Source organism: Niveispirillum sp. (assembly GCF_017996735.1).
In the GTDB taxonomy this organism is placed as follows: Bacteria; Pseudomonadota; Alphaproteobacteria; order Azospirillales; family Azospirillaceae; genus Niveispirillum.
Genome location: NZ_JAGOGJ010000036.1, coordinates 1 through 56,352 on the forward strand (window position 1 = coordinate 1; position 56,352 = coordinate 56,352).

Below are 56,352 nucleotides of genomic sequence, written 5' to 3' on the forward strand. Positions count from 1 at the left end.
AGATGTCTATAAGAGACATGCACGCGGCAGATGGGCTGGCCCGTGGCCGGGTTGACGACGCTGTCGATGCCATAGGTCCAGCGCTGTGCGATGCGGTTGTTATAGGCCGCCTGGTCATAGGTGTTGCGACCCAGTTGGCCGGTGACACTCCAGGCCCAGGTGCCGCCCAGGCTGCCCTCCGCACCAAAGCTGGCGCGGCGCGCCTTGGTCGTCGTCTCGAAGATGGAACTGCCATCCTCCACATTGTAGCGGCCGAAATTGAACCTGCTCAGGCCCAGGGCCGCCATGGCCGTCTTGACCGAACGGTCAAGGAAGGCATTGTCGCTGTTGATGACCAGCGTGCCGGTATCGGGGTTGGGCACCAGATCCGATTTGGCATGCACTTCCGAATAGAGCATGTCGGCGAACAGGCTGACATTCTCGGTCAGTTCGAAATCCACGCGGCCATAGGCGCTCTTGCGCTCGATCTTCGGCAGCAAATTGCCGCCATCCACCGCCTGATCGCCGTTGCCGCCGCCCTGCATATAGGTGGTGCCGACATTGGTACCGTACTGGAACGGCATCGGCACGCCGTTGGGCCCGAACTGCACGCCGGTGCCCGGCGCAAAACCCAACTGCGCCGCCAGATTGCGGGCCACGGTAAGGCTGCCATTGGTGAAACCCACCACACCGCCCGGCGTCATCTGCGAAAAGACGCCGTCATTGACGATCAGCAGGCGCGGCTGGCCGTTGGTGGCCGTATAGGTGGGGTTGGTGAGCTGCACCGTGTGGTCGTCGCCCCAAGGGCGGCTGGCCTGGCTGGTCTGCCCGGAATTATGCATATAATCGCCGGCAACCGACGCATGCAGCTTGCCATCCAGGAACCCGTGGCCAAGGGCAAAATTGACGGTGGGGCGGCGGAAATCGCCATAATCCGACACGCCGTAGGAGATATCGGCCTTGGCGCCCTCGAACTGCTTATCCAGCACGAAGTTGACCACGCCGGCCACGGCGTCGGAACCATAGGCGGCCGACGCGCCGCCGGTCACGATCTCCACGCTCTTGATCAGGGCGACGGGGATGATGTTGGTGTCGATGGTGCCGCCCGGATCGGTCACGCCCACCCGGCTGCCATTCATCAGTACCAGTGTGCGCTGGGTGCCCAGGCCGCGCAGATCGGCGTTCGACGCCCCGATGGGCTCGCTCGACTTGCCGATATTCTGATTGACCTTCAACTGCGGGACTTCCTGCAGAAGGTCGGAAACCGTCGTGATCGCCTTGTCCTGCAACTCGGCCGCACCGACAGAGGTCAGGGGCGTGGGCGCCGTGAAACCGGAAATACGCGTGCCGGTGACGACGATCTCTTCCAGTTCCAGTTCCTGCGCGACACCCGTCTGCGGGGCCAGCGCTGCGACGCCAAGGGCGATCAGGCTGACCGAACCATATTTCGACACATGCTTAAGGGAACCGCGACGCAGCTCTTGAATCATCTGTTCCTCCCTGGCCGGACAGTTTCCGTCCGGCTTATGTATTGTTTGTTAATTTCATATTGAATTCTATCATGACGAAGATCCAATGCTACTCTCGGCATGACCGATACCGTTCCGGCATCAAACCCTGACCCGCCAAAACGGTTCGGCGGGGATCATTCGTCAGAAGAAGCAGAGCCGCAGCGCCGCGTCGGAGATGCGGCGGCGCGTGGCGGCATCGGGTACCAGTTCATGGAACAGGGAAACGGTATCGGCGTAGGATACGCCCCCTTCCTTGCCCACGAAGGGGGCGTCGCTGCCCCAGAGCAGGCGGTCGCCGCCCGCTTCCGACAGCAGCCGTGCCGCCGCCGCCTGACGCAGCGCGGGGTCCAGCCGGAACCCGGCGGAGATTTTCACCCAGGTACGTCCCGTCGCCACGGCGCGCAGGATGGATTTGAACCCTTCCCCCTCCATGCCGTCGGGGGCGCGCAGCAGGCCGAAATGATCGACGACGACATTGATGCCGTGTGCCATCAGCACCGGCAGGACCAAAGCCTGCTGATCGGCACTGGCGTTCAGTTCGACATGCATGCCGCAATCGGCCAGACGGTTCAGGAACTTGGCATAGCGGAAGCTGGCCAGGTCCGGCGGCGCGGCATCCAGCTTCCATTGCATGCGCACGCCGACCACGCCCTGATCGGCCAGTTCCCGGATCGATGCCGCATCCGTCTCCGGCTCCAGCATGACGGTGGCGCGCAGGCGCCTGTACCGGGCCAGCGAGGCCAGCGTATAGTCGTTGTAATCACCATACAGGCTGGCGGCGGTGACGATGCCGAAGGCGATGCCGTGCCGGTCGAGATCGGCCACGAAGTCCTCGGCCGTATACTCATATTCCGGCCGGGTCCAGGCATCCTCCCGGAACGGCATGCGCCGCGTCATGATATGGGCGTGCGCATCGACGATGGGTGGGTCGATCTGCATTTCCTACAGCGCTCCCCGCTGGAACAGGCTGCGGGCGGTGGCGCGCAGGTAGAAACGGCGTTCATCCGGGGTCAGCAGGAAGGCCGAGGCACGCGCCTGCGCCGCCATGCCGTCGTAACTGTCGGGCGTGTTGCCCACGTCAGAGCCCCACATGATATGGTCGGCCCCCATAATGTCCGCCGCCCGCCGGACAAAGGCCGCGTGATCGACCCCGGCCTTGTCGAACATCTGGAAATTGATGGTGGTCAGCTTGAAATAGACATTGCGGAACCGGCGCATGGAAACCAGTTCTGGCACCAGCCCCAGCGATCCCGGCTCCCCCCCGCCCGGCCAGCCGAAATGGTCCAGGGCGATGCGCAGCCGCGGGAAGCGGCAGGCCAGACCGGCGATGCGCTCCAGGGCCGCCGCCGACGGCACGCCCGGCGCATACATGATCACCATGGTCAGGCCGTGCCGGTCGGCCGCCTGCCAGCTTTTCAGCGCCGCCTCGCTGTCCAGCCAGGGATAATGGCCATCGGCATCGGGATATCCGAACAGGCGCAAGCCCACGATCCCGTGGTCGGCCACCATCCGGTCGATCGTCGCGGGGCTTTCCGGGTCCTGCGCATCCAGCATGACGACGGCGGAGAAATGGCCCGGATGGGCATCCGCCATGTCCAGCAGATAGCGGTTATCCTTCTTGTAGATCGTGTTGTACTGCACGGCGGCACCGCCCACGATGCCCGCCGCCTCCCACCGTCGCAGCAGCCGTTCCCCCGTCATCGGGTCGGCGGCGATGCGCCGGCGAAGGTTCTCTTCCCCCTCCCTGGCGTTGCGCGTATCCGTGGGATAGCGCGTCTCGTCGGTGGTGAAGACATGCGCGTGGGAATCGTACAGCGGTTCCCTGCTGGTTGCCTGGCCCATGCTGTCCCCCTTACACCGACGCAGCCTGTGGCGCACTGGGCTTGATCGCCCGGCCCAGCACCAGCAGGGCCACGGCGGGGATCACGCTCAGCGTCGCGAAGAACACGAAGGTGGCGCCACGGCCGATATCCGCATCCAGCAGCAAGCCGCCGATGAAGGGGCCGATGACGGCGCCGGCCCGGCCGATGCCAACCACGAACCCGACACCGAAACTGCGCAGATGCAGCGGATAATGGGCGATGGTGGTCAGGAACACACCGGTATAGGAGCCGACCGTGAAGAAGGTCAGCGAACAGGCCAGCGCGATCATCACCGGCGCACTGGCCTGCACATTGCCGAACAGCACCAGAACGCAGCCCATGACCAGGAAGAAGATGGCGGTCAACCGCCCTTCGCCCACCCGCTTGGCCAGCATCCCGACCACGATATGGCCGACCGACCCGCAGATACCCTGCGCCACACCGGCAAAGCTCGCCTGTGTCGGCGTCAGTCCGGCATCCACCAGGACCGTCGGCTTCCAGTTCAGCAGGAAATAGCCGACCACGGCATAGACGAAGGACGCCGTCCACATCAGCAGGGACAGGCGCCGGACATCACTGGACAGCAGCGCCATCGCCCGGTTTTCCTTGCGCTCTGTGCGCGGCGGCGGGGGCGGCAGTTCCGACAGGGTCGGCTGGCCCAGGCCGGTCAGGATCTTGTTGAGGCGTGGCAGGGCATTGCGGGGCCGCGCCGACAGAAGATAGGCTGGGGATTCCCACATGAACAGGGTCAGCACGGCCAGCAGCACGATATTGATGGCGGCACCGACCACAAATACCGACCGCCAGCCGTATGGCTCCAGCAACAGGCCGGTGACGGCGCCGCTGATGGTCATGCCGATGCTGAAGCCGGTATGCAGCAGCGACAGCATCAGATTGCGGCGATCATCATTGGCGAATTCGGAGACCAGCACATTCAGGCTGACCACCAGCATGCCCAGCCCGACGCCCATCAGGAATTTCAGGAAGGTCAGCATCTCCATGGAATGGGCCATGGCCGACAGGGCATGGGAAATGGTGATGCCGGCCAATGCCACGAAGGTCACACCGCGCCGCCCGATGCGTTCGGCGATGGGTGCGGCCGCGAAGGCGCCGAAGGCCAGCCCCAGGGAGCCCATGGAGAACAGGATACCCAGCGCGGTGCGCGGCGCACCCCATTCGGCGGTGAACAGCGGCGCCGTATAGGCCGCCGACATCATGTCGTAGCCTTCGGTGATGTTGATCAGGCAGCACAACGCGATGATCACATATTGCCGCGTGCGCATCGGCATCTTGGCGATGACGTCCAAGGGACTGGCCGGCATGCTCGTTTCTCCCTGAATTCCGACTTTTCGTCGTTATGGTAGGCTGTTCACTCGGCAGCGGCGGACCGTGCCTGCCGTGGCTCGTCCAGCCCGACCAGACGGGCGGCGTTGGTGCTGATCATCTTGCGGATGTCATCGTCGGAATAACCCAGTTCGATGCACATGCCGATGACATGGCGGAAACCCTCCACCGGACTGGGATTGCCCACCTGACCCAGGTCGGACCCGATGATGGTGCTGTCCACGCCGCCGGCCTTGATCACCACATCCAGGCTTTCCAGCGTGTAATGCTTGCCCTGCACCCCCGCCCACATGCAGCAGGAGTGCTCCAGATAGGCACCCATGGCGGCCAGTTCCTTCATGTCGGCCGCGTTGCAGTCGATCAGGAAGGTGGGATGGTTGACCATCAGCCGCTTCACGCCGCGCTTCTTGGCCTCGGCGAACAGCGGCCAGATCTCGCTGATATGCAGATGGCCAGCCGACAGGATGGCGTCGTAATCGGCGATCTGGTCCAGGATCACCTTGACCTCGTCCAGAAGCGCCCCCTTCGCATCAACGACGCTCAGCGCCGTGGGCGGCAGCATCTTTTCCTTGGTGGGCAGGAACTGACGCCGATGCGAATGGCGGATATGGTTGGCGGCGGAGAAGGTCGGCATCCAGACCAGCCGCGCGCCCAGCTTGAACCCATGCTCCACAGCATAGGGGTTCAACCCGCCCGACGTATTGTTCAGTGGCACACCCGTCAGAAGCTCGATCTTCGGCTTCATCGTCTCCTTCAGAAGCTCGGCCACCGGCGTGACGGAATAATAGTGATCCTTGAACAGGATGGCGCGCAGGCCGGCGGCCTCCGCCTCATGGATGGCCTGCACATGGTTCAGGCTGCGGGGCATGACCGAGGGGCCGCTATGGCAATGCAGGTCAATCGCGCCGATCAGCAGATCATCAATCCTGCGATCCGTCATCATTTCCTCCCGTTTCGAAAAGGCGCCGCCTTGGCAAGCGGTTCTTCGGTGTTGGTCAGAGTTCAGGGGCCGGATAATCGGCCGCATTCAGCACCCAGCCTTCCCGCGCGGAGAAGTCCCGGCGGGGCGGGCAGAACACATCCAGCAGGCGGTTCAAGCCGTCCGCCACCCCTTGCGATGTATGGATGGCCGGCGGCGGGATCACCGCAACCGAGGGGCTGGCGCAAAACTCGTGCTGGTCATCCAGCCAATGCGCGCTGTTGCCCGTCCAGGGCCAGCGCAGATGGTGGATGAAGTCGCCGGCGGTGGCGACGGAATATTGTTCGAAATCATCATGATGATGGGGTGACAGGTCGGCCGGGTCGCGGGGACCGGGCCGGCCGCTGGTCAGGTTCACCATGATGGTCGAACAGCGGTACAGCCGCCCGAACCGCCCCTGCTGTGCCGGCACATCGCCGGAATAGACCCGGATGCGGAACCCGCCGACCGGGTCGGGCCAGGCCTGAAATTCCGGCACGTTGGGGTCGGGCGTGGCATAATCGCCGGCATTGGCGCAACGCTCCGCCAGATCGGTGGACCGCACCGTGATCAGCCGGTAAACGTCCCCCTGCCCCAGCGCCTTCACAACGCTGTCGCCCGGTGGCACAAAGGCCACGCAGGGGCCGTGGGCGATCTCCGTCTGATCGCCGGCCGTGATCTCCACCGACAGGCCGGCATCGGACAGCACGACGGCATATTCATCGACCTGGGCCGCCCGCGACAATACAGCACCAGCAGACACACGGCTGTAGGCGACGATCAGATTTTGCCCGCGTGCCAGCCAGGTGCGGGCCAAAGGCCCTTCCTCCACCGGGGTTTCCGCGTAGAATCGCCCATAGGATGCGGGTTTGAAGGGGGTCGTGGCAGGCCTTACCGCCACCGGCGCCAATGCAGCCCGCAAGTCGTTCTTTCCGTACACGCCGCCTCCCGGACACTAATTCTTTCTATTCCGGCATTTGCCGATTGGGCCAGTAGGAAGGTAATGCAGGCTTGCGTCTAATTCTTTTTGGTCCGCCGATTGATGCCGTCACGGCATTGGTTCTCCAGCCAACCGCTCCGATACCGCATCGTTATCGGACAAGGCCGTAATCAGCATTTGATTCCGACCCCGCCTTTGCATTGGATGGACGGGAGGCAGACGTCCCCGGCAGAGAGCGGCGTCGCCCATCGGGAGGTGCCTTGTGATCAACAGCCTAATCAAGCGGCGCCTGGAGAATGACGAGCCGGTCTTCGGCACCTTCGTCAAATTCGCCTCGCCAAACCTTGTCGAGATGATCGGACTCTCCGGTTTCGACTTCATCATCATCGACAGTGAACATGCCAATCTCACGCATGGCGAGATCGAGGAACTGATCCGCGCCGCCCAGTTGGTGGGCATGGCCGCCATCGTCCGCACCGCCGATGCCGGGGAAGCCAATATCCTGCACGCGCTGGACAGCGGTGCCAGCGGCATCCAGGTGCCGTCCCTGTCTTCGGCCGAGGAGGCGCGCGCCGTGGTCCGCCGCGCCAAATACCATCCCATCGGTGAACGCGGCTGGGCCCCCGGCTGCCGCGCCGGCGATTACGCCTTCACCCCGCCCAAGACCTATATCGAGCGGGCGAACCGCGACACGACCGTCGCCGTCCATGTCGAAAATGCCCGCATGGCCGCCGATATCGAGGCGTTGTGTCAGGTGGATCATCTGGACGTGGCCTTCATCGGCACCGGCGATCTCAGCCAGTCGCTGGGTTATCCCGGCGAGGCGGAGCATCCAGAGGTGCAGAAGGTCGTTGACCGTGTGATCGACGCCTGTAAACGCGCCGGCAAACATTTCGGCATGGTGGCCAGCAATCCCGACGCCCTGAAACAGGCGGTCGAGCGGGGGTCCCGCTACATCGCCTGGCAATCCGACATGGTCATGTACAAGAACGCGCTGAAAAGTGCGGCGGACCGGTTCGCCCCCTTCCGCGCCAACAGACAAGAGGTCTGAAGTGCCGACATCCGATATGCAAACGGGGGCATCCGCTTCCCGTATCGATCTCGCACGCCTGCTGCGTCCCCGCTCCATCGCCATCGCCGGTGCGTCGCCGGAGCCGGCATCGGTGGGCGGCGTCATCTTGAAGAATATTGCAGGCTCCGGCTTCAATGGCCCCCTGCATCTGGTCAGCCCGACACGGGCGGAGATCAATGGCATCCCCTGCCTGCCGTCGATCCAGGCCCTGCCGCAGGGTGTGGATGTGGCCGTGCTGAACGTGCCGCGCAAGGCGGTGAAGGAGGCTATCGAGGCCTGTATCGAACGCGGCGTGGGCGGCGCCGTCGTCTTTGCCGCCGGCTTCCGGGAAGCCGGTGAGGAAGGAGCGCAGGAGCAGGAGGAGATCGCCCGGATCTGTCGCGACGGCGGTCTGGCCCTGCTGGGCCCCAACTGCATGGGCTTTGCCAATTACATCAGCGGTGCCGCGCTCAGCTTTGAATCGCTGGAATTCCAGCCGGCGGCGGACGGCCCGCATATGGGGGTCATCGCGCAGAGCGGCGCCATGGCGTCCAACATCCGTTCCGCCCTGCTGGCGCGCGGCATCCGCATCTCGCATGTGGTCTCCACCGGCAACGAGGCCGTGGTGCGCGTCGACCATGTCATCCGCCATCTGGTGGAGGAAGGGGCGAACCTGATCGCCGTCTATGTCGAGCAGATCCGCGATCCCGCCGCCTTCCTGGACGCCGCCCGCATGGCGCGGCAGGCGGGCCGGCCCATCATCATGGTCCATCCGGGGTCCAGCGCATCGGGCCGCGCCGCCGCCCAGTCCCATACCGGCGCCATGCTGGGCGATTACGCCACCATGAAAGCGGCGGTGGAGGATGAAGGCGTGGTCCTGGTGGAAACCATGGACGAGCTGTTCGACACCGCGGCCATCCTCTACCGTTTCCCCGCCCCCAGCCAGGGCGCCATGGGCATCGTCACCAATTCCGGCGCCGTGCGCGGCATCAGCCTGGATTTCTGCGAGAAGGTGGGGCTGCCGGTCGCGGCGTTGGGTGAGGAGACGCTGGACGCTCTGCGGGAGATGCTGCCCCCGCAATGCGAGGCGTCGAACCCGCTGGATGTCGGTATCGCCGGCTTTTCCGACGCATCGGTCTTTGCCAAGACCACCAACGCCATGATGACCGACCCCGCTGTCGGCGCCGTCCTGCTGGCGCTGGCCGGCGGCGGCCCCTGGCAGCAGCGGGCCAAGTCGGACGTGATCGCGCCGCTGGCCCGCACGGCGCCGAAGCCGGTGGCCCTGGCCATCATCGGCGATGAGGCGCCGCTGGACCCCGGCTGCGTGAAGCCGTTGCGCGACACCGACACGCCCCTGTTCCGGTCCCCCGACCGGGCACTGCGTGCCTTCAGGGCTGTGCGGGACTACGCCGACGCCCTGGCCCGTGTCGGCACCCGCACGCCCCAGCCGCCGCCCGCCCCGAAGCTGCCCCGCCGGGGCCCGCTGCCGGAATATGAGGGCAAGGCGCTGCTGTCGGAATATGGCATCCGGGTGCCCAAGGGTGTGCTGGTCTTCCGCGACGTGGATTCCGCCGTACAACTGGCGGCCTGTTTCGGCTATCCCGTGGCCATGAAGCTTCAGGCCGCCAGCCTGACCCACAAGAGCGACGTCGGCGGCGTCATCCTGGGCATCAAGGATGAGGCGGCCCTGCGCGCCGGCTGGCAGCGCCTGATGGACAGCGCACAGCTTCATATCCCCGAGGGCGGCCTGGACGGCATCCTGATCGAAAAGATGGCCCCCCCCGGCCTGGAACTGGTCCTGGGCGGGCGCAACGATCCGGAATGGGGATCATTTGTGGTCTTCGGCCTGGGTGGTGTATGGGTGGAGGCGCTGGACGCCGTGGAGATGCTGCCGGCCCACGCCAGCCGCGCCCAGGTCCTGGACCGACTGCACCAGATGCGCGGGGCCAAGCTGCTGGGCCCCTTCCGGGGTCAACCGGCCCGCGATGTGGAGGCGGTGGCCGACGCCATCCTGGCCCTGGGCGCCATCCTGCGCACCCATCCGGAAATCAGGGAAGTCGACGTCAACCCATTGACGGTTTTCGCCAGGGGCGAAGGGGTCATGGCGCTTGACGCATTGTTCATCACCGAATGAAAAGGACATCGGACGTGACGACAACCGAAGCCATTGAACGGCCCATCCCCGGCGGCAACGACGTGCTGGTCGAATTCGACGACGGCATCGCCTGGGTACAGTTGAACCGCCCCGCCAAGCGCAACGCCATGAGCGTCGGCCTGGCCAAGGAAATGAACGAGGTGCTGGACGCGCTGGAAACCGACCCGCGCTGTGGCGTGCTGGTCCTGACCGGCGTGGGCGACGCCTTTTCCGCCGGCATGGACCTGAAGGATTTCTTCCGGGCCACCGACGGGCTGGGCGATATCGAACGACACCGCGCCTATCGCTCGACCCGCGCCTGGCAATGGCGCAACCTGATGCATTATGCCAAGCCGACCATTGCCATGGTCAATGGCTGGTGTTTCGGCGGTGCCTTCACCCCCCTGATCGCCTGCGATCTGGCCATCGCCGATGAAAAGGCCGTTTTCGGCCTGTCGGAGATCAATTGGGGCGTCATCCCCGGCGGGGCCGTGTCCAAGGCCATCGCCACCGTCATGGGCGACCGTCAGGCACTCTATTACGTGATGACCGGTGAACAGTTCGACGGCGCCAGGGCCGCCGCCATGGGTCTGGTGAACGAGGCGGTGCCCAAGGACCGGCTGCGCGCCCGCACCACGGAGATTGCCCGCACGCTGCTGGGCAAGAACCCGACCGTGCTGCGTCAGGCCAAGCTGGCCTATAAGTACGCCCGCGAAATGAACTGGGAACAGGCGTCGGAATATCTGACGGCCAAGGTCGACCAGACCAATTTCGTGGACCCGGAAAAAGGCAAGGAACAGGGCCTGAAACAGTTCCTGGACGAAAAGACTTTCCGCCCCGGCATGGGCGCCTACAATCGTCCCGAATAACCTGAGTGGTCATCCCTGATGACCACTCAGGTCGGCGGCGACCGCCGCCGCGCGCCACATGGCGCGTAAGCCAAGCCCACGGATGGGGGCACCGGCGATTGAGGCGAATGAAAAATGAGGGAGAGGTCTTATGAAGCGCCCAAGCGCCAGGAAGGGCAACGAGTTGAAAGCCGTGGTCCCCACCCTGGTGGAACTGACCGACCGCGTGCTGTACGAGGATGTGTGGGAGCGCCCGGGCCTGTCCAAGCGCGACCGCAGTCTCGTCACCATCGCCGCCCTGATTTCCATGTACCGGCCCGAACAATTGCCGGCGCATCTGGGTCTGGCGCTGGATAACGGCCTGACCAAGGAAGAGATCGGTGAGGCCATCGCCCATCTCGCCTTCTACGCCTCCTGGCCGTCGGCCATCTCCGCCAGCCGCAAGTTCCTGGAGGTGGTGGAGGAGCGGGAGGCGAAGGAGAAAGAGGGGTGAGGGTTCGCCTTCTCCCCGCTTTCACCCCCTCCGCCGTCATTCCCGCGAAAGCGGAGATCCAGCGAAACTCTTGGGTACCACCATTGTCACGTTCTCTACCGTCACCCCGACGAAGGCCGGGGCCCAGGTCGTAGAGCAAGGCGCTTGTCACTTGGGCCCCGGCTTGCGCCGGGGTGACGGTGGATATTGTTCCACGGGACAGCGCTAACCGTTCCCACATCCCAAACACGGGTGCGCCCCATGACGAACTTCCTGCTGTCCATCGGCGGCGAGGCCGTGCCCGCCGCGGCGCATTTTCCGGTGATCGACCCCGCCACGGGCGAACCCTTCGCCCTGGCGCCCGATGCCAGCGAAGCGCAACTGGACCTCGCCGTCACGGCCGCCCGCAACGCCTTCGCCATCTGGCGGCATCTGGATGCCCCCGCCCGCACCGCCGCCATGGTCACCTTCGCCGACGCCATCCGCGCGCAAGCCGAGCCGCTGGCCGAACTGCTGACCCGTGAACAGGGCAAGCCGCTGTCCGTGGCCCGGCGCGAGGTGGCCTTTGCCGCCGACCGGATCGCCGGCATGGCCGCGCTGGATATCGGCGGCGGTTATCTGCGGGAGGGGCCATTGGGTCCGGTGCGGCTGGATTATGTGCCCATGGGCGTGGTGGGCGTGATCGCGCCCTGGAACGCGCCTTTGATCCTGGCCATGCAGATGGTGGCCCAGGCGCTGGCCGCTGGTAATGCGGTGGTGGTCAAGCCCTCCCCCTTCACGCCCTTGTCGACGCTGCGCCTGGGCGAACTGGCGGCCCGCACCCTGCCGCCCGGTCTGGTCAATACCTTGTCGGGCGGCAATGATCTGGGCCAGTGGATGACCAATCATCCCGGCATCGACAAGATCGCCTTCGTCGGCTCCACCGCCACCGGCAAGAAGGTGATGGCGGCAGCGTCGGCCAGCCTGAAGCGGGTATCGCTGGAACTGGGCGGCAATGATGCCGCCATCGTGCTGGACGATATCGATGTGACGGAGATCGCGCCGCGCCTGTTCGCCAGCGCCTTCATCAATAGCGGCCAGATCTGCATGGCGGTGAAACGTGTCCTGGTCCAGGCCCCCATCGCCGGTGCCCTGGCCGATGCCCTGGCGGCGGAGGCGCAGAAGGCCCGTGTAGGCGGCGGGTTCGAGCCGGATGTCGAATACGGCCCCGTACAGAACCGGCCGCAGTTCGACAAGGTGCTGGCCATCATCGAGGATGCCCGTGCCCAGGGTGGCACCATTCTGACCGGTGGCCACGCCCTGAACCGCCCCGGCTATTTCATCGCCCCCACCATCGTCACCGGCCTGCGCGAAGGATCGCGGCTGGTGGATGAGGAACAGTTCGGCCCCGTCCTGCCCATCCTGTCCTTCGACAGCGATGAAGAGGCCGTGACCCGCGCCAACGCCACCCGCTTCGGTCTGGGTGCCTCGGTATGGAGCGGCAACCGCGCGCGGGCGGAAGCCCTGGCCAAGCGGCTGGAGGCCGGCACCGTCTGGATCAACGGCCATGGTGGCGCCGCCCCCGACCTGCCCTTCGGCGGCTTCAAGGAATCCGGCATCGGCCGTGGCATGGGCCTGGCCGGCCTGCGCTCCTATGCCGAAATCAGGGTCATGCATGGGGTGGGGGGTTAACGCCCCTTCACCGGCATCGCCGCGATCCGTTCAAACGCGGCCACCTGCTGGTCAGTGTCCAGCACATGCTCCAGCCCCAGTTCGCGGGCCCGTTGCAGCCGGTCGCGACCGCGTTCCAGCAGGTCCGCGTCGAACACGTCGCCCCGGCGGCGCAAAATCTTCCGGGTCTGGTGGGACAGCTTTTCCAGCGCCAGGGCCGTGCGGGCACAATGGAACCGGCGGCAGACCGATGGCCGCCTGTCATGGATCGAACAGCCCTGCGCCGTCAGATAGGTGCAATGGCCGGTAATGGGATCGCGCTTCAGCGCGGCCATGGCCCGGCCAGGATAAAGGGCCGACGCGATCGGTTCCCAGCGATAGAAGGACAGATCGTCCCCCGCCTCGGGATGCAGGATCACCTGATCATTCTTGCAGCATTGAATGCAGCCATCGCAGGGGATGGCGTTCTGATCCACCGGCATGCGGCCTCCAGATCGTTTGTTAATGCTGGATTTAGTTCGATTATGTCACATTTCGGGTGACAGATCGAGAGACCATCACCCAAAACAGCGAGGATCATCGATGCAGGATCTCTCCCAAAACGTGGCCATCGTCACCGGCGCCAGTTCCGGCATCGGGGAGGCCGTCGCCCGCCGTCTGGCCGCTTCCGGCATGAAGGTGGCGCTTGTCGCGCGCAGCCGGGACAAGCTGGCGTCCATCGCGGCGGAAATCAACGGGGCCGGCGGCACGGCCCGCGCCCATGCCGCCGACGTGACGCGCGAGGATCAGGTGGACAGCCTGTTTGACGCGGTACGGGATAGTTTCGGCCCGCCCGACCTGTTGGTCAGTAATGCCGGTATCGCCGACAAAACCCCCCTGGAGGATTTGAGCCTGACGCGCTGGCGCGAGGTGCTGGACGTCAACCTGACCGCCGCCTTCCTGTGCTGCCGCGCCGCCATGCGGATGATGAAGCCACGACGCCGGGGGCGTATCCTGCTGGTCGGCAGCATCTCCGCCCTGGTGCCGCGCGAACATACGGCGGCCTATACGACCACCAAATTCGCCCTGGATGGCCTGACCCGCTCCATCGCCCTGGACGGTCGCGAGCATGGCATCACGGCGGGCATCATCCATCCCGGCTCCACCATCACCAACTTCGTGCCGGGCCTGGACCGGATGAGTGCCGAACAGTCGATGCGCCCCGAACAGGTGGCGGAGCTTATCCAGTGCATCGCCGCGATGCCGCCGGAGGTGAATGTGCTGGAAAGCGTCATCCTGCCCATCGGTCAGCCCTTCCTGGGCCGGGGGTAGACAATAAAAGGCCCGCCAGCTCCCTGGAGCTGGCGGGCTTTTTCATTTCCGCATCCAATCATACACGTGTCAGTAAATCCTGACTTGTCAGGATTTACTGACTTCGGCGGCATGGGCCACCGCCGCGCCCGTCGGCGCGGATGCCAGGGGTCAAAACTTTTGACCCCTGGCATCAGAACTTGAATCGCGCGCCCACCGCATAGGTGCGGCCGATCCGGTCATAGAAGACCGAAGAGGCGTAGCTGGGTGCGGTCACGGCGTTGGGGGTCAGGGGCGGGGCCTTGTTGAACAGATTGTCGATGGCACCGTAAATCTCCACCGCATCGGTCACGGTCACCTTGCCATTGATATCGACATAGGTGCGCGACGGCACGCTGTTGTCAGGAATGTCCACGCCTTCCACATAACCGACATTCAGCTTTCCACCATCGACATAGCGCAGCACGGCGCCCAGGGCGTAAACCCCGGCCGTATAGTCGGTGGACAAGGTACCCCGCCATTTCGGGATGCCACCGGCCGGGCCCAGCGTGCCCGTGCTGCCCACCGTGCCGGCATAGTTGGTGGTGATGCCGTTACTGGTGACCGTCAGTTCATCGATATAGGTGGCCAAGCCCCGGACGGAGATCTTGGCCTCGTCCAGGTCGAAACTGTACATCGCCTCGAAATCCAGACCCTTGGCCGTCGACCGTGCGGCATTGACCAGTGTGGCCTGCACCCGGGTAATCACATTGTTGGCGTCAAAGGTGATGGCAGAGCAGAGATTGTCCTGCTTCACGACCAGGCAGCCATCCACGATCTGCTGACCGGACAGCGACGTGATCGCATCCTTGATCTTGAAGGAAAAATGATCGACGGAGGCACGGAAGCCCGGCAGCCATTCCGGTTGATAGACAACGCCGCCGGTGAAGCTTTTGCTGCGCTCCGGCCGCAGGTTGGGATTGCCGCCCGTCAGTTGCAGCGTGGTCAGCGCGACATTGGTCAGCGGATTGGTGATGGTGTTGAAAAGCTGGTTCTGGCCGGAGAACAGTTCGTTGATGTTCGCCGCCCGGATGTCGCGCGACAGGGTGGCGCGCAGGCGGATATCGTCGACGGGCTGATAATTGGCACCGGCCTTCCAGGTTTCCACCCGACCGCTGGTGGAATAATCGGTGACACGGCCCGCAAGGTTGAGGTCCAGCGACTGCGCCAGGGGCTGGTCGGCCAGCAGCGGCACCACCAGTTCGGTATAGGCTTCCTTGACATTCAGCGAACCGCGCAGCGCCTGCGGATTGACGGTCTTCCAGCCGGACCGTTTGGAGACATCGTCATTGGTGGCGCGGACCTTTTCCCGCCGATATTCCGCACCGGCCGCAATGGACACGTCCCCGGCCCAGGTCGCGAACGGCGAGCCCTCGATATTCACGGCATAGACATCCTGTTCCTGCCGGCTGTCCAGGAAGGCGGTGCCGCCGATATAATCCAGCGCGGCTTGCGAGACGGAACCGGCGCCGAACAGGTTGATGGGCACGCAGGCGCGGATATCGCCATAGGGGTCCTGCGCCGCCGTCGGGTTGGGATTGTTCAACAGCGCGCGGCAGACGGGCTGACCCGTGGCCGGGTTGATAACACTATCCACACCCAGGCTGAAACGGGCATTGTTGCGGTTGTTCCCGTCCTCGCGGTAATAGCGCACCCGGCTGAACTGCCCCGACGCGTCCCAGCGCCAGCCATCACCGAAGCGGCCGTTCACCCCCAGCCCGTAACGCTGTACCTCGTTCTCCACGGTGTTGAAGAACGCCCCCTCCTCCGCGCCGACACGGCCGATGCGGAAATTGTTCTGGTTGTTGGCGACCAGAATACTGCGGATCTGCGATGGCAGGAAGGCATTGTCGCGCTGGATCAGGATACCGGTGGGGCCGTTATCGGTCGATGTCGTGCCGTCAGAGAAGATGTCGGCGCGGGAATAAAGCGCGTCGGCGAAGAAGCTGATATCCTCCGTCGCATCGAAGCTGAGCTTGGCAAAGCCCGTGCCGCGCTCGATCTCCGGAGAGATGTTGGAGGTGTCGGACAGGCTGGCCCCGTCACCACCCGACATGAAGGTGCTGCCGACATAGGTGCCACGGGTGAAGGGCAGGACGGTACCGCCGGGCCCGAACTGAAGATTGCGCAGCGCCGGGATGCTGTTGGACACGGTGACGCCGCCCAGCGTCATCTGGGAAAAACGCGCGTCCGGCGCGATCACCAACCGTGTCTGGCCCGCCGTCGCCGGATAGGCGGGGTTGGTCAGAACGGCATAATTGCCCCGCGCCCAGGGACGCGAAGACTGGTTCAACTGGCCGTCATCCTTGAAATAATCGCCGGCGGCGACAAGGTGGAAGCGGCCGAACGCCTTGCCCACGGCAACCGACGCTGCCGGCTTGTGGTGGTCATCATATTTGGACTGGCTGTACTGGACCGACCCTTTGGCCCCTTCGAACCGGTCGTCCAGGAAGATATTGACCACGCCCGACACCGCGTCCGAACCATAGGCGGCGGACGCACCACCCGTCACGATCTCCAGTCGCTTGATCAGCGCCGCCGGGATTACGTTGACATCGATGCCGCCCGTGGGGTCCGTGGCCGCGAAGCGTCGCCCGTCGACCAGCACCAGCGTGCGGTTCGGACCCAGGCCGCGCAGGTCAAAATTGCTGGCGCCGATGGGCTGGCTGGACTGCCCGGTATTCTGCGCCGGCTTCAGGGCCGGCGTGTCGAACATGATGTCGGCAAGGTTGCGGACGGCCCGCGATTCCAGATCCGCCTGACCGATGGAGGTCACCGGCGTCGGCGCGGTGAAGCCGCTGACGCGCGTGCCGGTGACGATGATTTCCAGCAGTTCCGGTTCTTCAGCCGGGGTTTCCTGTGCGAAAACGCCGGGCGCGGCCAGCATGCCCATCGACAGCGCGCCCAGGGCCACCGTCAATCCCAACCGCCGGCGCCCATCAGCGGACGCAATCAGGGTATCTTCATTGAACCGCATTTCTGCCCTCCCGTTCTGGTCGCGAACCGTTTGCCGGACCGTGCTTTTGCAGCACCTTCCCATAAAGGGTGTGGGGGGCGTCCAATCGTTTAATTGGACCGGATTGATACTCTTGCGGCATGATAGCAAATGACATTATACATTGACGAACACTGATCGTTGGAAACAGGGGAATACATGCGGTTGATCCGAGGCCTGATCCTGGCCGCCATCCTGACCGCATCCGGCGCCGCGCAGGCGGGAGAGCCGCTGACGATCGTGGGCCGCCATGACGTGATGGAGGTTGGCCCCGTCCTGTTCGCGATACAGCAGGCAGGCCCCGGCATTGCCCGCTTCAGCAGCGGCGGGGTGGATAATCTGTTCAAGGTGGACGGGGCAGCCCCCGCCGGCGGCTTCGACCATGCGCCGGGCCGGGCGGACCTGGCGGCACAGGCGGAAACCCAGGCGCTGCGTGCGTCCGTCGCCAATCCCGACCTGCGCATCATCCTGACGGTGACGGAGGGGCTGTACCGGGTCGTGGCCCGGCGGTCGGCCGGCATCACCAGGGCGGAAGACCTGCGGGGCAAGCGCATCGGGGTTTTCGAACGCACATCGGCCGCCTATTTCCTGGACCGGCTGCTGGCGCGGGCCGGTATCGCCGCGCAGGAGGTGGTGCTGGTGCCCCTGCGCCCGCGTGAGATGGAACCGGCCCTGACGGCGCGTCAGGTGGACGCCGTCGCCATCTGGGAACCGGAGAGCGAGCGCAGCCTGATGGCGCTGGGCGATGATGCGGTCAGCCTGTCCGATCCGACCGTCTATCGCGAGTTGTACAATCTGAACACCACGGCCCAGGCGCTGGCCGACCCCGCGCGCCGCGCGCGGATTGTGGATTTCGTGCGCCGGCTGATCACGGCCGCGCGGGTGGCGACGGAGGAGCCGGCGCGGATCTGGCCCCTGGTCGCCGCCTCCAGCGGTTATCCGGAGGCTCTGGTCGCCGCCTCCTGGCATCACCACCGTTTTCCCGCCACCCTGCCCGAGGACATGCTGGACGTCATGGTGGAAGAAGAGCAATGGCTGGCGGCCCAGGCCAGCCGCCCCGCCCGCACCCGCGCGCAACTGGACAGCCTGATCGACCGGTCCGTCCTGCGGGAGGCGATGGCACAGCCGTAACCGCCTTCTACAACTGGCCATGGGACGACACACAGGCGGTGTTTGTTTCCGTCACCCGTTGCGCGACGGTCGCCGATAGATGGCATTCCCGCGCGCCACCGTTCCTTGCCGGCAGATCAGCAGACCATCGACAAAAATCATGCGCCGCGTGGTTTCAATCAGCCGGCATCGGCTTTCGATCCATGTCCCGGCCGGTGCCGGGCGCAGGAAATCCACCGACAGGCTGATGGTCGGCGTGCCCTCTTCCTGACGCGCAAAATTGGCGACATAGCCCAGCGCCAGGTCCAGGACGGTGCCCAGCATCCCGCCATGGCAGCCGCCCAGTTTGTTGCAATGCTTCTCCTCCACCCTGAACCCGATGCGGACCGGTTCTTCCGGATTGCCGGGCATCACCAGCATGGAGAGCGGGCCGACCATCTGGGCAAAATGATCGGCGGTTTCGACCGGCCCCCAGGCGCCGGATGTCATCGGCTCATCATGGATGATGACGTGCATTCCGGGCCTCCTTGCTTCCCAGCCACCCGGCCAGCACGGTTTCACCGTCCCGCGTCTGACCGATATCCGGCGGTGTGCGCGACAGGCGGGGGGCCGGCGCGCAATGGCGTATGCCGTCGATCTCCCGATAGGCGCCGCGCGACGCCATGTGCGGATGGTCCATCACCTCATCCAGGGTCAGGACAGGGGCGAAGCAGGCGTCGGTTCCTTCCAGCAGGGACACCCATTCGGCCCGCGTGCGGGTGGCGAACAGGGCGACCAGACGCAGGCTGCGTGCCGGCCACAACGATGGGTCGTCCTGATCGGCATAAAGGTCGGCGGGCGCCCCCAGACGGTCCAGCAATTCCTTGTAGAAATGCGGCTCCAGGGGCCCGACCGAAATCTCCTTGCCGTCGGCGCAGCGATAGCAGCGATAGAAAGGGGCCGCCCCGCCCAGAACGCTGCGGTCGCGATCCAGCGAGAGATGGCCGGCCGGCACCAGGCCTGAGAACATGGCCATCATGGACGTGACGCCATCGACAATGGCCGCGTCCACCACCTGCCCCCGGCCCGACCGCTCGCGTTCCCACAGGGCCGACACGATGCCCAGCGCCAGGAACAGCGAACCGCCACCGAAATCACCCACAAGGTTGAGCGGCGGTGTGGCCGGCCCGTCCTGCGGGCCGACGGCCGCGAGCGCACCAGTCAGGGCGATATAGTTGATGTCGTGCCCCGCCGCCCTGGCCAGCGGCCCCTCCTGCCCCCATCCCGTCATGCGGCCATAGATCAGGCGGGGGTTGCGGTCGCACAGGACATCCGGCCCCAGACCCAGCCGTTCCATGACACCGGGCCGGAACCCCTCGATCAGCACATCGGCATGCAACGCCGCCTCCAGGCAGCGCTCCCGCCCCGCCGGCGACCGGATATCCAGCGTCAGGTTGGCGCGGCCGCGGTCCATCACCGGGTTGGGCCAGCCATTGCCGCCGGCGCGGTCGATGCGCAGCACCTCCGCCCCCAGGTCCGACAGGAGCATGGCGCAATAGGGGCCGGGGCCGATGCCGGCAAATTCCAGCACACGGACCCCGGCCAGGGGACCCGTGCGTTGCGGCGCCTGTGTCTGTGTCATGCGAACCGGGCCTTCCGTCCTTCCAGGAAGGCGCTGATGCCTTCGGTTGCATGCGGTTCCAGGGAACAGATGGCGATATCCGCCGCCTCCCGCTCCAACTGGGTTTCCAGTTCGCGGGAGGAGGAGGAAAGCAGAAGCCGCTTGGACCGGGCCAGCGCCAGGGTCGGCATGCTGGCCAGCCGCCGGGCGATCCTGTCCGCCTGCGGGCGCAAGTCGGCATCTTCCAGCAGCATCGTCGCCAGACCGGCCGCCACCGCTTCCTCCGCATTCAGGGTCTTGGCCAGGAACAGCATCTCCTGCGCCTTGCGCAGCCCCACAAGCCGGGGCAGCAGGAAGGTGGTGCCGGCATCGGGCGACAGGCCGATGCCGGGATAGGCGACGGTGAAGCTGGCCGACCGGGCGGCCAGCACCACATCGCCCAGGATAGCCAGGCCCAGCCCCGCACCGGCTGCGGGACCATTGACGGCCACGATCACCGGCTTGGACAACGATGCCAGCCGTGCCACCGCCATGTGCAGCGACGCCGTCAGCTTGCGCACAAAATTGCCCAGATTGTCCGACGCGGCGGCAAACGCCCGGACATTACCGCCCACGCAGAACAGGCGCCCCGTGCCGGTCAGCAGCACGGCGCGCACCGCCTTGTCATCCTCCGCCGCATGGGCCAGGTCCAGCAGCCGGTCGGCAAAGGTCTGGTCGATGGCGTTGCCGGCATCAGGATTGTCCAGGATGATCCGGGCCACCCCGTCCTCAACTTCGTATCGGATCGTCTCGGTCATTTCGGGGCCAATCTGATTGCGCCGTCCAGGCGAATGGTCTCGCCGTTCAGCATGGGGTTGCGGATGATGCTTTCCACGAGTTGGGCATATTCGTCGGGCCGTCCCAGGCGGGAGGGGAATGGCGTCTGCCGTCCCAGACTGTCCTGCGCCGCCTGTGGCAGGCCCGCCAGCATCGGCGTCATGAAGATGCCGGGCGCGATGGTCAGGACCCGGATACCCAGGGGCGACAGGTCGCGGGCGATGGGCAGGGTCATGCCCGCCACCCCGGCCTTCGACGCCGCATAGGCGGCCTGCCCGATCTGCCCGTCGAAGGCGGCGACGCTGGCCGTGTTGATGATCACGCCACGTTCCTCCCCCACCGGTTCGGCATCGGCCAGACGGGCCGCGACCTTGGACAGGGCGTTGAAGGTGCCGATCAGGTTGATGTCGATGACCCGGCGGAACAGCTCCAGCGCATGCGGCTGCCCTTCCCGCCCGACCGTCTTGGCCGGCGGGGCGATGCCGGCGCAATTGACCAGGATGCGGGCCTTGCCGTTCTGTTGCTCCGCCGCCAGCACCGCGTCGGCCACCTGGGCATCATCGGTGATGTTGACGGCACGGAAGGTGGCGCCGATCGCCGCCGCCGTGGCCCGCCCCGCCTCTTCATTCAGGTCGAAGAGGGTGACCTTCGCCCCTTCCCGCGCCAGCATGGCGGCCGTGGCCGCCCCAAGGCCGGAGGCACCGCCCGTGACGATGGCCGCATATCCGTTGATCTGCATGTTCAACCTCCTCAGGCGGCATCAAGGGCGGCGTAATAGCCGCCCCCATCGGCAGCCATGGCGCGCAGGCCCGGCGGCGGTGCGAAACGGTCGCCATGCAGGGCGGCCAGCCGGTCGCATTGCGCCACGAACGCCACCGCCCCGATACCATCGATGTAGCTGAGCGGGCCGCCCGTCCACGGCGCGAAACCCCAGCCCATGATGGCCCCGACATCGGCGGCGCGCGGATCGGCGATCACCCCCTCATCCACACAGCGCGCCGCCTCCAGCGCCTGACGATGCAGCAGCCGCTGCTTCAGTACCGCCACGTCGGGCAACGTCGCCGGGGCCGCCGGCACCAGATCGGCCAGCCCGCCCCACAGACGCTTGGCGGCACCCGCCGGGTAGTCATAGAAACCGGCACCCGCCTTGCGCCCGGTACGGCCCATATCCACCAGCTTTTCCAGCACCACCTCATAGGGCCGGGCCTGATAGGCATCGCCCAGCGCCGCCCGCGTCTGGCCGGCGATACGCACGGTCAGGTCCACGGCCACATCGTCGGTCAGTTCCAGCGGCCCGCGCGGCATGCCCGTCATCCGCCCGGCATTGTCGATCAGGGCCGGCGGGATGCCTTCCATCAACATCTCCAGCCCTTCATAGATGTAGGTGCCGAAACAGCGGGACGTATAGAAGCCCCGGCTGTCATTGACGACGATCGGCGTCTTGCCCAGCGCCATGGCATAGGCGGTGGCGCGGGCCACCGTCTCGTCACTGGTCTTCGCGCCGCGGATGATCTCCACCAGATGCATCTTGTCGACGGGGGAGAAGAAGTGGATGCCCACAAAATTCTCCGGCCGTTCCGATGCCTGAGCCAGCCCGGTGATGGGCAGGGTGGAGGTGTTGGAGCCGATGATGATGCCGGGACCGGCCGCCGCCTGCACGCGGCGGGTGATCTCATGCTTCAGCGCCGCATCCTCGAACACCGCCTCCACCACCAGATCGGCGCCGGCCAGCGCGGCGTAATCGGCCGTCACCTTGATCCGGTCCAGCAGGGCGTCGCCCTGTGCCTGCGTAGTGCGGCCCTTGGCGATGTCGGCGGCAACCAGCTTACGGGCATAATCCTTGCCCTTTTCCGCCGCCGCCTCGCTGACATCGACCAGGATGGTATTGATGCCTTTCAGCGCCTGGGAATAGGCGATGCCGGCCCCCATCATGCCGGCCCCGATGACGGCCACACCGGCGGGCGGGGCCACCTTGGCCGAACGGTCACCCTTGTCCAGCGCCTGTTTGGACAGGAAAAGGCTGCGCACCATGCCCTTGGCCTGGGGCGTGGCGAAGGTGTTGAGGAAATAATTCGTCTCGATCCTGAGGCCGGCATCGATGGGCACCTGCACCCCCTCGAACACACATTTCAGGATGTTCTCCGGCGCGGGATAATTGCCGAAGGTGCGCTTGCGCACGGTGGCGTTGGCCATGATGAAGGCCTGCATGCCACCGGCACTGTAAGGCAGGCCACCCGGCAGCCGGTAATCCTTGCGGTCCCAGCGGGCCACGGGATCGCCCTTTTCCCGCACCCAGCGCTTTGCCGCCGCCACCGTCTCACCGGCCGGCACCACCTCATCCACGATGCCCAGCGCCAGCGCCTTGGCCGAGTCCAGCGGACGGCCTTCCAGCAGCAGCGGCAAAGCCTTGGCCACGCCGGTCAGGCGGGGCAGGCGCTGGGTACCACCGGCACCCGGCAGCAGGCCCACCGTCACCTCCGGCAGGCCCAGCTTGACCTTGGGACTGTCGGCCGCGACCCGGTAATGGCAGGACAGCGACAGTTCCAGCCCGCCGCCCAGCGCCAGCCCTTCCAGCGCAACCGCCACCGGCTTGCCCAGCACCTCCAGCCGCCGGAACAGTTCGGACAGGGGAGGCGGGGCGATGCGGGTCCCCGCCGCACGGCCCAGATCGCCCAGGTCGGCCCCCGCACAAAAGCCACTGGCCTTGCCGGAGCACAGGACGACGCCCTTGATGGCGCCGTCATTCTTCAAGGTTTCGATCAGGTCCGGCAGTTCCGCGATCACGGCATCGCTCAGCGTATTCATGCTGCGGCCGGGAACGTCGAAGGTGACCAGGGCGATGCCGTCGGCATCGGTCTCGATGATGAAATTCCGCATGTTTCCTCTCCCCGGCTCAGACGCGCTCAATCACGGTGGCGGCGCCCTGGCCGGCACCGGCGCACAGCGTGATCAGGGCCGTGCCCTTGCCGGTGCGTTCCAGTTCGTCCAGGACGGCGCCCAGGATCATGGCGCCCGTGGCGCCCAACGGGTGCCCCATGGCGATGGCCCCGCCATTGACGTTCATTTTGTCGTGCGGGATGGAAAGTGCCGCCATCATGCGCAGGACCACGGCTGCGAAGGCCTCGTTCAACTCGTACAGATCGATATCACCGGGCGTCATGCCCAGCCGGTCCAGCAGCTTGCGCGACACGGTGGCGGGTGCCGTCAGCATGATGGTCGGTTCCGACCCGATGGACGCGCCCCCCCGGATACGGGCACGTGGCTTCAGCCCCAGCGCCGCACCCGCCTCCTTCGTGCCGATCAGCACACCGGAAGCGCCATCGACGATGCCCGACGAATTGCCGGCATGATGGACATGCTCGACATGTTCCACCTGCGGATAGCGCTGGATGGCGATGGCGTCGAACGCCGCCTCCCCCGGCACCTGGAAGGCCGGCTTCAACCCGGCCAGCCCCTCGATGGTCGCGTCGGGGCGCATATGTTCATCATGGGCCAGCGCGATGTTGCCGGCCTGATCGCGCACCGGCACGATGGAGCGGGCAAAGCGCCCCTCCTTCCAGGCGCGGGCGGCGCGGCGCTGGCTTTCCACGGCATAGGCGTCAACGTCGGTGCGGCTGAACCCGTCCAGGGTGGCGATCAGATCGGCGCTGATCCCCTGCGGCACAAAGTAATTCTTCAGCGCGGAATCCGGATCGATGGGCCAGGCCCCTCCGTCGGAATTGATGGGAATGCGCGACATGCTTTCCACACCGCCCCCGATGGCCAGCCGTGCCTCACCCGCCATGACCTTGGCGGCGGCGATGTTGACGGCATCCAGCCCCGATGCGCAGTAGCGATGCACCTGGATGCCAGACACGCTCTCGGCATAATCGGCCATCAGGACGGCTGTGCGGGCGATGTCTGCCCCCTGGTCGCCCACTGGCGACACGCAGCCCAGCACAACATCATCCACCCAGGACGTGTCCAGCCCGTTGCGGTCGCGTAGGGCCGCCAGAACCTGGGTCGACAAGGACAGCGGCGTAATAGAGTGCAGGGAACCGTCGGGCTTGCCCCGGCCGCGCGGGGTGCGCACGGCATCAAAAATATAGGCTTCAGGCATGGTTGCTTGCTCCGGTACGGGGCCGGGCGGCCGTGGCCGCGCCCCTGGTAAAGCACAGGATGGCGGGATCGGGCGGGTCGGTGAACAGGCGGGCCACATCCGCCGCGCGGCGGTCGCGCACCACGCGGGGGGCGGCATTGCCCTTGTCGGTCACCTCGCCCCGGTCGAAGGCCAGCGGTTCGGTCATGACAAGGGCGGTGCCGATACGCCGGGCCGATCCCGTCTGGGCCGCGTTGAAATCCCGGATCAACGCGCGCAAGTCCTCCCGCGCGAAGGGGGTCAGGGCGGTACGGGGCCAGATCAGGGCGCCGATATGGTCCTGGTTCACACCACAGAAGACCACTTCGCGCACCAGCGCCTCGCTCGCGGCCAGGAAGTCCTGGCGCAGGGCATTGACCTGGACATAGGTGCCCGACAGCAGCTTGAAATCATCGGCCAGCCGTCCGGCGAAAACCAGCCCGCTTTCGGGTCGCTCCGGGTCGGCAAAGCGCACGGCGTCACCGGTGCGGAAATAGCCTTCCGCGTCGAACAGCCCGGCGGAGACCTCGGCCGCGCCCAGATAACCACTGCGGGGCATCAGCGTCGGCCCGCGCATGCGCATCTCATACCGGCCATCCATGGGCACCAGTTTCAAATCCACGCCGGGCAGCGGCAGGCCGATGACGTCTGTCGGGCCGCCGGGCCAGTATTTCAGGGCACCCAGCAGGAATTCCGTGGCGCCATAGAAGGAATAGACCGGGGCCTCCGCCCCTCTGGCCGCCCGCGACAGGGCCGCCAGCCGTTCCGCGACCGATTGCGGCAGCAGGGCACCACCGAAACCCAGCCAGCGGATATTGCGGAAAAACCGGTCGCGCAGGTCTTCATCCGCCTCCATCGCGTCGCACAGCATGGCGTAACCCAGCGGCACCGTGATGAAAAAATGCGGCGAGACCTCGCGCAGATTGGCGATGGTGCGCGCGAACAATTCCGGTGTCGGCTTGCCATCATCGATCCACAGGGTGCCACCGGCCGCGATGATGTTCCCGAAATTGTAATTGCCAGCCATGATATGGCTGAAGGGCATGGCCTCCAGGAATTGCGGCGGCTCCCCGTCGAAATCCAGCAGGTTCACCGCTTCCATCTGCGCGAAGGATACGGTCAGACAGGCATGGGGCTGCGGCGTGGCCTTGGGCGATCCGGTGGAGCCGGAGGTGAACATGATGCGGGCGATCATGTCGGGCCGGATACCGGCCATACGTTCCGCCACCTGCCCCGTCGGTTGGGTCGCCACAACATCGGCCCAGCGTTCCACCGCAAGGCCCGGCACGGTGCCCCTGACCGCGACGATGCGAAGGCCGGGCCGGTCCAGCGCCCGCAGCGCCGGGGCAAAACGGTCGGCATCATCGACGATGACGATCCGGGCCCCTGCCGTGGCCACGCAATCCTTCAGCTTGGCATGGTCGGTGGACAGCAGCGAATAGGCGACGCTGATCGGCGCGATGGCCGCCCCGGTACGCTGCACCGACACGGCGGTGATGCCATGTTCGATGGATGGGGCGGAGAGATAGGCGACGCTGTCCCCCTCCCCGATCCCCTGGTCGATCAGCCATTGCGCCAGCCCGTCGGCCGCGCGCCGGGCGGCACCATAGGTGATGTCCCGCCAGCCGCCGGCCCCGTTGCGCTGGCGCATGAACAGCCGGTCGGGAAAGGCATCGGCCACCGCGTCGAACCGGTGGGCCAGCGATTGCGCCGGCACCGGCATCGACAGGGGGGACGCCAGGCGGATCACGCCATCCGGCTCCCGTTCGACCGATACGGCCGGCGGCGGCGTCCTGGCAAAGCTCATTGCCCCGCCCCCCGCTTGCGGACCCGCCAGACGCAATCATCATCGCCCATGGGCCGGCCGGCGATGGTCTCCACCTCGAAATCCGGCCCCAGGCCCTGGCGCACGACGCTGTCCATCTCCCGCCCGCAGGCCTTGTTGCAGGGGAAGACCCCGCGCATCTCGGCGGAGAAGGCGCGCCATTGCGGGCAGCCATGGTCGATGATGGTCAGGCGGCCTTCCTGATCGTCGATCTTGTTGATACGGGTGACGTTGCGGTGCCCCCCGCCCCAGACCTCCGCGCCATAGACGGCCATCAGCTTCAGCGCCCCTTCGATATCGGGGGTGAAATCGGCGGGGTGATCCTTCACCAGTTTCCGCCCGATGGGGCCAGCCCAGCCGGGCCGCGTCTCGTCGGAGAATTTCTCCCAGGCTTCAGGCCCCTGGTTCTCCCAGACATGCTCGTCGGTGCGCTGGATGATCAGCAACCCTTCCCAGGCACAGCGCCGGTAGCGTTCCTGCGGATCCAGGGCGGGCCAGTCCAGGGCTTCGCCTTCCAACCGCTTCGCTTCAGACATTTTCTTCCTCCCTTTCCCTGTTTCTCATGCGCCGTGGGTTGCCCATCGCGGCGCCCAGGCAGTCCAGCGTTGTTACCGGCAGGTCGGACCCGGCGCCGAAATCCATCACTGCCGACCAGCGTGACAGCACGGTGCGGGTGTCCGGCGTCTCCAGCCGCAGGCCCAGGCTGCGTTCCCACCGCATGGCCGACGCCCAGCCGCCGCCCGCCTCGATCACCTGTCCGCTGGCGGGACATTCCGGGTGGATCAGGGCCAGGGCGAAGGGCGACACATCCTCCACCCTCAACCCGGCTTTCAGGTCGGCGGAAAAGACGCCATCCGTCATCGCGGTGCCGGCCATGGGCGCCAGGGCGTTGACGCGGATGCCGGCCCGTTCGCCCTCCACGGCCAGGGTGCGGGTCAGGCCGATGATGCCGGCCTTGGCGGCGGCATAATTCGCCTGGCCGAAGGCGCCATGCAGGCCGGCACCGGAAGTGGTGAACAGGATCGCCCCGCCGCGCTGACGCCGCATCGGTTCCCAGGCGGCCCTGGCGCAGGCAAAGGCCCCGTTCAGATGTACGTCCAGCACCTCATCCCATTCCGCCCGCTCCATATTGGCAAAGGAACGGTCACGGGTGATGCCGGCATTGACGATCATGGCGTCGATGCGGCCGAAGGCCATCAGGGCGGCCTGGATGATGGCGTCCCCGTCCCTTGCATCGACGGCCACGCCATGGGCCGTGCCGCCGGCCGCCTGGATTTCATGGGCAACGGACAGGGCCGCGTCACTGCGGCTGGCCACCAGGACGCGGGCGCCGGCGGCACCCAGGTCCAGGCAATATTGCCGCCCCAGCCCCTGGCCGCCGCCCACGACGATCACCACCCGACCGTCGAACAATGTAGATGAGGGTGTCAACGCGATCATCCTTCCCGTTGGTGCCCCATTGTTTTTCGGGATTCCACCCTCACGCCCCCGCACGCCGTCCGATCTTGGCCCGCGCGTCCAGCATGCGCTGGGAAATCGCGGGGTTCCAGTGGACGTCGCGATACTGGACATGGCCATAGACATAGGCAGCCATCGGGTCCATGGACCAGGAACGGCGCAGCATCTCGGTACAGCGCACCACGGTATCGACATTGGTGGACGCGATCTCCGCCGCGATGCCGTTGGCCGTCTCCAGCAGCTTGCCCTCCTCGGCAATCTGGTCGATCAGGCCGATGCGCAGCGCCTCGGCCGCGTCGATGCGCCGTCCGGTCAGGGTCAACAGCTTGGCCTGGCTCTGACCGACAATGCGCTGCAACGGATCGACGAAGGGCGTCAGTCCGAAACGCACCTGGGGAAAGCCGAACCTGGCGTTGGGGCTGGACACCCGGATATCGCAGAACACTGCGATATCGCATCCGCCGCCGAACGTATGCCCGGCCACCGCCGCGATGGTCGGCTTGGGATACTCCAGTAGTTCCAGATAGCCGTAATACGTGGCGTCGTACCAGCGCAGCCGGTCCGCATCCGTGGCCCAGTTCATCGTGTCCAGGTCCAGCCCGGCGGAGAAATATTCCTCCGTTCCCTTGATGACCACCACGGCAACATTATCGTCACGCCGCCAGGGGGTCAGCGTCTCCACCAGATCCTCGAACAGCTCAGTCGACAGCGCATTGCGCTTGTCCGGGCGGTTCAGGGTGATGGTGCCGATGCGGTCCTTCACCTCGGCCAGAACGGTTCCGTACTTTGCCATCTTGTTCTCCGTTTCCTCGAATACAGGGGCCGTTCGGCCGGATCAGAGTGTCCGGGCGATCAGCAGTTTCATGATCTCGTTGGCACCGCCATAGATGCGGTGAATGCGGCTGTCACGGTACAGGCGGCCGATCGGATATTCGGTCATGTATCCGTAACCGCCGAAAAACTGCACACAGCCATCGACGATTTCCGACAACTGGTCGGATATCCAGTATTTGGCCATGGACGCGGTCGCCGTATCCAAATCCCCGGCCACCAGCTTTTCGGTGCAATGGTTCAAGAACACCTTGGCGATGGTCGCCTGGGTCTTGTATTCGGCCAGTTTGAACTGGGTATTCTGGAAGGCCGCCAGGGACTGGCCGAACATTTCCCGCTGCTTGACATAGGCAATGGTCTCACCCAGGGCCAGTTCGATCATGGCCATGGCCTGCCAGGCGATGATCAGCCGTTCCTGTGGCAGCTTGGCCATCAATTGCGCCATGCCTTTGCCTTCCACGCCACCCAGCAGGGCATCGGCCGGCAGGAACAGGTCGTCGAAGAACAGTTCGGACGTGTCCTGCCCCTCCTGGCCCACCTTGTCCAGGTTGCGGCCACGGGCAAAACCCTCCGGCGCCTGCGACACATCGACGATGAACAGCGAAATACCCTTGCTGCCGGCATCGGGGTCGGTCTTGGCCGCCACCAGCACCACATCGGCGATCTGACCGTTGGAGATGAAGGTCTTTTGTCCCGTCAGACGATAACCGTTGCCATCCCGGCGGGCGCGGGTGCGCATGCCCTGCAGGTCCGATCCGGCGGCCGGTTCCGTCATGGCGATGGCCGTCACCATCTCCCCGGAACAAAAGCGCGGCAGCCATTGGGCACGCTGTTCTGGTGTGCCGTAACTGGCGAAATAGGGAAGGATGACGGCATTGTGCAGGCAGATGGTCAGCGCGTCGGCCCCGCGATGGCCGATGGCCTGGACGATGGCCACTTCGTGACGCAGATCCCCTCCGCCACCGCCATATTCCTCCGGTATCGACACGCCCAGCAGCCCCGCCTCACCGGCCGCGCGCCAGACATGCTTTTCCACCTGCTTGTTGGCTCGCCAGCGGTCGATGGCGGCCGGTGAGGCGTGGGCATCCAGAAACCCGGCCAGGCTGCGCTGGAAGATCGCCATCTCCGTCTCGGCCATGAAGGAGGCGGGGACCAGATCGATCGCGTTCATGCCGCATGCTCCCGCAGGCGGGCCGTGATTTCATCCGCCTGCCGCATGATCCGGGTGATCAGTTCCCGGCAGGTGGGGATGTCGTGGATCAGGCCCTGGACCTGACCGGCCCAGATCAGGCCGGCCTCCAGATCGCCGGTTTCCAGCGCCACACGGCCCTTGGCCCCGGACACCAGCGGCTGGACATCGGCGAAGACCGCCCCTTCCCGCGCGCTGATCTCCACCACCTTGTCGGATACGGGCGATTTGGCCACACGAGCCGAATTATGGAACTTGCGGAAGATCAGGTTGGTCGCCCGTTCATCATTATCGACCAGCAGCCGCTTCACCGCGTCATGAATGGGGGCCTCGACCGTGGCGCAAAAGCGCGTGCCCATGTTGATGCCGTCCGCTCCCAACGCCAGCGCCGCCACCAGCCCGCGCCCGTCGCCGAAGCCACCGGAGGCCAGCATGGGGATGGTGATCCTGTCGGCGGCGGCGGGGATCAGCACCAGGCCCGGTACATCATCCTCCCCCGGATGGCCGGCACATTCGAACCCGTCGATGGAGATGGCATCCACGCCCATCTTCTGGGCCGACACGGCATGGCGGACGGAAGTGCATTTATGGATGACCTTGACGCCATGCGCCTTAAAATCCTCCACATGTTCCTGCGGCCGCGAACCGGCCGTTTCCACAATCGAAACACCCGCATCAATGATGGCCCGGCGGTATTCGGCATAGGGCGGCGGCTTCACCGACGGCAGGATGGTCAGGTTGACCGCAAAGGGCTTGTCCGTCAGCGTCCGGCAACGGTCGATTTCGCGCCGCAGATCGTCGGGCGTGGGTTGGGTCAGGGCGGTGATGGTGCCAAGGCCACCGGCATTCGAAACCGCAGCGGCCATGTCCGCCGTCCCCACCCACATCATGCCACCCTGCATGACGGGATGTTCCACACCCACGAGCCTTGTGAATCTCGTCTGCATGCTTCCTCCTGTTACTTACTGGACGGTAACTTATGGTATTGAGGCCGTCAACAACAGAATCTCACCACTGTCGTCATTTTAAAATTTCCATGATTTTCATATTGTTAAACAAATTCATCAACGCCACTGCCGTCGGGCTGTCCTGTCGCATGAAATGGCACAGAGCAGTTGATTACCAACCGGTACGAAAGTAACGTGCCCTTGTCATGAGCGATAAAGTTGCCGCCTGTTCGAAATATTGTCACGGCCGTCACGGCCCCTGGGGAATACGCAGACATGCCTACCAAAACGGTCAAGCCGAAGCCGGTGCGCCCGAAACGCGGAAGCATCAACAAGAAACTGATCATGGATACGTCGGCTTTGATGTTCCATGAGAAGGGTTATGATCGCACGACCCTGGACGATATTGCCGGCGCGCTGTCCATCACCAAGCCCAGCCTCTACTACCACTTCGCCAATAAGGAAGAGATCCTGCTGGCCTGCGTGTTTTCCGCCGACGATTATTTCCGTGAGGAGATCGCCCGGCGTGACGATGAGAGCTATACCGGCCGCAAGCGGGTCGAGGTGTTCCTGCGCCTGTATCTGGAGGTGATCACCCATGATATCGGCGTCAGCATGATCCTGGCCGATGACCGCGTCATGTCAGAGGAAGGCCGGACCCGATATAATGACTTGCGCCGGGTGATGAACGAGGCACTGGAAGGCCGGATCAAGGCCGGGGTCACCGACGGGTCGATCCATGTGCCGGAAACCAAGCTGACCACCTATGCCATCTTCGGCATGTTCAACTGGGTCGGCCATTGGCACTTCCGAAAGAGCAGCACGTCACTGGAAAAGGTGTTCGACCGCTTCATCTCCGTGATCTTCGACGGGATCGGCTGACCGCCGGCCCGGACGCAACCGCGCCACGGGCCGGCGGAACAAGGGACCGTCAGCGGAACTTGATGCTGGCGGTGATGCCATAGGTCACGGGCATACCGGTATAACGCACGATGGCGTCACCCCGGCGGACCGCCGTCTGGTAATAATATTCGTTCGTCACGTTGCGGCCATACAGGCTGATGCGCCAATCGCCGCCGGCATCCTGCAGACCGGCGCGCAGGTCCAGAAGACCATAGCTGTCGATGGACAGGCGCGGGTCGGGCACGAAGTCACCATTGGTGCTGCTGCGGTAGGTGTAATTGGCGCCCACGAACGCCTCTGTATTGGCGCTGACCGGCCAGTCATATTCGGCGTCGGCATTGATCTGCCATTTGGGCGTGAAGGGGAAGCGGCGCCCCTTGAAATCCGCCTGCGCACCAAAGGCCGTATAGTTCAGGAACGACTTCGTCACCTCCGTGTCCAGATAGGTCGCGCCACTCTTCAGCAGCAGCCCCTGGACCGGCGTCCAGGTCATCTCGATCTCCGCGCCCTTCACCTGTGATTTGGGCACATTCACCATGGCTTCCAGCGGCCCGAAGATCGGCACGATGGTCCGGCCCTTGAGTTGCTTGTCAGTATAGTCATAGAGGAAAAGGGCGCCGTTAAGCTGGAGGGTGCGATCGGCCAGGCGCGACTTGAACCCGATTTCATAGCCCGTCACCTCCTCCTGCTTCACCGGCCGGTACTGCGCCAGGGTAGAGGCGGGAAGATTGGCGAACGACCCGACCTTGTAGCCGCGACTGACATTCGCATAGAACAAATGGCTGTCTGTGGGCGTCCATTCCAGGCCACCGCGCCAGGAGACATTGTCCTCCGGCAGGGTGCCGTCAAATTCCGCCGGGCGGTTGCTGGCATCCAGCGTGGCGCAGCCATTCAGCGGAAAGGTGCCGGCCGGCAGGCGAAAATTGGCTTCGAACCCCTTGCCATAGGTGCCGTTGCCGGCATTCAGGATACAGGCGTTAAAATCCACATCGGTCTTCGTGTAGCGGGCACCGGCCGTGGCCGACAGCGTATCGGCCAGGGGGAAGGACAGATTACCGAAAACGGCCTTGCTGACATATTTAGTGTCGCCACGCTGCGGCACTTCCGTGATGGGCGGCAGACCCAGCCGGTCAAAGACATGGCCCGACGTCTGTTCGGACAGGAATTGCCGCACCAGCTCGTTGGCCTTGCTATGTTCGTAATTGGCGCCCAGCAGCCAGTTGCCCGCCCCCTCCATCAAGTCGCCGGCCACCCGCAATTCCTGGGTGAAGCTGTCAATATCGCCGCTGATCAGCAGATCGGTGAGCTGCACCGAGGTGCCGTCCCCATCCTGACCATATTTCTGCTCGAACCGGGCATAGGAGGACAGCGACGTCACCGTGACAGCGTCGGAGATGTCGTAATCCAGTCGAAGCGTGCCCTGCACCATGTGGTTGTCACGCCGCAAAGGGACCGTCGTTCCCCAATCGGCGGCCCGGTTATTCTCCGGGGCGGCGGGATAGGCCTGCAGCGCCGGACTGAAATAACCGCCGGCCGACTGGCGGAAGGCCGTAACGAACTGCGGCGCCTGGGTGTCGGAACGGTCCTTGTTGGCGTTCAATTGGAAATTGACGCGCAGGGCCGGGTCCGGGGCCCACGCCAGGGTCAGGCGCCCCTGGGTGAAGTCGCGGCGGCCCAGTTCGTCGTCGCGGGTGAAGCTTTTCTGCCAGGCGTCACCGCCCTCATGCCGCACAGCCAGCCGCAAACCCAGCGTGTCGGAGACCGGGCCGCTGGCATAGCCTTCCAGGTCCAGACGGTTGAAGCGGCCGTAACCGGCCTGCATCCCCGCCTCGAAATCCCGTGTGGGCTTGGCCGCGATGTAATTGATGGCGCCACCCGTGGCATTCTGTCCGAACAGGATGCCCTGCGGCCCCTTCAGAACCTCCACCCGTTCCAGGTCGAAGGAAGCGCCCGTCGTCATGATGGAGAACGGGATCGGCGCTTCGTCGATATAGACGGAAACTGTGGGCTTGGCGGCCAGGCTGCTGTCGAAGAAGCCGATACCGCGCAGGAAATAGACGGGCGTGCCATAGCCGCTGTCGATGGCGTTGAAGCCCGGCGTCACCTTGACCAGCGACTGCACGTCCGTGACACCAAGCTTGGCCAGTTCCAGCCCGCTTTCCGCGGTGATGGAAATGGGCACGCGGTTGCTGCTCTCCGAACGCTTCTGCGCTGTCACGATGATCTCGGCCAGGAAATTGCCCTCCTCCTGCCCGGATGCCGGCGACGCGTCGGCGGCTGGCAATTGCTGCGCCATCGACGGCGCCGCAACCAGGGCTGCCGCCCCGAGCGCCAGAACAGATGAAGACCGCAGGAACAGCTTACGCATTTCTTCTTTCCTCCCTGTATCGGATCATTCTGCCCCCTTTTGCGGGGGTTTTGACCGGGCAAATGCCGGACATTGCGGCCCCTCACAGGGTGGCCGCCCATCGGTTGATGCTGGATTTCAAAACTGGCTGGTAACTTTTATTACCATGCGCCACTTCTCAGTTACCGAACAGACGGTAACATAGCCCCAAAACCTTGTCCAGCGCCCGTTTTTCGAAGAGTACCTCCCTATTATGCCCCCTCCCATCGGCAGGGGGCTCCAAAAATCTGCCATTGACAACGGATTTTTACCAGCATCAAATTACTCATCAGTAACATAAGCCAGGAGGAACAGCATGCCCCCCTATCCCCACCTGATCCTGTCCGTCGAGGATGGCGTCGGCATCCTGCAACTGAACCACCCGGAGAAGCGCAACGCGCTGGGCTGGGAGTTGCACCATGAAATCATTGCCGCGCTGAGTGCCTGGGCCGAGGATGACGCGGTCGCCTGTGTCCTGGTCATCGGCAACGAGGATTATTTCTGCGCCGGCTGGCGCCTGGACATCCTGAACAGCATCGAGGGGGACGAACGGCGGCGCTTCACCGATCTGGCGCTGAAATTCATGAAGGCCTTCTATGATTTCCCCAAGCCCATGGTCGCCGCCGTGGCCGGGGTAGCGCCGGGTTACGGCATGGATGTCGCGAACATGTGCGACATCACCATCGCGTCGGAGAATGCCGCTTTCGGTTCCACGCAGGTGAAATACGCCATGAACGGTTTCTATCATGGCATGCTGCAGCGTATCGGTACGCAGCGCGCCCGGCGCATGCTGTTCACCGGGGATCCGATCAGCGCGCAGGAGGCATTGCGCGTCGGTCTGGTGGATGAGGTCGTGCCCTATGGAACCCTGCGCGAAACGGCGCTGAGACTGGCCCGGCAGATCGCCGAGGCCGGTCCGGAACTGTTGGCCGTGCTGAAGGATGTGGCGCTGCGGGCCGGCAACATGGACCACCTGAGCGCGCTGGCCTTCGAACTGTCCGTCACCCAGGACCTGACACAGCGTGGGCTGTTCAAACGCCGCATCGCCGATGGCAATGCCCGGCTGAAGGCCGGTACCAGCAAAGCCACCGAACGGCTGGGCGCGCCGTGATCCGGACCGGCGCCGTTCCGCCGGGGCGGGGCCGGCTGTGCCGGCACGCCCTTGCGTGAAACGGCGTCATCCAAATGCCAACCACAAGACAAACCAAATGCTTAAGCGGCCTTCCGGTGCTTCTATATACAGCGGAAGGTCTCTACTATGGCGGCAGCGGCAGGAATTGCGGTGTGATGGGGAGCGGCGCGATGAATGAAAAGACAGCGGCGGAGCGGCCACGCCACCGCCGGGGAACCCTCAGCCGCGAGCGCATCCTGGACGTGGCGTCGCAGCAATTCCGGTCCAAGGGTTATGACCGCACCTCGATGGATGATGTGGCCAAGGCGCTGTCGGTCACCAAACCCACGCTCTATTATCATTTCGCCAGCAAGGAGGACATCCTGCTGGGCTGTGTGGTGGAAGCCGGCGACAGGTTGAACGCCGCCCTTGCCGAACATGACGACGCCACCCTGCCCGGCCTGACGCGGCTGGAGATTTTCCTGCGGCAGTATTTACGGGTCATCGCCAACAATTACGGGATCAGTCTGGTCCTGTCCGATGCCAACGTCATGTCGGAAAAGGGCCAGATCGAATACCGAAACTGCCGCAAGTCCATCAGCCGCCATATGCGCCAGATCGTCGAACAGGGCATGGCGGACGGTTCCATCGTGCCCGGCGACGTCACCCTGACCACCTATGCCATTTTCGGCATGTTCAACTGGGTGACCCGCTGGATCATGGACAAGCCCGAATTCTCCCTGGACGCCGTCTATGCACAGTTCCGCAGCATCCTGCTGCTGGGCATCCGGGGTGCGCCACCGGCCGCAATACCGGCTGACCGCCCGGCCCATGAGGGGGCACAAAATCCGCATTGATCGGTCGCGGGCACTCCCCGTGAGGGGACAGGCGGCAATTGCCTTCAGCGTTCTGACAGGGGGCCGACACCGGAATCGAAGAACCGGTCGGTCAGGGTGGCCAGCACCGTGCGGCTGCCGGTGAGGATGGTGGCCATCACCTTGACGCCGGGCTTCAGGGGATAACGCTCCCCCGCCCGCATGAAGGCCGCCTCCGCCGGGGCCAGACGCACGACGTAATAGCTCATGCCCGTCTTTTCATCGACGGCGGCATCGGGACTGATATGGACGACATGGGCATCCATGTTGGAAAAGCCGCTGGAAGCACCCGTCAGGGACAGGCGGGCCGGCGCATCGATCTTGACGAAGCCGACATCGGCAATGGGCAGCCGCGCCTCGATCAGCAGCGTTTCACCATCGGGAATGATGGTGGCGATGACGCCGCCGGGCGACACCACCGCCCCCTTGTTCTTCACATAAAGGGTCATGACATTGCCCGCGGCCGGCGCGCGGATGACGCTGCGCCCATAGCTGTCGGTGGGCTTCTTCAGCCGTTCCTTGACGGAATTCAGTTCCGTGTTGACCTCCAGCAACTCCTTGCGCAGCGTCTCCGTCTCCCTGGCGCGGAAGGCCGTCAGGGTCGCCGTCGCCTCCTCCAGCGCGGTCGTGGCGCGGCGCAGGGTGGCCAGCGTCGCGTCGCGCTCCGTATCGGTCGTCGTCTGCTCCTTGCGAAGCTGGAGATGGTCATACTGATTGGTCAGGTCCTGCTTCAGCATCTTCTCGCTGATGGCCACCTGTTCGGCGATGAAGATGCTGCGGGATTGCAGGCCGGCCAGACGCTGCCTGGCCTCGTCAATCTCCGCGCGGCGCTGGCCGATACGCGTTTCGTAAAGGCGGACTTCGGCGTCGTAACGCTCCCGGTAGGTGGTGAAGGCGGACCGGACATCGGCCACCACATCGGCATGCGCCTGTTCCAGCGCCGCCGGGATTTCAAGGGTGGGGCGACCTTCCAGGGTGGCGGTGATGCGCAGCAGCCGGCCTTCCAGCGTCGCCTCACGCGTGCGCAGTTCCGACAGGTCGGCACCCGACAGCACGCTTTCCATCTCGGCGATCACGTCGCCCTGGGCCACACGCTGGCCCTCGCTCACCTTGATATCGCTGATGATGCCGCCTTCCAGATGCTGCACGCGCTTGGTCTGGCCGGCGGGAATGACATGGCCCTCCGCGTAGGAGGCGACATCCAGTTCGAACAGCGCCGCCCAGAGGATGAAGGCCAGCACGCATCCCACCTCGATCCACAACAGCGGATTGCGGTTGCGGAAGGCGGACAGTGCCACCACGACCGGCAGATCATTCACTCGCATGGGGCACCTTGGCACTGTTCGGGGCGCCCTCGGCCGCCTTGGTGGCAGGCCGCAGCAGGGCCGGGGTCGGCTTTTTCGACATGTCCAGCAGCCAGTCGGCGGAACGCTGGATGAAGGCGTCGTTGGTGGCAATGACCAGGGTCCGTCCCTCCCCCACCAGCCGGTTCAACAGCTTGGCCACGGCGGCCTGACCGGCCGTGTCCAAGCCTTCGGTGGGATCGTCCATGAACATGACCTGCGGCCGCCCCAGCAGCGCGCGCACCAGGATGAAACGCCGCCGCAAGCCGATGGCCAGGCCCGTGTCATGGGCCGTGATGGCGCGGTCCAGCCCCTGTGGATCGTTGGCCAGGAAACCATCCAGGCCGATATCGCGCAGTTCGCGCAGCAGGTCGGCTTCCTCCACCTCGCGGTCCAGCAGCAGGTTCTCGCGCAGAGTGCCGTCAAAAAAGACCGGCTCCTGCGGGGCATAACCGGCATGGCGATGCCACCAGGCCGGCGAAAGCTGCCGCAGCTCTATATCGTCGGCGCGCACCATGCCGCGATCGGCCGTCAGGATGCCCAGCATCAGCTTGATCAGGGTGGATTTGCCCGCCCCGTTGGGCCCGCTGATCACCAGGACCTGACCGGGTTGAAGCTCCAGGCTCAGCCGTTCGAACAGCGGCACCGGCTGTGCGGCATAGGAAAAGGCCAGGTCGTACAGTTCCAGCTTGCCGGCGAAATGCGCCGGCTCCACCGTGCCGCCCACGGCCTGGGTCACCGCCTCCACCTCGCACAGGGCCTTTTCGGCACGGGTGGCGCGCACATTCGGATCGGCCAGTTGCGCCACGCGTGAGCAGATGGAAAAGGCCCGGCTGGACAGGATGCTGGCGCCGATCAGAGCACCCGTCGTCATGCCCCCCTGCACCACGGCCACGGCCCCCACGGCATAGACCAGGACCGACAGCACCTGTCCCACACTCTGCACCAGGGTCTGCTGTTCGTTCTGCATGTACATGCCGCTGCGGCGCGATCCCATGGCATCGTCCTGGACGGCCCGCCAGCGCCGCGACATGGGCGACAGCATGGGCAGGCCGCGCAGGGTCTCCCCCGCTGCCAGCAGGAACTGGGACAATTGCTGGGCGCGCGACGCGGCTTTGGCATGGGCCTCGGCCGGAACGCGCGCACGGCGCTCCCCCTGCCATCCCATCAGCAGCACGCCAACACACAGGACCGTCACCAGAATGCCCAGCAGCGGGTGCAGCAGACCGATGGCCAGCAGGTACAGCACCACGAAGGGGGCATCCAGCATGGCGGCGAGGTTGGAATGGTTGCCCAGTTGCTGCAACGGACCGGGTGCGCCCAGCGCCTCCCGCCGCACCGGCAACGGCACGGCGCTCAGGGAAGCGTAGGCGGAGCGGGAGAAGGCGTCGAACACCCGCTGGCCGACCTTGCGCTCCATACCGTCGGCAAGCTTGTCCAGCACCTTCTGCCGCTCCCGCCGCAGCAGGATCTCGAACAGGACCGCCAGCAGGGCCCCCGCCGTCAGGGTGACCAGCGTTGCCGTGATGCCGACGCTGACATACCGGTTCAGCACATTGATGCTGTAAAGCGATGAGCCAAGACCCAGAAGGTTGATCGCCACGCTGGCGGCAATCAACTCCGCCAGCCGGCCAGAAGCGGCGACCTGGCCGATGATGTGGCGGATCATACGCAGTGCATCCTTCGTGTTCCCTCAAATGCCGGGCACCGGCCTGCGGCGGTCATCATCCGATGACCGCCTGCATGACGTGATTGCCCGGACATCAAACCGCGACCGTGTCCAGCGTGGGATGCGTGACATGGTCGACCGCGGGGTCGAACGGCATCGGCAGGGTTTCGTCGTTGAGGATGACACCTTCCAGCAACGCCACCTGATTGTCGTTGGCGGTCAGCGGCACGCCACCCACCTCCGTCACCTCCACCTTGACCGCGAACCGTTCGTCGGTTTCGGGGACAAGGTCGTGCGACGCTTCCAGGGAGAAACGGGCCGTGGACTGGCCGGCGTTGAAGGTCAGGGTGCCGGTCAGCGGCGTGCTCGTGGTGGCGCTGAAGGGCTGGCCCGTGACGGGGTCCAGGAAGTCGTTGGCGCTGACCCCCTGCTGATTGCCCGTCAGAGTGGGCGCGCCCAGGGTCCATTGCACGGTCAGCGCCTCGTCAACCTGACCGGTGCGCAGGACGTCGAACACGAACCGCGCCCCGTCCTCCGCCTGGGAAAGATTGGTCGACACCAGGCCGATACCGAAATCATCGTCCAGGATCTGGGCCGCCACGCGCGCACCGCTGGGCACGATTTCCACGCCGCCATTGTAGCTGTCGGTGCGGGCGCCATCCAGGTGCAGTTCGAACCGCTCGTTACCCTCGGCCTGCATATCGCCCTTGATGCTCATGCCGATGTAATAACGCTCTTCCACCGCATCCCAACTGAGCGCCACATCGGTGCCCGATCCACCGGTGATGTCGTCGCCATCGACCTCGCCCGTGATGTGATAATCGACCCGCACATGGTCCATCGTCACGGCATTGGCCGACCGCTGGATCTCATCGACATAGAACCGGATCTCGGTCGTGCCGCTGTCATCCTCGACATACCGATGCGTCTCGGTCTGCGACAGGCCGATCAGGATGTCGTCATCCTGCACCGTCACCGTGGCCGATCCCACAGTGGCCGTGCCGCCACCGGGATTCTGGTTGCTGTCGAAGGAGGTGACGGTGTCGATGACCAGCCGGAACTGCTCATCGGGACCGTAGATATCGTCACCCGCGATGTCGATATCGATCGTGGCCGTGCCGATGCCCGCATTCATGGTGATGGTGGTCTGGCCCGATGGCAGGGTGCCCGACACGAAGTCGGCCCCGTTGGTCGGGTGCAGGCCCGTGCCTTCCACATGCCAGGTCACCAGCGTGCTGGCGGCCGATCCCTGTGCCGTCACCGTGAACTGGGCGGTAACCGACTGTCCGTTGTGCTGCTCGATGATCGTCGTGTTGTTGGCAACCAGCGTGACCTCGACATCGTCGTTGCTCAGCGTGCCGGCAATGCTGTCGGCGCCGAGGATGGCAGCACCGATGGGATTGCTCAACACCACCTTGAAACTCTCGTCGGGTTCATAGACATCGTCGCCGAGTGTGACGAACGTCACCGTCTTCACCGACTCCCCGGCCTGGAAGATGACAACACCCGTGGGCAGGGAGCCGCCGAAATCATCGGCATCCACCGGATTGGTGGTTCCGGGCTGCACGCTCCAGGTGACCGTGGCCGTCTGGCTCAGGTCGCCGCTGCGCCGGACCTGGAAGGTGATGGCACGGTCGTCATTGTCGTTGCCTTCATTGACCGCCGTGGTCGCCATGACCAGTTCCAGAACGGGATCATCGTTCACGATGGTCTGGGTGGCGGTACGCACGTCCAGGGTGGTGTCGCCGACCGGGTCGGACAGCGTCACGGTGAACCTTTCGTCGAACTCCCCGACCGTGTCGCCCTTGATGAAGATGTCGATCAACTGGTCGGCCATGCTGCCATCGGCAAAGGTCAGCAGCGCCGACAGCGAGCCGGGCGACAGCGTCTGGCCGCCGACCTCGATATGGTCGATATCGTCGATCGTCAGCGGGTGATCGCCGGTTCCCGCGATCGTCACGGTCGCCGACGCGTCACCGATGGCGGAGCCGGTGCGCGTGACCTTGAAGGAGATCTTGGTCAGGCCGCTATTGCCCTCCGCCTCCGACGGGTTGGACAGCGGGACCAGCGACAGCTTCTCGTCATCATCCACCACCTGCACGTCGGCCGTGCTGGTGATCAGCGTGCTGCTGGTATCGCCGCTGTCGCGCGACAGCGTCATGCGCAGGCTGGCCGGATTTTCAATGACGGCGTCGCCGACCAGGGACACGGTGACGGTCTTACTGGTCTCCCCATTGGCGAAGGACAGGGTTGTTCCGTCGAACGCCGCCGCACCGGCGGCCTGTCCATCGATCAGCAGATCGCCCAGCGCCACGGCGTCGGCATCGCCGCTGAGCTTCGACAAGGTCCATTTCACCGTGGAGGCACCCGTGCCCAGCGCGCGGGTGATGGTGAACACCGCAACGTTGCCGCCCGTCTGGTTCTCCGTGATCTGACTGACATCGACACTGACGCCATAGCCCTGATCGTCATTGAGGATGGTGCCCGTCCTGGAGCCATCGGCCGTCGACTTGATGGAGCTGCCGGCCGATGGGCTGGACAGGGTCACCGTATAGGTTTCGTCCGGTTCCCACTGCGTATCGGTCGCCAGATTGACGGTGACGTCCACATAGGTCTGGTTGTCGGCGAAATTCACCGTGCCGGTAAGGGCGGAGGTGAAGTCGTTATCATTGCCGCTGGTGGACGCGGCGTTCGCGCCGCTGCCGGTGATGGTCCAGGTGACGGCACTGGTGCCCGTCAGGTTGCCTTCACGGTTGATGCGGAAGGTGATTGCGCCGTCATTCTCCTTCACATCGTCGATTTCGGCCAGGGAAAAGCCTTCATCATCGTTGGTCAGCGTGCCGGTGGCCGAGGCGGTACCGGTGCCGTAATCCAGGTTGATGGTGAAGGTCTCGTCATCCTCCCACTGCGTGTCGCCCTGGACGGGGACCGTGAATGTGTAGGTGGTGACGCCGGCCGGTATGGTGAAGGTGCCGGAGGTGGCGCGGAAATCATCCGCGCTCGCCGTCTTGCCCGCAAAGTCCAGCGCCCAGGAGACAGGCGCGGGAAGGCTGTCGGAACCGGTACGCGTGACGGTGAAGACCAGACTGTTATTGCCATCGCCTTCCGCGACGGAGGCATTGGCAATGGACAGCACATAATCATCGTCGCCGATGATGCCCTTCACGGAGGGGGTCAGGATGGTAGTGCTGCCCGATCCATTGCTGAGGAGGATGTTGAAATCCTGCAGGGTCGTCTCGGCCACGGAATCGGCGGCGATGGCGATCTCCACCAGTTGCGCGCCATCCTGCGTGAAGGTCAGGGTGCCCGAGGTCGGCCCCGTGAAGTCGCTGGCATCCGCCCCCATGCCGGTGAAATCCAGCGCCCAGTTGATGGTGGATGTGCCGGGCTGCGTGCTGCCTGCCCGCACCACTTCGAACCGGTACATGCGGACATCACTGTTGGTGCCTTCCACCTGGGTGATGGGGTAGCTGTCGGAAATGAACACCGAGGCATCGTCATTGATGATCGTGCCCTTGGCCCCGGTGCCGGTGGTGACGAAGAGGTCGTTCTCCGCCCCCGTGCCGAAGGCCGTAACCTCCACCAGGAACACCTCGTCGGCTTCGGCCACCCCGTCGCTGGAAACGGCGGAGAAGGTGATGTCCTTGTACAGTTCCCCGGCCGTGAAGGTCACCTGGCCGCTGGGCAGGGTGCCGCCGAAATCGGCCGCATCCACCACGTTGCGTCCGCCGGACCCGACGACCGACCATGTGACGGTCTGGTCCTGCGGCGTGGAAACGGAGCGGGTGATCCGGAAATGATAGGTACCGCCCGCATCCTCCACGACGGCATTGTTGGCGGTCTCATAGGTCGGGGTGGCGACGACGGAGAATTCCGTATCGTCGTTCAGCACGGTGACGATGCCGCTGCCATTGTTCAGCACCTGATCGATGCCGGTAACATTGTCCAGCAGGACCTTCAGAGTCTCGTCCGCCTCGATAGTGGCATCGCCCTTGACATTGAAGGTCAGCGTCGTCGTCTCCTCGGCATAGCCATGGACGACCGCCAGGGTCGTGGTCTCGCCTTGCCCGTCGCCCATCTCCACGCCGGTGCCGCTGAAGCTGCCGGTGCCACGGTCATCACCGTTGGTGTCGATGTCGACCACGCTCCAGTTGAACTTCGTGATCTGGTCGGCCACGGGCTTGCCGGCGCGGATCAGGTCGCCGACACGCGTCACGGTGACGGTGACAGCCTGATCACCGCTGTCACCCTCGGCAACCGACACATTCTCCACCCGCAGACCGGTATCGTCATTGATGATGACACCGTCGACGCTGGCCGCCGCCTGATCGATATGGCCGATGGACGGGTTGTACAGCTCGATGGTGAAATGCTCACCGAACTCGACCACGGCGTCGCCCCGGATACGCAGCTCGACCGTCTTCAGGATATCATCGGTGGAGTTGGTGTCGCGCGGGCTGAAGTTGACCGTGCCATAGGGCAGGACGGTCTGACCGTCCTTGGTAAAGGTATCGAAGAAATCCGCCGGCGTGATGTCGCTGCCATTCCGGGGCACGACGCGCCAATTGACGGAGGATGCCCCGATATAGCCGTCGGTCGTGTCGTTGCCCGCATCGACCACGCGGGTAACGTCGAATTTCAGCACATTGGGGGAACTGGCCGTCGGATCGGCCTCCAACACCTCACCCGTAGAATTCTGGGAATTCCAGGCCACGGAATAGACGACATCGTCATTGGCGATGGTGACACCAACGGTCATCACGTCGCGGCCCTGGAACCGGCCGTCCCGTGCATCGAAATCGTTCTCATGCTCCGGATTGGGGGAGAACAGGACCTTGTCGCCCGCCGAGGAAACGGGGTTCTTGAACACCAGATGGAAGGTCTCGTCATTCTCCACGGTCAGGTCCGGCGCGAACAGCCCGGCGATGGTCAATGTCGCCCCCATGGTGCGTTCCGCGACCGTGACGGGGGTGGCGCCCACCAGATGCGTGTGGCCGTTTCCATCGACATAGGAACCGGAGAACAGCGCGGCGTTGAAATCATCGGCAGTCGCCGTGCCATCCAGCACGACTTCCCAGCTCAGGCTGAGATTGCCATTCAGATTGCCGGTGCGGTCTATGGCGAAACTGAAATCACCGTTGTTGGCACTGGCATGCTGGTCGGATGCCCCCGACCAGGCGCTGTCACCTTCGAACACGCGGACACGGGGGTCCCACAGCGACAGGTCGACATCCGGTGTGGAGGTGTCGCGGTCGTCATCGAAGCTATAGGTGGTGATGTTGACGCCGGATTTGATGAATTCCTTGAACCACAGGCGGACATCATCCTCCATCACCCGCACGGTGGCGGTATAGGCATCGGGGTCACGGCGGGTGGTATTCCAGTCGGCAAGTCCTGTGGCCGCGCCGAAACCCACGGTGTCCCAGCCCAGCGTCCCAGCCCATGGCAAGCGGATGCCCTCCGATGTGGTCGGGAAATATTCGGCATCATAAAGGGTGACGGTGAGGTTGTTGTCTTCTTCCACCAGATTGTCGTCAGCCACGCGCAACACCACCCGCGCCTCCGTGGCGCCGGCCGCGAAATCGACGATGCCGCGCCACAACTCGGGCTTGACCTCCGCGATATTGCCGCTTTCCACGACATAGCCGGAACGCCCGCCACCCGCCGCACTCCCGAAATTGATCTCGAAGAATGCCTGGCTGGCCGTGGCATCGGCCGCCGAGCGGGTAAAGACCAGCACGATGCGCTTGTCATCATCGGTGGCGGGAGAGGTCGGGGCGGCATCGGCGAAGTCCCAGGTGGAACCCGTGCCTTCCGTGATCTCGTCACCCGTCCGGGTCAGCATATGCAACGTCCCGGACACACCATCCTTCCAGCCGATATCCACCTTCACGGTGGTGCCGTCATTGTCGGCAATCAGCACCTTTGTGGTGCCGCGCAACGCATCGATACCAACAGGGCTGTAGCTGCCTTCCAGCGCCACCGGGTTGGACAGGACGATCTGGAATTCCTCCGCATCCTCTGCCAGCAGATCGTCGCGGATGGCGATGGTCACCACCTTCTGCTTCACGCCTTCGGCGAAATACAGGGTCTTGGCGGCCGACCACACCTCCGATCCGTTCGGCGTGCCCCAGGTGAGACCGAGGGCACTGTCATAACTGCCCTGGCCACCGTCATAGAGCAGGAAGTCGACCGTCTCCGCCCGGTGCGCACCCGCCGCCTGCGACGAGGTACCATCCTCGATGAAGCCGCCATTGCCATCGATGCCATTGACGACAATGCTCCAGTCCACCGATGCCGCGCCCGGCCCGCTGCCTTCCAGCGTCACCACGAACTGGTGCAGCGAGTAGCCGGGGGGAGCGGTCAGGCCCTGGGCCGCCAGCGCGCCGTTCGTATCGGGAACGCCCAGCCCGGCGCCGTCACCGCTGGCCCAGGTGTTGCCGCTCCGCACCGCTACGCTGCTGACCCCTTCCTTCACCAGCATGCCCATGACGGAGAAGGTCCGGTCGTCGTTGGCGATGCGGCCATAGCCGGCATTGGACAAGGGCGACTGCTTGTAGATGTCCGGGTTCTCAGGATTGGAGACAAGACGAGCGGATTCGAACGCCCCAGTAACCAGCGTGCCGTCGATGACCTCGCCCAGCAACTTGACGCGGAAATCCTTGTCGACCTCCGCCAGATCGTCGGAGCGGACACGGACCGTGATATAGGCTTCCTTCTGCCCTTCGGCAAAGGTGACCGTCCCGGTCACGCCCCGCGATGTCACGCTTTGTCCACCCAGGGCGATGAAGTCGGTGGCTTCGGTCGGACCCACCTTGGGGTTGGGGTAGTAAGCATTGACATATTCGCCGTCACCCGCACCGGCCGGCAGATCGCCCTGCGTGGGGGATTCCACCTCCCATTGCAGGGTGAAGCTGCCGACGGTCGCCAGTTCGCGCGACACGACGAAGGTGTGCTCGACCCAGGCGCCATCGACGGTGCCGTAATCGACACTGGCGGCGCCGTTGGCGAAATCGCCGCCCACGGCAACCACCTCGATCACGGCCTGGCCGTTGGCTTCGGTGGTGTTCGTGGCCCGCGCGACGATGACGGGATCGACATGACCGACCGTGGCGGTGAAGGTCTCGGCGCGCGCCTGCTCATCCTCCGTCAGATCTTCCAGGGTCAGGCTTGCCGGCGTTTCCACCTGCGAGCGCATCATGATCTGCAAGGTGCCGGCCGGAACATTCATCTCATAGAGGTAGAAGCCGGTATCGACGCCATTGACGACTTCCCGCGTACCGTTCAGCGCCTTGAAGGCTGGTGGACTGGAATGCTGATAGGCGACGGCATTGTAGGCGCCCTCCACCGAGGAGGACAGGACTTCGGAAATGGGCGCGGCCTCCCACTGCCCCTGGTAGCGCAGGACGATGGTGAAGGCCTGGTCGGTGCCGGCATTGTTCTCCTGCGAACCCGACAGGTAGAAGCCCTGGTTGACCGTCAGCACCGGCGTGTCGCCGCTACGGTTGTTGATGTCGATGGTCTGCGTCAGGTAATGGCGCGTGGTGTTCTGGTCATAGACGACACCGGCGCCCACCGTGATCTGCGGGCTGTCATCATCCACCAGGACGACGGTACCGGAGCCATAGGGCACCGTGAAATCGTCGCCGGACACAACGCTGGCGGTGACATTGATCTGCTCCACCATCTCGTCAATGGTGTCATTGGCGATGGCCGTGCGCACCAGGACGGAATCCACGCCCGGCCCGACCTTGATCGTGCCGTCCCAGGTTGCGGTGCCGCTGCCGGTCAGCGTTCCCACCGCGGGCGGAATGGGCAGCAGGGAGTTGGCGCCCTCGCCATAGGCCGCGCGGTCGTTCAGTTGGATATCGGCCGCCGTGGTGCCGGTATTGGCGGCGACATTGATATCCTGCTGCATCTGAAGCTGCAGCCAGTTGCCATCCTGCGGCGCCACCACCACCGCGGCGTCCAGGCCCGTGACGTCCCAGGTCGGGGCGCCGGTCCCGTCCCATTCGACGGTGAAGTGCAGGAATTTCACACCGGCATCAATGATGCCCATTGAATCGAAGCTGCGGAAATATGTCTGGATATCCGACAGTTCGGCGTTGGGATCGCCGACATAGGTTCGGAAATATTCCAGCGCCTGGGTATTCTGCGCATTGCTGGACAACAGGTCCGCAACCCCAACGAAGCCGCCCTTCAGCGTGCCCGCCGTCTCCGTCTGACCGAAATGGATGCCCAGGGCGCTGGTGTCGATCTGTGCATCGGCACGCACGGGTATCCAGACGTCACTCAACGGTCCGCCGGTGCTTCCCGAAACGAAGGAAACCTGGCCGGTGAAGCCACTGGCATCCACCAGCACATTGCTGGGGGCGGGCGGGTTGGTGGAACCGGGCCCCAGGCCGAAATCGCCAAAGATGACCTGGGGGGAGGTGCCGAACTGCAGCGACAGGTAATGCTCGGTCGGCGCATAGTCGCTATAGGCCCAGCGATGGGCGAACAGCGTCGTGGTATAGTCGGTCCCGTTGCGGCTGGCCGTCGCGACCACCGTCTGGTCGCGCTTGGTGAACACGCCACCTTCGAAGATGTTGTCGGTTGTGACGCTGATATCCGTGGTGCCGGTGGCGTAGCCGTTACCGGCCAGGGCCTTCAGGTCGACGATGATCTCGTCATCTTCCCCGAACTGGCGCAGGTCGAGGATATTGGTGTTGTTGGCCAGCGTGGGAAGGTCGTTGACCCGGATGGTGACGGCGTGCGCCGCCAGGTTCACCAGATCGCGCCAGGCCTGGGTCGGTGAATTCGCGTCGCCGCCCCAGTTGGTGAAGGTGGAGACAAGGTCCGATGAATCGAACGCCATGGTCGTTTCGTCATCATCCTTGACCCCGTCATTATCGACGTCGATCCAGGCGCCATCGCTTTCCAGCACGACATAGATGCGCCCACTGGTATCCAGCGGCGGCGCGGCCGTGCCGTTGAACAGCAGGCCACTCACTGCACCGCCGACCTTGTAGCCCTGTCCCTCCTTCAGGTCGGTAAAGTCCAGCCAGTTCGCGAACTGCTCGGGACCGGCATTGCTGAACTGGTACTGCACCGCCTGTGTGCGGCTGGTCGATTCCGGCGCCGCCACATAGTCGAATTCCAGCGCGGGCGCCGTCGATATCCAGGTCGCCCCGCCATCCGTGCTGTACTGGACATAACGGAAATAGTCGCCGGCCTTGCCCCCTGCGGCGTCCAGCATGGCGGACCCGGAAAAGCCCAACTGGAACACGTTGGTCTGCGTCGTGGTGGCGCCGAAATCCAGGCGGAACTGGGCATAGGTGTCCAGCCCCTCGATGGCCGTGCTGCCCACCACGTTCAACTGGAACTTGGTATCGGTGCCATCGCCATCGATGATGGTGACGTTGGTCTGGTCGCTGCCGACCGACCCGTTGGCGGCATTATCCAGGAACAGGCTGAAGGTCTCGCGCTGTTCGGCCAGATTGTCGCGATTGACATTCACCGTCACGGTGCGGGTGCGATGGTCGGCATCGAAGCTCAGGCTGCCGATGGTCGCGGTATAATCAGACGCGGCCTCGGCCGTTATCACGGTGCCTTCGCGATTGGACTCCGGCCCCAGTTCCTGATTGACCAGCTTCACCTCCGTTACACTGGTCTTGAAGGTCTGCTCGCCGAACCGGTCGTAACGGCTGGTCTCGGGGTCATAGGCGCGGTAGAGGTCGTTGGAAATCCAGACTTCGGCCTCATCGCGCTTGACGACGATGCTGCCCAGGATGATGCCGCTGATGGCGTCGAACGTGTCATTGAAGGTCGAAATCGTGTCGTCACCGACGCTGAATTCGTCGATCCGGGCCGATTCCGCCAGCGCCGAACTGTTCGGCCGGACCTTGATGTCGAAGCCGTAATCGGCCTCCGGCGTGTCATCCGGGATCGCGGTGAAATACAGGACCTTGTCGGCCCCGTCACCCGCCGCCCAGGACAGAATGCCCGATGAACCAGATGAGACTCCGTTGGTCACGGCCGTCACCATCTGGCTGGCGAAATTGGGCTCATCGACGAACCATTCGAAGGAGACGGCCTGCGACAGGTCACCCATCCGCTTCACAACGACGGTATGGGTCACCCAATCCTGCTGCCCCTGCACGAACGGGTTGACGTCATAGCCGTTGGCCGAGGTCGGCACGCGGCCTTCCGGCAGGGAGGTGTTGATCGAAACGATCTGGATACGCACATCGTCATTGACGATGATCCCATGGGCGATATCGGCATCCTCTGCGACCGAAACGCCGGCATTGGCGGGCTTGGTGGCGGGGTTGAACAGTTCCACCGTGAACGGCTCGTCCTGTTCCAAACCGCTGGAAACCTCGGGCGGCCAGGGCCGGTTGGCGGGGCTGGCTGCGAAAGTATCCGAATTGACCTTGATCTCGATGGTCTTGCTGGTCTCCCCCGCCGCGAAGGAAACGGTGCCATAGGGCAGCACCTTCACGCGATGCTGGGACGAGGGGTCGTCATAATAGGCATCGTAGAAATCACCGACGGTGACGCCGCTTTCCGTTTCCGTCTTCAAGCGCCAACTGACTTCATGCGCCTGGGTGGTAACGCCGGTGCGCGTGACGGTGAAGCTGAAGGTGACATAGCCGCTGTCACCCTCCATCTGGCTCAGCGCCGTGGCTTCCGTAAGATTGGCGGTGAACCCCACCTCCGCATCGTCGTTCGTCACGGTGGTGATGGCGGTGGCCGTGATCAGGCCTGTTCCGGTCGACGGATTGGACAGTTGGACCGTCACATCCTCGTCCGCCTCACCTTTCCAGTCGCTGACGATGCGCATGGTGATGGTCTTGGACGTCTCGCCCTCCGCAAAGGTCAGGCTGCCCGACGGCAAGACGCCGCCCACGAAATCGTCGGCATCGACGCCAGCCTGCGCCAGCACAGTCCAGTCCACCGTGCTGACCTGGGTCAGCTTGCCCGTGCGGGCAACGGTGAAGGTCAGTTCGCGGTAATCCTCGTTGCTGCCGGCGGGGCGGGTGTCCACAGCCGTCAGATCGCTGTCCGTGCCCTCGCCGATGCTGGACACACCGGCGCTGATCGACAGGCCGGCATCGTCATCGATCAGGCTGACGCTGGCCGTCATGGGGTTGAAGGCCGGCGTGCCCGACGGGTCGGTGACGGTCAGCGTCGCCGTCTTCGTCGCCTCGCCCACGGCGTCCTGCACCAGCTTGACACGCACCACGGCGCTGATCTGGGACCCGGTGAAGGTGTGGCTGCCGCTCAGGTTCTGGCCCTGGCTGACGCCGTCAATGTCGATCTCCGCAATGTCGGACAGCAGGATGCCGCCGCTGAGCGCCCAATTGACGCTGGCGGCGCTGCCGCCGGGATCACGCGTCAGGTCGAAGATGATGTAGCGCGGCGTGGACGGGTCATTGCCTTCCACCACACTGTCGGTACGGGCCACCAGCGAATAACCGACATCGTCGGTCAGGATGGTGACGGGCGTGTCGGTCAGTTCGGTATTGCCGGCCACCACGACCAGATTCAGCAGGAAGTTCTCATCGCCTTCGACATCCACATCGCCCAGCACATTGACCGTGACGGTGGCGCTGGTCTGTCCGGCGGCGAAGGTGACGCGGCCGCTGGGCAGGCCGTTATTGGCGACCTGCACATCCTCCTGCCCTCCCGCGAAATCGTCGGCATTGACGGCCACACCGGTCCCCGGGAGCGCCCGCCAGTTGACGATCGTCTCCTTGGTGGTGTCACCCGTGCGGGTCAGGGTGAAGGTCACGGGCGTGGTGCCGCTGTCACCCTCCGTCACCGTGGACTGGGCCGCGGTAACGGTGATCTTGTCGTCGTCGTTGGTCAGCGCGACGGAAGCCGAGCCGGCGGTGGGGGAGATGACCGTGGTATCGGCCACCCGGCCACCGGCCGGGGTTGCCACCGGGTTGCTCAGCGTGACGGTGATATTCTCACCAACCTCCAGGATGTCGTCGCCCTGCACCGTGTAGCTGACATCGACGGACTGGTCACCACCCAGGATCTGCACGACCTGGTCGGGGCGGCCATCGCCGAAACTGATGGTGGCGGTCTCCGCCTCCGGACTGAAGGTCACAAGCGTCGGGCCGGTTCCGCCGACGGCGGTCAGGTCCACGGTCAGGGTGGAGGACAGATCACCGGTGCGGGTGACGCGGAAGGACACGGTCTGGCTGGTGCCGGCGGCCCCTTCCGGAACTGCGGCCGGCGACAGCCGGGTGATGGAGACGGTAGCGTCATCATCATGCACGACACCCACCAGCCCGTCGCCCAGCAGGTTGGAACGATCGCTGCCATTGTGAGTCAAATTGAGGGCGAAGGCCTCATCACCCTCCACATCCGTGTCGTTATTGACCGTCACGGTGACGGTGCGGGTGCTGGTATCACCGGCGGCCCAGGTCAGGTTGCCGCTGGTGGCGGACGCGAATTCCCCGGCGGACAGCGCCTCCGCATAGGTGACGCCGCCGGACACCACGCTGGTGCCGGCCACGCTCCAGTTCACATCCGACGCCTGGCGCGTCGTATCGCCCACGCGCGACAGGGTGTAGGTGTAGGTGCTGGTGGCCCCGCCCGCCCCTTCGGACGCGGCGGAGACCAGAACCGCCTGAATAGCCACGTCGTCATTGACCAGCGTGCCCGTGGCGGTCGAATGCGCGCCCAGCGAAACGCCGCCGCCCGCGACAGGTGCCAGCACGACACTGAAGCTCTCGTCACCTTCCACCGCCAGATCGGCGACCGCCCGGACAGTGATGGTGGCCGTGCTGGCCCCGACCGCGAAGTTCACGGTGCCGCTGACCGCGTCAAAATCCGCCGCCGTCAGGTCGCCTGACAGCGGGATGCTCCATGGCACGCTGACGGCCTGGCGTGTGTCGCCCGACCGGGTCACGGTGAAGGTGAAGACAGCGCCGCCGAAACCCGGACCGGCCCCGTCCTCGTCCATGGACTGGGTCAGGTTGGCGCCGCCGTCGAAGCTGACAGAGGCGTCGTCATTGGTCAGCGTCACCTGCGTGGACAGGTTGGAGGTGACCGAGGTCAGGGTGTGATGTGGCGTGGTCGTGCCGGTCAGGGTGACCGTCAATTGTTCGTCGGGTTCCACATTGTCGTCGGCGCGGACATGGATCTGAATCCGGGCCGTGCTCTCCCCCGCCCCGAACAGGACGGTACCCGTGCCATTGCCGGGCTGCAGGTCCAGCGCGTTGGTCGGGTTGGCGCCGGAGCCCAGCGCGCTCCAGTTCACGCTGGCCGGAAGGCGGGCGTCGCCGACACGGTTGACCACCACCTCGATGATGGAGGTGCCGCCGGTCTGGCCTTCCTCATGCACCAGCGTGGCGGCGCCCATTTCGAAATAGGCATCATCGTCCAGGATGGTGGCGTTGGTGACATGCACCGATCCCAGGGCCGTGCCCGCTGCGGGATTATCCAGCACGATGCGGAAATAACGCGACGGATCGACGATGTTGTTACCCACCAGTTCCATCAGAATGTCCGCCTGGACATTGCCGGTGGTGATGGTCACCGTGCCGCTGGGCAGCCCGCCATTGCGGCCCGACACATCCTGTCCGGCCGCGAAATAGCCCAGGATATCCGCGACATTGACACCGTCCAGCGGCTCCACATGCCAATCGACATGGGCGTCGCCACGGATATAGTCGGCGCGGACAACTGTAGCCGTCAGATGGCCGTTGCTACCCGCATCCCCCTCATCGCCGGAAACGGTCGGGAAGGCGAAACCGACGCTGGCCTCGTCATTCAGGATACGGCCCAGCACGGCGGGACCCACCTTGCCGGCGGGGCCGCTGAGCACGCTGAAATCAACGTAGAACTTCTCGTTGGGCTCCACCGTGCTATCGGGCGAGGGGGCAAAATTGATCAGCGCGCTGGTCTGGCCGGCGGCGATGGTGACGGTGCCCGTGGGGAAGGTGCCGCCGAAATCCGCTGCGTTGGCGTCGGCCGGCGTACCGGACCCGAAGGACTGCACCCGCCATTCCACCACGACATCCTGGCTCATCGCCTGCGACAGGGTCACGCGGAAGGTCTGGGTCTGGGGATCGGTGGGGTCGGAGCCTTCGATCCGGCTGGTGGTCACCGCCTCGATCGAGGCGGCGGCACCGGTGGGCGTGATGGTGCCACGCGCCGCATCGCGACCCATGACGACACCACCGACACTGTCGCCCGCGGCCGCGATCTGGACATTGAAGGCCCGTTCGCCATTGACGATCAGGCCGGGGGCCGCCTGGAAGGTGAAGGTCTGCGTATCGGAGACGGCGCTGGGGTCGCTATTGGCAGCAAAGACCACATGCTGGCTGGCCGGGAGCGTGAAATCGCCGATGGCGGCCGGATTCTCCCCGGCCCCCGTCACGGTCCAGTCGACCGCGTGACTGAAGCCCAGGGCATTGGTGCGGGCCAGGGTGACAGTATAGGTGAACAACCCGTCGGAACCGGGACCGGTGGCCGTGATGCTCTGGATGCTGATTTCGGCGTCGTCGTTGCGGACGGTACCCTGGATGGTGCCCTGCGTGATCCAGACCTGATCGTCGGTGGTGGACAGCGACAGGTAGAAACGCTGGTCATCGGTGACCCGGCTGTCATTCACCGACGCCAGGGAGATGGTGGCCTGGCTCTGGTCGGCGGTGAAGCTGACCGTGCCCGTGCGCGTCACCGGCAGGGTGGAACTGTCGGTGGAGGAGACCAGAACCGAATAGTTCAGGGTGACGGCCGTGCCCAGGCCGCTGACGCGCTGAACCACAAAGTCCATGGCCTGACCTTCGGTCACGGTGACCGACTGCGTCTGGAAGGCGAAGGACGGATCATTGTCGGTGATGGTGCCGGTACCCGTGGCGCCACCGGGATTGGACACCCCGGCAACCGCGCCCGTGCCCAGAAGGAGGGTCTCCGTCGCCTCGTCATCCAGGTCATCGACAACGGGGACACGGATGATGACGCTGGTCGCGCCGGCCGCGATGGTCACACCGGCGGCGGCCGACCGCCAGGTCGTGGTACCGGCATCGTAATATTCCAGATCGGTGACGGTGCCGGTGTCGCTGCCCGGCGTGATCGTGCCGCCCAGCGTAGGCGTGAACACAACGTCGACGCCGCTGGCGCTGCTGAGGCGCACGGTGAACAGCGCGTAGCCGGCATCCTCCAGCACGGCCGTGCCGTCGACGGAAATGGTGGGACGGTCATCATCGGCCGGAGTGCTGCCCGGTCCCGCGACAGACCCGTCATCATAGATGGTACCAACCCCGGTGACACCCTCGGGGTTCATGATGATCGCGGGGGTGGAGGTGCCGGTGACGGTGATGGGACCCGTGACCAGATTGAAGCTTTCCGGCCCTTCGTACAGCGCGGGATCGTCGTTGATGACGGGGACGCGGACCAGAACGCTGGTGCTGCCCGGCGCCAGGGTCACGCCGCTGCTGGCGGCAACCCAGGTCACGCCATTGTCCGTGGAATATTCCAGATCGGCGGCAAGGCCGATATCGGTGCCGGGCGTGGCATGGCCTACACCGGTGCCCGTGGTGGACAAGGTCGGGGTGAAGGTCAGGCTTTCGCTGGTCGCACGGCTCAGGCTGACCGTGAAGACCGCGTGGCTGGCGCCCTCGTTGATCGACGGGCTGGTGATGGCGATGGTCCGGCGGTCATCGTCGCTGACGGGATTTTGGGTGACGGGCTGGCCGACCGGGTCATAGGGCGTGCCGCTGCCATCATCGATGATGGTGGCCGATTGTGTGACACTGGCCCCCACGCGCAGTTGCGGGCTATTGCCGGTGCCGTCGGCATATTTCATTTCGGGGTCGCCGAACGCGACCGTCAGGCTGAACTGCTCCGGCCCTTCATAAGGCAGGTCGTCCACGGTGGCCGCGCGGACATAGAATTCCTTCACCCCCTTCGGCAGGGTGAAACGGCCATCGGTGACGGTCAGGGTGCTGCCGGCCGGGTCCGACGGGTCGGTGAACACGACCAGTGTCGGTTCCAGGTCGCCGGCCTGCGTCGTGACATGGGTCACGGACAGGTCGATGACCGCATCGGCCCTGTGTTCCTTGTTCAACGCGACCTTGAAGACGGCGGCACTGCCTTCCGAAACCTCAGCGCCCGGTCCGGTGACGCTCAGGGTCGGGTTGACATAGACGGGAACGGCATCCATCAGGGCGACGACGCCGGTCGCACTGGCCCCGGTGCGCGGCGCCGGGTCGGTACCAGTCCCGTCGGCATATTTCAGGAACGGATCGACAAAGGACGCCGTCAGGCTGAAATTCTCCGGCGCCTCGGACAGCGTGTCGACATTGGTGGCGGCCTTGACATAGACCGTGGTGACACCGGCCGGCAGGGTGAAGCGGCCATTCACCACCGTCAGGACCGAGCCGGCGGGATTGGCAGGGTCGGTGTAGATGACAAGGGTCGGGTTCACATCACCGGGCGACGTGGTAATATCGGCCAGGGCCAGATCGACCTCGACGGCCACGGCCATCGCCTTGCCCAGCGTCAGGGTGAAGACGGCATCCGCCCCCTCCTCCACGCTGGACGGGCCGGAAATGCCCATGTCGGGGCGTGAATTCAGCGGGTCGGTGATGGTGGCGGCATGGGTAACGCTGGCGCCGGGACGCAAGGCCGGGTTGGCGCCCGTGCCATCCGCATATTTCAAGGCCGGATCGGCGAAGCCGGCCGTCAGGGTGAAGCTCTCCGGCGTCTCCAACAACTGGTCGGCAACCGTTGCCGCCTTCACATAGACGGTCGTGACACCGGCCGGCAGGGTGAAGCGGCCATTCACCACCGTCAGGGCCGACCCCTCGGGATTGCTGGGATCCGTGTAGGCCACCAGGGTGGGATCAATGTCACCCGCCGCCGTCGTGACATGGGCCAGCGACAGCTCGATATCGGTGGCCACGTTCATGGCCGTGCCCAGCGACAGCGTAAAGACCGCCGGCGCCCCCTCCACCACACTGCCGCCGCCGGCAATGCTCAAAGCCGGGGGGGCAATGTCGGTGATGATGACAGTGTCGGTGGCGCTGGCGCCGGGACGCAGGGCGGGGTTGGTCCCCGTGCCATCGGCATATTTCAGCGCCGGGTCGGTGAAGCCC

The 56,352-nt window shown here is 64.9% G+C and carries 34 protein-coding genes; 10 read left to right on the forward strand and 24 right to left on the reverse strand.

The genetic code is table 11. The annotated features are described in order from the left end of the window. The 6 genes from KBA48_RS13485 to KBA48_RS13510 form a co-directional block, all read right to left on the reverse strand. Positions 1-1,469, reverse strand: a 1,469-nt coding sequence (locus KBA48_RS13485; protein WP_292907143.1) for a TonB-dependent siderophore receptor, incomplete at its 3' end; no start/stop codon positions are given. A gap of 162 nt (positions 1,470-1,631) precedes the next feature. Next, entirely contained in the window at positions 1,632-2,429 is a 798-nt protein-coding gene (locus KBA48_RS13490; RefSeq protein WP_292907145.1) for an amidohydrolase, read from the reverse strand. Between the two features lie 3 nt (positions 2,430-2,432). Continuing rightward, complete coding sequence (locus tag KBA48_RS13495) at positions 2,433-3,332, reverse strand: amidohydrolase (protein WP_292907147.1); 900 nt, start codon at positions 3,330-3,332, stop codon at positions 2,433-2,435. A gap of 10 nt (positions 3,333-3,342) precedes the next feature. Continuing rightward, positions 3,343-4,674 carry an MFS transporter gene (locus KBA48_RS13500; protein ID WP_292907149.1) on the reverse strand — a complete coding sequence of 444 codons (1,332 nt, stop codon included), beginning with the start codon at positions 4,672-4,674 and terminating at the stop codon, positions 3,343-3,345. Between the two features lie 47 nt (positions 4,675-4,721). Beyond that, complete coding sequence (locus tag KBA48_RS13505) at positions 4,722-5,636, reverse strand: DUF6282 family protein (RefSeq protein WP_292907151.1); 915 nt, start codon at positions 5,634-5,636, stop codon at positions 4,722-4,724. A 55-nt stretch (positions 5,637-5,691) separates the two neighbouring features. Beyond that, entirely contained in the window at positions 5,692-6,594 is a 903-nt protein-coding gene (locus tag KBA48_RS13510) for a hypothetical protein (protein WP_292907153.1), read from the reverse strand. Between the two features lie 262 nt (positions 6,595-6,856). Between KBA48_RS13510 and KBA48_RS13515 the strand changes: the two genes are divergently transcribed. The 5 genes from KBA48_RS13515 to KBA48_RS13535 all read left to right on the forward strand — a co-directional run bounded on the left by KBA48_RS13515 (position 6,857) and on the right by KBA48_RS13535 (position 12,770). After that, a complete protein-coding gene (locus tag KBA48_RS13515; protein WP_292907155.1) occupies positions 6,857-7,645 on the forward strand; it encodes an aldolase/citrate lyase family protein in 789 nt (262 codons plus the stop codon). A gap of 1 nt (position 7,646) precedes the next feature. Beyond that, on the forward strand, positions 7,647-9,779 hold the full coding sequence (locus KBA48_RS13520; protein WP_292907157.1) for an acetate--CoA ligase family protein: 2,133 nt from the start codon (positions 7,647-7,649) through the stop codon (positions 9,777-9,779). A gap of 14 nt (positions 9,780-9,793) precedes the next feature. Continuing rightward, on the forward strand, positions 9,794-10,648 hold the full coding sequence (locus KBA48_RS13525; protein ID WP_292907159.1) for a p-hydroxycinnamoyl CoA hydratase/lyase: 855 nt from the start codon (positions 9,794-9,796) through the stop codon (positions 10,646-10,648). A 130-nt stretch (positions 10,649-10,778) separates the two neighbouring features. After that, complete coding sequence (locus KBA48_RS13530; protein WP_292907161.1) at positions 10,779-11,120, forward strand: carboxymuconolactone decarboxylase family protein; 342 nt, start codon at positions 10,779-10,781, stop codon at positions 11,118-11,120. A 240-nt stretch (positions 11,121-11,360) separates the two neighbouring features. Further along, a complete protein-coding gene (locus tag KBA48_RS13535) occupies positions 11,361-12,770 on the forward strand; it encodes an aldehyde dehydrogenase family protein (protein WP_292907163.1) in 1,410 nt (469 codons plus the stop codon). Here the strand turns inward: KBA48_RS13535 and KBA48_RS13540 are convergent. Further along, the gene (locus tag KBA48_RS13540) at positions 12,767-13,231 is read right to left on the reverse strand and encodes a YkgJ family cysteine cluster protein (protein ID WP_292907165.1); all 465 of its coding nucleotides are present in this window, start codon (positions 13,229-13,231) and stop codon (positions 12,767-12,769) included. The genes KBA48_RS13535 and KBA48_RS13540 overlap by 4 nt on opposite strands. Positions 13,232-13,331: 100 nt before the next feature. Here KBA48_RS13540 and KBA48_RS13545 point away from each other — a divergent pair, with 100 nt between their 5' ends. Beyond that, positions 13,332-14,060: an SDR family oxidoreductase gene (locus tag KBA48_RS13545; protein ID WP_292907167.1), complete on the forward strand. Its 729-nt coding sequence runs from the start codon at positions 13,332-13,334 to the stop codon at positions 14,058-14,060. Positions 14,061-14,232: 172 nt separating this feature from the next. Here the strand turns inward: KBA48_RS13545 and KBA48_RS13550 are convergent, their stop codons facing one another. Further along, a complete protein-coding gene (locus tag KBA48_RS13550) occupies positions 14,233-17,055 on the reverse strand; it encodes a TonB-dependent receptor (RefSeq protein ID WP_292907169.1) in 2,823 nt (940 codons plus the stop codon). Positions 17,056-17,232: 177 nt separating this feature from the next. Between KBA48_RS13550 and KBA48_RS13555 the strand changes: the two genes are divergently transcribed. Next, complete coding sequence (locus KBA48_RS13555; protein WP_292907171.1) at positions 17,233-18,204, forward strand: ABC transporter substrate-binding protein; 972 nt, start codon at positions 17,233-17,235, stop codon at positions 18,202-18,204. A gap of 51 nt (positions 18,205-18,255) precedes the next feature. On the opposite strand, the gene KBA48_RS13560 is transcribed toward KBA48_RS13555, so the two are convergent. Genes KBA48_RS13560 through KBA48_RS13615 form a run of 12 tightly spaced genes read right to left on the reverse strand, consistent with a single transcriptional unit; the run spans position 18,256 to position 30,966 of the window. Beyond that, the gene (locus KBA48_RS13560) at positions 18,256-18,699 is read right to left on the reverse strand and encodes a PaaI family thioesterase (RefSeq protein WP_292907173.1); all 444 of its coding nucleotides are present in this window, start codon (positions 18,697-18,699) and stop codon (positions 18,256-18,258) included. After that, positions 18,680-19,804: a CaiB/BaiF CoA-transferase family protein gene (locus KBA48_RS13565; RefSeq protein ID WP_292907175.1), complete on the reverse strand. Its 1,125-nt coding sequence runs from the start codon at positions 19,802-19,804 to the stop codon at positions 18,680-18,682. The genes KBA48_RS13560 and KBA48_RS13565 overlap by 20 nt, the downstream gene beginning before the upstream one ends. Beyond that, positions 19,801-20,580 (reverse strand): enoyl-CoA hydratase-related protein, encoded by a 780-nt coding sequence (locus tag KBA48_RS13570; RefSeq protein ID WP_292907177.1) that lies wholly within the window; start codon positions 20,578-20,580, stop codon positions 19,801-19,803. Before KBA48_RS13570 ends, KBA48_RS13565 begins: the two co-directional genes overlap by 4 nt. After that, positions 20,577-21,338 (reverse strand): SDR family NAD(P)-dependent oxidoreductase, encoded by a 762-nt coding sequence (locus KBA48_RS13575; protein WP_292907179.1) that lies wholly within the window; start codon positions 21,336-21,338, stop codon positions 20,577-20,579. The genes KBA48_RS13570 and KBA48_RS13575 overlap by 4 nt, the downstream gene beginning before the upstream one ends. A gap of 11 nt (positions 21,339-21,349) precedes the next feature. Further along, entirely contained in the window at positions 21,350-23,476 is a 2,127-nt protein-coding gene (locus KBA48_RS13580; protein ID WP_292907181.1) for a 3-hydroxyacyl-CoA dehydrogenase NAD-binding domain-containing protein, read from the reverse strand. A gap of 16 nt (positions 23,477-23,492) precedes the next feature. Beyond that, positions 23,493-24,698 (reverse strand): acetyl-CoA C-acetyltransferase, encoded by a 1,206-nt coding sequence (locus KBA48_RS13585; protein ID WP_292907183.1) that lies wholly within the window; start codon positions 24,696-24,698, stop codon positions 23,493-23,495. Continuing rightward, entirely contained in the window at positions 24,691-26,523 is a 1,833-nt protein-coding gene (locus KBA48_RS13590) for an AMP-binding protein (protein ID WP_292907185.1), read from the reverse strand. The genes KBA48_RS13585 and KBA48_RS13590 overlap by 8 nt, the downstream gene beginning before the upstream one ends. Further along, positions 26,520-27,077 (reverse strand): hypothetical protein, encoded by a 558-nt coding sequence (locus KBA48_RS13595; protein WP_292907187.1) that lies wholly within the window; start codon positions 27,075-27,077, stop codon positions 26,520-26,522. Before KBA48_RS13595 ends, KBA48_RS13590 begins: the two co-directional genes overlap by 4 nt. Continuing rightward, positions 27,070-27,972: an SDR family NAD(P)-dependent oxidoreductase gene (locus tag KBA48_RS13600; RefSeq protein ID WP_292907189.1), complete on the reverse strand. Its 903-nt coding sequence runs from the start codon at positions 27,970-27,972 to the stop codon at positions 27,070-27,072. Before KBA48_RS13600 ends, KBA48_RS13595 begins: the two co-directional genes overlap by 8 nt. A 49-nt stretch (positions 27,973-28,021) precedes the next feature. Continuing rightward, a complete protein-coding gene (locus KBA48_RS13605; RefSeq protein WP_292907191.1) occupies positions 28,022-28,792 on the reverse strand; it encodes an enoyl-CoA hydratase/isomerase family protein in 771 nt (256 codons plus the stop codon). A gap of 42 nt (positions 28,793-28,834) precedes the next feature. After that, positions 28,835-30,001, reverse strand: a complete 1,167-nt coding sequence (locus tag KBA48_RS13610; protein ID WP_292907193.1) for an acyl-CoA dehydrogenase family protein — start codon at positions 29,999-30,001, stop codon at positions 28,835-28,837. Continuing rightward, positions 29,998-30,966 carry a nitronate monooxygenase family protein gene (locus tag KBA48_RS13615; protein WP_292907195.1) on the reverse strand — a complete coding sequence of 323 codons (969 nt, stop codon included), beginning with the start codon at positions 30,964-30,966 and terminating at the stop codon, positions 29,998-30,000. The genes KBA48_RS13610 and KBA48_RS13615 overlap by 4 nt, the downstream gene beginning before the upstream one ends. A 276-nt stretch (positions 30,967-31,242) precedes the next feature. Between KBA48_RS13615 and KBA48_RS13620 the strand changes: the two genes are divergently transcribed. Next, a complete protein-coding gene (locus tag KBA48_RS13620; RefSeq protein ID WP_292907197.1) occupies positions 31,243-31,848 on the forward strand; it encodes a TetR/AcrR family transcriptional regulator in 606 nt (201 codons plus the stop codon). A 49-nt stretch (positions 31,849-31,897) separates the two neighbouring features. Here the strand turns inward: KBA48_RS13620 and KBA48_RS13625 are convergent, their stop codons facing one another. After that, positions 31,898-34,237: a TonB-dependent receptor gene (locus KBA48_RS13625; protein WP_292907199.1), complete on the reverse strand. Its 2,340-nt coding sequence runs from the start codon at positions 34,235-34,237 to the stop codon at positions 31,898-31,900. Between the two features lie 334 nt (positions 34,238-34,571). Here KBA48_RS13625 and KBA48_RS13630 point away from each other — a divergent pair, with 334 nt between their 5' ends. Beyond that, the gene (locus KBA48_RS13630) at positions 34,572-35,366 is read left to right on the forward strand and encodes an enoyl-CoA hydratase/isomerase family protein (RefSeq protein ID WP_292907201.1); all 795 of its coding nucleotides are present in this window, start codon (positions 34,572-34,574) and stop codon (positions 35,364-35,366) included. 191 nt (positions 35,367-35,557) lie between these two features. Next, on the forward strand, positions 35,558-36,223 hold the full coding sequence (locus KBA48_RS13635; RefSeq protein WP_292907203.1) for a TetR/AcrR family transcriptional regulator: 666 nt from the start codon (positions 35,558-35,560) through the stop codon (positions 36,221-36,223). 44 nt (positions 36,224-36,267) lie between these two features. Here KBA48_RS13635 and KBA48_RS13640 read toward each other — a convergent pair whose 3' ends face one another. From KBA48_RS13640 to KBA48_RS13650, 3 genes are all read right to left on the reverse strand, one after another. Next, complete coding sequence (locus KBA48_RS13640; RefSeq protein ID WP_292907205.1) at positions 36,268-37,566, reverse strand: HlyD family type I secretion periplasmic adaptor subunit; 1,299 nt, start codon at positions 37,564-37,566, stop codon at positions 36,268-36,270. After that, positions 37,553-39,253, reverse strand: coding sequence for an ATP-binding cassette domain-containing protein (locus KBA48_RS13645; protein WP_292907207.1), 1,701 nt, complete (start codon positions 39,251-39,253; stop codon positions 37,553-37,555). The genes KBA48_RS13640 and KBA48_RS13645 overlap by 14 nt, the downstream gene beginning before the upstream one ends. Before the next feature lie 94 nt (positions 39,254-39,347). Beyond that, positions 39,348-56,237, reverse strand: coding sequence for a Calx-beta domain-containing protein (locus KBA48_RS13650; protein WP_292907209.1), 16,890 nt, complete (start codon positions 56,235-56,237; stop codon positions 39,348-39,350). Positions 56,238-56,352: the final 115 nt, after the last annotated feature.

What these genes read in the sequence shown, in the direction of transcription:
- KBA48_RS13490 (WP_292907145.1), bottom strand. Translation starts at nt 2,429, where the DNA reads ATGCAGATCGACCCACCCATCGTCGATGCGCACGCCCATATCATGACG.
- KBA48_RS13495 (WP_292907147.1), bottom strand. Translation starts at nt 3,332, where the DNA reads ATGGGCCAGGCAACCAGCAGGGAACCGCTGTACGATTCCCACGCGCAT.
- KBA48_RS13500 (WP_292907149.1), bottom strand. Translation starts at nt 4,674, where the DNA reads ATGCCGGCCAGTCCCTTGGACGTCATCGCCAAGATGCCGATGCGCACG.
- KBA48_RS13505 (WP_292907151.1), bottom strand. Translation starts at nt 5,636, where the DNA reads ATGACGGATCGCAGGATTGATGATCTGCTGATCGGCGCGATTGACCTG.
- KBA48_RS13530 (WP_292907161.1), top strand. Translation starts at nt 10,779, where the DNA reads ATGAAGCGCCCAAGCGCCAGGAAGGGCAACGAGTTGAAAGCCGTGGTC.
- KBA48_RS13535 (WP_292907163.1), top strand. Translation starts at nt 11,361, where the DNA reads ATGACGAACTTCCTGCTGTCCATCGGCGGCGAGGCCGTGCCCGCCGCG.
- KBA48_RS13540 (WP_292907165.1), bottom strand. Translation starts at nt 13,231, where the DNA reads ATGCCGGTGGATCAGAACGCCATCCCCTGCGATGGCTGCATTCAATGC.
- KBA48_RS13545 (WP_292907167.1), top strand. Translation starts at nt 13,332, where the DNA reads ATGCAGGATCTCTCCCAAAACGTGGCCATCGTCACCGGCGCCAGTTCC.
- KBA48_RS13550 (WP_292907169.1), bottom strand. Translation starts at nt 17,055, where the DNA reads ATGCGGTTCAATGAAGATACCCTGATTGCGTCCGCTGATGGGCGCCGG.
- KBA48_RS13555 (WP_292907171.1), top strand. Translation starts at nt 17,233, where the DNA reads ATGCGGTTGATCCGAGGCCTGATCCTGGCCGCCATCCTGACCGCATCC.
- KBA48_RS13560 (WP_292907173.1), bottom strand. Translation starts at nt 18,699, where the DNA reads ATGCACGTCATCATCCATGATGAGCCGATGACATCCGGCGCCTGGGGG.
- KBA48_RS13565 (WP_292907175.1), bottom strand. Translation starts at nt 19,804, where the DNA reads ATGACACAGACACAGGCGCCGCAACGCACGGGTCCCCTGGCCGGGGTC.
- KBA48_RS13570 (WP_292907177.1), bottom strand. Translation starts at nt 20,580, where the DNA reads ATGACCGAGACGATCCGATACGAAGTTGAGGACGGGGTGGCCCGGATC.
- KBA48_RS13575 (WP_292907179.1), bottom strand. Translation starts at nt 21,338, where the DNA reads ATGCAGATCAACGGATATGCGGCCATCGTCACGGGCGGTGCCTCCGGC.
- KBA48_RS13580 (WP_292907181.1), bottom strand. Translation starts at nt 23,476, where the DNA reads ATGCGGAATTTCATCATCGAGACCGATGCCGACGGCATCGCCCTGGTC.
- KBA48_RS13585 (WP_292907183.1), bottom strand. Translation starts at nt 24,698, where the DNA reads ATGCCTGAAGCCTATATTTTTGATGCCGTGCGCACCCCGCGCGGCCGG.
- KBA48_RS13590 (WP_292907185.1), bottom strand. Translation starts at nt 26,523, where the DNA reads ATGAGCTTTGCCAGGACGCCGCCGCCGGCCGTATCGGTCGAACGGGAG.
- KBA48_RS13595 (WP_292907187.1), bottom strand. Translation starts at nt 27,077, where the DNA reads ATGTCTGAAGCGAAGCGGTTGGAAGGCGAAGCCCTGGACTGGCCCGCC.
- KBA48_RS13605 (WP_292907191.1), bottom strand. Translation starts at nt 28,792, where the DNA reads ATGGCAAAGTACGGAACCGTTCTGGCCGAGGTGAAGGACCGCATCGGC.
- KBA48_RS13610 (WP_292907193.1), bottom strand. Translation starts at nt 30,001, where the DNA reads ATGAACGCGATCGATCTGGTCCCCGCCTCCTTCATGGCCGAGACGGAG.
- KBA48_RS13615 (WP_292907195.1), bottom strand. Translation starts at nt 30,966, where the DNA reads ATGCAGACGAGATTCACAAGGCTCGTGGGTGTGGAACATCCCGTCATG.
- KBA48_RS13620 (WP_292907197.1), top strand. Translation starts at nt 31,243, where the DNA reads ATGCCTACCAAAACGGTCAAGCCGAAGCCGGTGCGCCCGAAACGCGGA.
- KBA48_RS13625 (WP_292907199.1), bottom strand. Translation starts at nt 34,237, where the DNA reads ATGCGTAAGCTGTTCCTGCGGTCTTCATCTGTTCTGGCGCTCGGGGCG.
- KBA48_RS13630 (WP_292907201.1), top strand. Translation starts at nt 34,572, where the DNA reads ATGCCCCCCTATCCCCACCTGATCCTGTCCGTCGAGGATGGCGTCGGC.
- KBA48_RS13635 (WP_292907203.1), top strand. Translation starts at nt 35,558, where the DNA reads ATGAATGAAAAGACAGCGGCGGAGCGGCCACGCCACCGCCGGGGAACC.
- KBA48_RS13640 (WP_292907205.1), bottom strand. Translation starts at nt 37,566, where the DNA reads ATGCGAGTGAATGATCTGCCGGTCGTGGTGGCACTGTCCGCCTTCCGC.
- KBA48_RS13645 (WP_292907207.1), bottom strand. Translation starts at nt 39,253, where the DNA reads ATGATCCGCCACATCATCGGCCAGGTCGCCGCTTCTGGCCGGCTGGCG.